The organism is Aromatoleum evansii, assembly GCF_012910805.1.
Lineage (GTDB): Bacteria > Pseudomonadota > Gammaproteobacteria > Burkholderiales > Rhodocyclaceae > Aromatoleum > Aromatoleum evansii.
Genome location: NZ_WTVK01000034.1, coordinates 1 through 56,923, shown reverse-complemented (window position 1 = coordinate 56,923; position 56,923 = coordinate 1). Strand labels below are relative to the sequence as shown.

At 69.8% G+C, this 56,923-nt stretch carries 53 protein-coding genes and 1 pseudogene (1 of these 54 cut by a window edge); 42 read left to right on the top strand and 12 right to left on the bottom strand.

Going from position 1 to position 56,923, the window contains the following annotated elements; genetic code table 11:
* The 5 genes from GO615_RS17445 to argS all read right to left on the bottom strand — a co-directional run.
* Positions 1 to 2,535 carry the 5' portion of an NAD-glutamate dehydrogenase gene (locus GO615_RS17445; protein ID WP_169130370.1) on the bottom strand. The gene continues 2,283 nt to the left of window position 1, outside the view, so 2,535 of the gene's 4,818 nt are visible here — the first part of the coding sequence; its start codon is at positions 2,533 to 2,535; the stop codon falls past the left edge of the window.
* 259 nt (positions 2,536 to 2,794) lie between these two features.
* Positions 2,795 to 3,586, bottom strand: coding sequence for an SDR family oxidoreductase (locus GO615_RS17440; RefSeq protein ID WP_339380066.1), 792 nt, complete (start codon positions 3,584 to 3,586; stop codon positions 2,795 to 2,797).
* A 218-nt stretch (positions 3,587 to 3,804) separates the two neighbouring features.
* Positions 3,805 to 4,446 carry a thiol:disulfide interchange protein DsbA/DsbL gene (locus tag GO615_RS17435; RefSeq protein WP_169130367.1) on the bottom strand — a complete coding sequence of 214 codons (642 nt, stop codon included), beginning with the start codon at positions 4,444 to 4,446 and terminating at the stop codon, positions 3,805 to 3,807.
* 98 nt (positions 4,447 to 4,544) lie between these two features.
* Positions 4,545 to 5,123 (bottom strand): SPOR domain-containing protein, encoded by a 579-nt coding sequence (locus tag GO615_RS17430; RefSeq protein WP_169130365.1) that lies wholly within the window; start codon positions 5,121 to 5,123, stop codon positions 4,545 to 4,547.
* Positions 5,124 to 5,138: 15 nt separating this feature from the next.
* Positions 5,139 to 6,902 (bottom strand): arginine--tRNA ligase, encoded by a 1,764-nt coding sequence (argS, locus tag GO615_RS17425; RefSeq protein ID WP_169130363.1) that lies wholly within the window; start codon positions 6,900 to 6,902, stop codon positions 5,139 to 5,141.
* Positions 6,903 to 7,133: 231 nt separating this feature from the next.
* Here argS and GO615_RS17420 point away from each other — a divergent pair, with 231 nt between their 5' ends.
* The 3 genes from GO615_RS17420 to ubiB all read left to right on the top strand — a co-directional run bounded on the left by GO615_RS17420 (position 7,134) and on the right by ubiB (position 11,451).
* Positions 7,134 to 7,481, top strand: coding sequence for a hypothetical protein (locus GO615_RS17420; RefSeq protein WP_169130361.1), 348 nt, complete (start codon positions 7,134 to 7,136; stop codon positions 7,479 to 7,481).
* A 108-nt stretch (positions 7,482 to 7,589) separates the two neighbouring features.
* Positions 7,590 to 9,644: a TonB-dependent receptor gene (locus GO615_RS17415; protein WP_169130359.1), complete on the top strand. Its 2,055-nt coding sequence runs from the start codon at positions 7,590 to 7,592 to the stop codon at positions 9,642 to 9,644.
* Between the two features lie 277 nt (positions 9,645 to 9,921).
* Complete coding sequence (gene ubiB, locus GO615_RS17410; protein ID WP_169130357.1) at positions 9,922 to 11,451, top strand: ubiquinone biosynthesis regulatory protein kinase UbiB; 1,530 nt, start codon at positions 9,922 to 9,924, stop codon at positions 11,449 to 11,451.
* 36 nt (positions 11,452 to 11,487) lie between these two features.
* Here ubiB and GO615_RS17405 read toward each other — a convergent pair whose 3' ends face one another.
* On the bottom strand, positions 11,488 to 11,757 hold the full coding sequence (locus GO615_RS17405; protein ID WP_169130355.1) for a hypothetical protein: 270 nt from the start codon (positions 11,755 to 11,757) through the stop codon (positions 11,488 to 11,490).
* Between GO615_RS17405 and rocD the strand changes: the two genes are divergently transcribed.
* The 11 genes from rocD to GO615_RS17350 all read left to right on the top strand — a co-directional run bounded on the left by rocD (position 11,756) and on the right by GO615_RS17350 (position 24,570).
* The gene (rocD, locus tag GO615_RS29220; RefSeq protein ID WP_169130353.1) at positions 11,756 to 13,912 is read left to right on the top strand and encodes an ornithine--oxo-acid transaminase; all 2,157 of its coding nucleotides are present in this window, start codon (positions 11,756 to 11,758) and stop codon (positions 13,910 to 13,912) included. The two genes, GO615_RS17405 and rocD, sit on opposite strands and share 2 nt — an antisense overlap.
* 141 nt (positions 13,913 to 14,053) lie before the next feature.
* Positions 14,054 to 15,511, top strand: coding sequence for a high affinity choline transporter 1 (locus tag GO615_RS17395; protein WP_169130351.1), 1,458 nt, complete (start codon positions 14,054 to 14,056; stop codon positions 15,509 to 15,511).
* A gap of 261 nt (positions 15,512 to 15,772) precedes the next feature.
* Complete coding sequence (locus GO615_RS17390; RefSeq protein ID WP_169130349.1) at positions 15,773 to 16,387, top strand: twin-arginine translocation signal domain-containing protein; 615 nt, start codon at positions 15,773 to 15,775, stop codon at positions 16,385 to 16,387.
* Positions 16,388 to 16,424: 37 nt separating this feature from the next.
* Complete coding sequence (locus GO615_RS17385) at positions 16,425 to 17,993, top strand: GMC family oxidoreductase (protein WP_169130347.1); 1,569 nt, start codon at positions 16,425 to 16,427, stop codon at positions 17,991 to 17,993.
* Positions 17,994 to 18,015: 22 nt separating this feature from the next.
* A complete protein-coding gene (locus GO615_RS17380) occupies positions 18,016 to 18,366 on the top strand; it encodes a ribbon-helix-helix domain-containing protein (RefSeq protein WP_169130345.1) in 351 nt (116 codons plus the stop codon).
* A gap of 74 nt (positions 18,367 to 18,440) precedes the next feature.
* Positions 18,441 to 18,836, top strand: a complete 396-nt coding sequence (locus tag GO615_RS17375) for a VOC family protein (RefSeq protein WP_169130343.1) — start codon at positions 18,441 to 18,443, stop codon at positions 18,834 to 18,836.
* Positions 18,837 to 19,211: 375 nt separating this feature from the next.
* A complete protein-coding gene (gene hcrC, locus GO615_RS17370; RefSeq protein ID WP_169130341.1) occupies positions 19,212 to 19,697 on the top strand; it encodes a 4-hydroxybenzoyl-CoA reductase subunit gamma in 486 nt (161 codons plus the stop codon).
* Positions 19,694 to 22,072: a 4-hydroxybenzoyl-CoA reductase subunit alpha gene (hcrA, locus tag GO615_RS17365; RefSeq protein ID WP_211167201.1), complete on the top strand. Its 2,379-nt coding sequence runs from the start codon at positions 19,694 to 19,696 to the stop codon at positions 22,070 to 22,072. Before hcrC ends, hcrA begins: the two co-directional genes overlap by 4 nt.
* Positions 22,069 to 23,061, top strand: a complete 993-nt coding sequence (hcrB, locus tag GO615_RS17360) for a 4-hydroxybenzoyl-CoA reductase subunit beta (protein ID WP_246262340.1) — start codon at positions 22,069 to 22,071, stop codon at positions 23,059 to 23,061. Before hcrA ends, hcrB begins: the two co-directional genes overlap by 4 nt.
* A 1-nt stretch (position 23,062) precedes the next feature.
* The gene (locus tag GO615_RS17355; protein WP_169130339.1) at positions 23,063 to 24,055 is read left to right on the top strand and encodes an XdhC family protein; all 993 of its coding nucleotides are present in this window, start codon (positions 23,063 to 23,065) and stop codon (positions 24,053 to 24,055) included.
* A 170-nt stretch (positions 24,056 to 24,225) separates the two neighbouring features.
* A complete protein-coding gene (locus GO615_RS17350) occupies positions 24,226 to 24,570 on the top strand; it encodes a hypothetical protein (RefSeq protein ID WP_169130337.1) in 345 nt (114 codons plus the stop codon).
* Positions 24,571 to 24,574: 4 nt separating this feature from the next.
* On the opposite strand, the gene GO615_RS17345 is transcribed toward GO615_RS17350, so the two are convergent.
* Positions 24,575 to 25,678, bottom strand: coding sequence for a substrate-binding domain-containing protein (locus GO615_RS17345; RefSeq protein WP_169130335.1), 1,104 nt, complete (start codon positions 25,676 to 25,678; stop codon positions 24,575 to 24,577).
* 282 nt (positions 25,679 to 25,960) lie between these two features.
* Here GO615_RS17345 and GO615_RS17340 point away from each other — a divergent pair, with 282 nt between their 5' ends.
* The 4 genes from GO615_RS17340 (at position 25,961) to ubiT (ending at position 29,366) form a co-directional block, all read left to right on the top strand.
* Positions 25,961 to 26,782: an ABC transporter substrate-binding protein gene (locus tag GO615_RS17340; RefSeq protein ID WP_211167200.1), complete on the top strand. Its 822-nt coding sequence runs from the start codon at positions 25,961 to 25,963 to the stop codon at positions 26,780 to 26,782.
* A gap of 139 nt (positions 26,783 to 26,921) precedes the next feature.
* Positions 26,922 to 27,935, top strand: a complete 1,014-nt coding sequence (gene ubiU, locus GO615_RS17335; protein ID WP_211167199.1) for a ubiquinone anaerobic biosynthesis protein UbiU — start codon at positions 26,922 to 26,924, stop codon at positions 27,933 to 27,935.
* A gap of 5 nt (positions 27,936 to 27,940) precedes the next feature.
* Positions 27,941 to 28,837 carry a U32 family peptidase gene (locus GO615_RS17330; RefSeq protein WP_169130331.1) on the top strand — a complete coding sequence of 299 codons (897 nt, stop codon included), beginning with the start codon at positions 27,941 to 27,943 and terminating at the stop codon, positions 28,835 to 28,837.
* A gap of 25 nt (positions 28,838 to 28,862) precedes the next feature.
* Positions 28,863 to 29,366: a ubiquinone anaerobic biosynthesis accessory factor UbiT gene (ubiT, locus tag GO615_RS17325; RefSeq protein ID WP_169130329.1), complete on the top strand. Its 504-nt coding sequence runs from the start codon at positions 28,863 to 28,865 to the stop codon at positions 29,364 to 29,366.
* Positions 29,367 to 29,453: 87 nt separating this feature from the next.
* On the opposite strand, the gene GO615_RS29215 is transcribed toward ubiT, so the two are convergent.
* Entirely contained in the window at positions 29,454 to 29,987 is a 534-nt protein-coding gene (locus GO615_RS29215) for a LuxR C-terminal-related transcriptional regulator (protein ID WP_169130327.1), read from the bottom strand.
* Between the two features lie 559 nt (positions 29,988 to 30,546).
* On the opposite strand from GO615_RS29215, the gene GO615_RS17315 reads away from it, so the two are divergent.
* From GO615_RS17315 to GO615_RS17250, 14 genes are all read left to right on the top strand, one after another.
* A complete protein-coding gene (locus GO615_RS17315) occupies positions 30,547 to 31,701 on the top strand; it encodes a hypothetical protein (protein ID WP_169130324.1) in 1,155 nt (384 codons plus the stop codon).
* A gap of 25 nt (positions 31,702 to 31,726) precedes the next feature.
* Complete coding sequence (locus GO615_RS17310; protein ID WP_169130322.1) at positions 31,727 to 32,809, top strand: transposase family protein; 1,083 nt, start codon at positions 31,727 to 31,729, stop codon at positions 32,807 to 32,809.
* A 34-nt stretch (positions 32,810 to 32,843) separates the two neighbouring features.
* On the top strand, positions 32,844 to 34,109 hold the full coding sequence (locus GO615_RS17305) for a hypothetical protein (RefSeq protein ID WP_169130319.1): 1,266 nt from the start codon (positions 32,844 to 32,846) through the stop codon (positions 34,107 to 34,109).
* A 36-nt stretch (positions 34,110 to 34,145) separates the two neighbouring features.
* A complete protein-coding gene (locus tag GO615_RS17300) occupies positions 34,146 to 36,128 on the top strand; it encodes a hypothetical protein (protein ID WP_169130317.1) in 1,983 nt (660 codons plus the stop codon).
* A 33-nt stretch (positions 36,129 to 36,161) separates the two neighbouring features.
* Positions 36,162 to 36,782: a hypothetical protein gene (locus GO615_RS17295; RefSeq protein WP_169130314.1), complete on the top strand. Its 621-nt coding sequence runs from the start codon at positions 36,162 to 36,164 to the stop codon at positions 36,780 to 36,782.
* 27 nt (positions 36,783 to 36,809) lie between these two features.
* Positions 36,810 to 37,901, top strand: a complete 1,092-nt coding sequence (locus GO615_RS17290; RefSeq protein WP_169130312.1) for a hypothetical protein — start codon at positions 36,810 to 36,812, stop codon at positions 37,899 to 37,901.
* Between the two features lie 24 nt (positions 37,902 to 37,925).
* The gene (locus tag GO615_RS17285) at positions 37,926 to 38,747 is read left to right on the top strand and encodes a hypothetical protein (RefSeq protein ID WP_169130310.1); all 822 of its coding nucleotides are present in this window, start codon (positions 37,926 to 37,928) and stop codon (positions 38,745 to 38,747) included.
* A 180-nt stretch (positions 38,748 to 38,927) separates the two neighbouring features.
* Positions 38,928 to 39,929, top strand: a complete 1,002-nt coding sequence (locus tag GO615_RS17280; protein WP_169130308.1) for a DUF4438 domain-containing protein — start codon at positions 38,928 to 38,930, stop codon at positions 39,927 to 39,929.
* Positions 39,930 to 40,050: 121 nt separating this feature from the next.
* Positions 40,051 to 41,130, top strand: a complete 1,080-nt coding sequence (locus GO615_RS17275) for a VanZ family protein (RefSeq protein WP_169130306.1) — start codon at positions 40,051 to 40,053, stop codon at positions 41,128 to 41,130.
* A 70-nt stretch (positions 41,131 to 41,200) separates the two neighbouring features.
* On the top strand, positions 41,201 to 41,521 hold the full coding sequence (locus GO615_RS17270; protein ID WP_169130303.1) for a (2Fe-2S) ferredoxin domain-containing protein: 321 nt from the start codon (positions 41,201 to 41,203) through the stop codon (positions 41,519 to 41,521).
* A gap of 73 nt (positions 41,522 to 41,594) precedes the next feature.
* The gene (locus GO615_RS17265; protein WP_169130301.1) at positions 41,595 to 42,242 is read left to right on the top strand and encodes an alpha/beta hydrolase; all 648 of its coding nucleotides are present in this window, start codon (positions 41,595 to 41,597) and stop codon (positions 42,240 to 42,242) included.
* A gap of 28 nt (positions 42,243 to 42,270) precedes the next feature.
* On the top strand, positions 42,271 to 42,882 hold the full coding sequence (locus GO615_RS17260) for a glutathione S-transferase (RefSeq protein WP_169130298.1): 612 nt from the start codon (positions 42,271 to 42,273) through the stop codon (positions 42,880 to 42,882).
* Positions 42,883 to 42,886: 4 nt separating this feature from the next.
* Positions 42,887 to 43,876 (top strand): ATP-binding cassette domain-containing protein, encoded by a 990-nt coding sequence (locus tag GO615_RS17255; RefSeq protein ID WP_339380065.1) that lies wholly within the window; start codon positions 42,887 to 42,889, stop codon positions 43,874 to 43,876.
* Positions 43,877 to 43,889: 13 nt separating this feature from the next.
* Positions 43,890 to 44,687, top strand: a complete 798-nt coding sequence (locus tag GO615_RS17250; protein WP_169130296.1) for an ABC transporter permease — start codon at positions 43,890 to 43,892, stop codon at positions 44,685 to 44,687.
* A 190-nt stretch (positions 44,688 to 44,877) separates the two neighbouring features.
* On the opposite strand, the gene GO615_RS17245 is transcribed toward GO615_RS17250, so the two are convergent.
* Complete coding sequence (locus GO615_RS17245; protein WP_169130294.1) at positions 44,878 to 45,195, bottom strand: DnaJ family domain-containing protein; 318 nt, start codon at positions 45,193 to 45,195, stop codon at positions 44,878 to 44,880.
* Between the two features lie 72 nt (positions 45,196 to 45,267).
* Positions 45,268 to 46,653 carry a cytochrome c oxidase accessory protein CcoG gene (ccoG, locus tag GO615_RS17240; RefSeq protein WP_169130291.1) on the bottom strand — a complete coding sequence of 462 codons (1,386 nt, stop codon included), beginning with the start codon at positions 46,651 to 46,653 and terminating at the stop codon, positions 45,268 to 45,270.
* A gap of 240 nt (positions 46,654 to 46,893) precedes the next feature.
* On the opposite strand from ccoG, the gene GO615_RS17235 reads away from it, so the two are divergent.
* Together GO615_RS17235 and GO615_RS17230 are read left to right on the top strand one after the other, a co-directional pair.
* Positions 46,894 to 47,496: a cytochrome c oxidase subunit 3 family protein gene (locus GO615_RS17235; protein WP_169130289.1), complete on the top strand. Its 603-nt coding sequence runs from the start codon at positions 46,894 to 46,896 to the stop codon at positions 47,494 to 47,496.
* Positions 47,497 to 47,499: 3 nt separating this feature from the next.
* Positions 47,500 to 47,808 (top strand): hypothetical protein, encoded by a 309-nt coding sequence (locus GO615_RS17230; RefSeq protein ID WP_169130287.1) that lies wholly within the window; start codon positions 47,500 to 47,502, stop codon positions 47,806 to 47,808.
* Here GO615_RS17230 and GO615_RS17225 read toward each other — a convergent pair.
* Positions 47,803 to 49,215, bottom strand: a complete 1,413-nt coding sequence (locus tag GO615_RS17225; protein ID WP_169130285.1) for an aminotransferase-like domain-containing protein — start codon at positions 49,213 to 49,215, stop codon at positions 47,803 to 47,805. The genes GO615_RS17230 and GO615_RS17225 overlap by 6 nt on opposite strands.
* Before the next feature lie 232 nt (positions 49,216 to 49,447).
* Here GO615_RS17225 and GO615_RS17220 point away from each other — a divergent pair, with 232 nt between their 5' ends.
* The 6 genes from GO615_RS17220 (at position 49,448) to GO615_RS17195 (ending at position 54,757) form a co-directional block, all read left to right on the top strand.
* A complete protein-coding gene (locus tag GO615_RS17220; RefSeq protein WP_339380064.1) occupies positions 49,448 to 50,194 on the top strand; it encodes a TerC family protein in 747 nt (248 codons plus the stop codon).
* A 22-nt stretch (positions 50,195 to 50,216) separates the two neighbouring features.
* Positions 50,217 to 50,654, top strand: coding sequence for a universal stress protein (locus GO615_RS17215; protein WP_169130283.1), 438 nt, complete (start codon positions 50,217 to 50,219; stop codon positions 50,652 to 50,654).
* A gap of 281 nt (positions 50,655 to 50,935) precedes the next feature.
* Positions 50,936 to 51,220, top strand: a complete 285-nt coding sequence (locus GO615_RS17210) for a hypothetical protein (RefSeq protein WP_169130281.1) — start codon at positions 50,936 to 50,938, stop codon at positions 51,218 to 51,220.
* 156 nt (positions 51,221 to 51,376) lie between these two features.
* The gene (locus GO615_RS17205) at positions 51,377 to 52,498 is read left to right on the top strand and encodes a beta propeller repeat protein (protein WP_169130279.1); all 1,122 of its coding nucleotides are present in this window, start codon (positions 51,377 to 51,379) and stop codon (positions 52,496 to 52,498) included.
* Between the two features lie 79 nt (positions 52,499 to 52,577).
* Positions 52,578 to 52,844 (top strand): MoaD/ThiS family protein, encoded by a 267-nt coding sequence (locus GO615_RS17200; RefSeq protein ID WP_169130277.1) that lies wholly within the window; start codon positions 52,578 to 52,580, stop codon positions 52,842 to 52,844.
* An 83-nt stretch (positions 52,845 to 52,927) separates the two neighbouring features.
* Complete coding sequence (locus GO615_RS17195; protein WP_169130275.1) at positions 52,928 to 54,757, top strand: ankyrin repeat domain-containing protein; 1,830 nt, start codon at positions 52,928 to 52,930, stop codon at positions 54,755 to 54,757.
* Here the strand turns inward: GO615_RS17195 and GO615_RS17190 are convergent.
* Entirely contained in the window at positions 54,751 to 55,389 is a 639-nt protein-coding gene (locus GO615_RS17190) for an NAD(P)-dependent oxidoreductase (RefSeq protein WP_169130272.1), read from the bottom strand. The genes GO615_RS17195 and GO615_RS17190 overlap by 7 nt on opposite strands.
* Before the next feature lie 135 nt (positions 55,390 to 55,524).
* Here GO615_RS17190 and GO615_RS17185 point away from each other — a divergent pair, with 135 nt between their 5' ends.
* Positions 55,525 to 56,496 carry a LysR family transcriptional regulator gene (locus GO615_RS17185; protein ID WP_169130270.1) on the top strand — a complete coding sequence of 324 codons (972 nt, stop codon included), beginning with the start codon at positions 55,525 to 55,527 and terminating at the stop codon, positions 56,494 to 56,496.
* 86 nt (positions 56,497 to 56,582) lie between these two features.
* Positions 56,583 to 56,923 (top strand): annotated as a pseudogene (locus GO615_RS17180) (DUF3108 domain-containing protein); the annotation flags it as partial.

Here is a 56,923-nt window from a genome sequence, read left to right as displayed (position 1 = left end):
GGAGCCGACCGGCACGATCACGGCGTTCTTGACGATCTGCGCCTTCACCAGACCCAGCACCTCGGTGCGGTAGTCCTCCATGCGGTCCGACCAGCGCAGCCCGCCGCGCGCCACCTTGCCGCCGCGCAGATGCACCCCCTCGAAGCGCGGCGCATAGACGAAGATCTCGAACATCGGCATCGGCTGCGGCAGGTTGGGGATGCGCTTCGGATCGAACTTGAACGACAGATAGGGCTTGAACGCGCCGTCCGCAGCCCGCTGGTAGTAATTCGTGCGCAGCGTCGCGCGCACCATCGCGAGGAATTGGCGCAGGATGCGGTCCTCGTCGAGGTTGGCGACGTCGTTGAGCGCGTCGTCGATGCCGGCCAGCACCGTCGCCTCGTGGCGGAGACGCTCCTGGCCGCGGGCCGGGTCCATGCGCAGCGCGAAGAGCTCGATGAGCTGGCGCGCGAGCCGCGGATGGGCGGCGAGCGTCTGCTGCATATAGGTCTGGCTGAACGTGAAAGCGGCCTGCTTCATGTGCTTCGCGTAGGCGCGCAGCACGGTGATCTCGCGCCAGGTGAGCCCCGCGAGCAGGGTCAGGCGGTTGAAGTCGTCGCTCTCCGTCTCCCCGCGCCAGGCGCGCAGGAAGGCGTCGTGGAAGAGCGGGCGCAGGGTGTCGATGTCCAGTTCCTCGGCCCCCGCATACGCGAGGCCGAAGTCGTGGATCCACACGCATTCGCCATCCTGGCGCGCGATCTCCGAAGGCCGCTCGTCGATGACCTTCACGCCCATGCGCTCGAGCATGGGCAGGCTCTGCGACAGCGGCACCGGCGCACCGACGCGGTAGATCTTGAAGTTGAGCCGTCCCGCAGGCGCCTCCAGCGGGATGTAGAGGCTCATCGCCAACCCGTCTGCGGCGACCGACTCCATCTGCTCGATGTCGAACACCGCCACACGCGGCGAAAACTCCTCGCGATAGCCGGCCGGAAAGGCGCTGCCGTAGCGGCGCAGCAGGGCCATGCCGCGCTCCTCGCCGCAGTGCTCGAGCAGCACGCGCTGCAGCTCGTCCTCCCAACGCCGCGTGGCGCGCACGATGCGCTGCTCGAGCTCGTGCACCTCGAAGGGCGGGATCACCGAATCGCGCGTGCGCACGATGATGAGCACGCGCGCGAGCGCCGACTCGAAGAACTGCACGTCGAAGTCCGAGCTCGCACCGTTGAAGGCTTCCATCAACACCGCCTGCATGCGCAGGCGCTGATCGGTGTTGTAGTGCTCGCGCGGCACGTAGATGAGGCAGGAGACGAAGCGCGCGAAGGGGTCGCAGCGCACGAAGAGGCGCGTGCGCTGGCGCTCGCCCAGGTGCAGGATGCCCATCGCCTGGTGGAAGAGCTCTTCGGCGTCGATCTGGAACAGCTCGTCGCGCGGATAGCGCTCGAGGATGGTCAGCAGCGCCTTCGCCGCATGGCTCTTGGGCATCAGGCCGGCACGCGCGATCACCGCATCCACCTTGCGGCGCAGGAAGGGGATGAGCTTGGGGCTGGCGCTATAGGCGGTGGACGCCAGCAGGCCGATCACGCGGCGTTCGCCGCACACGTGGCCGTCCGCGTCAAAGCGCTTGATGCTGAAGCGGTCGATGTAGCCGGCGCGATGCACGGTCGAGCGCGTGTTCGACTTCGTGACCGTGAGCAGCACCGGCAGATTGGGCAGCGTTGTCTTCAGCTCCGCAGGCAGGGCGCCGAACGAGCGCGAGCGCTTCTCGCCTTCCTTCTCGCGCAGCAGCCCGAGCCCCGAACCGGCGACGATGGACAATTCCGGCGTGCCACCGTCGGCGGCAGCCAGCTCGTAGTCGCGGCAGCCCAGCAGCACGAGGTTGTCGTCCATCAGCCACTGCAGGAAGGCGACGCTCTCCTCGATCTCCTCGGCGGCGACCGGCGGCGGATTGTGCTCGACCTCGCTGATGATGTCGGCGACGCGCTGCTGCATCGCGGGCCAGTCGCTCACCGCCACGCGCACGTCGGCGAGCACGCGCTCCAGCCCCGCACGCAGCGCATCGAGGTCGACCGCGTCGGTGCGCCGGTCGACCTCGACGTGGATCATCGATTCGTAGTGCCCCGTCCCCGCCTCGTCGGCCACGCCCTGATAGACGCCGTCCGCGTCGCGCACGACACGCATCACCGGGTGAATGATCAGGTGCAGCGTGAGGCCCTGGCGATTGACCTCCATCGCGATCGAGTCTACGAGGAAGGGCATGTCGTCATTGACGATCTCGATCACCGAGTGGGTCGATTCCCAGCCGTGCTCCTCGAGCTTGGGGTTATACACGCGCAGGCGCGTGCCGCCACGGTGCTTGCGCGCGAAGTGCCAGTGGCTGAGCACCGCGCCGTACAGGTCGTCGACGGTGTAGTCGGCGATGTCCTCGGGCGCGACCTGCCCGAACCAGCAGCGCGCGAAGGCGCCGACGAGGGCCGCCTGGTCCGGCGGGAGCTTGAGTTGGATCTGCTCGAGGATCGCTTCGAAACTTGCGGCACCGCTTTCTGCGTGGCGTGTCTGCATCGCTGTCTCCCGCGTGACGGGGGCCGCGCCGCGACGAGCCGATCAGTCGGGCAACCGCCCACCTTATCCGTATCACCTTACCCGCATCGCGTGCCGTGGGGAAGGGGTGGAGCACCGAACAGCACAATCGCATGAACGATATTCGGCGAGGACCCGTGCGGAGCGGCGGGAAGAGTCTGTGGGAGCGGCTTTAGCCGCGAATCGCCATCCGTTCGCGGCTAAAGCCGCTCCCACATGGAATACCGCCCCGGCAGCTCTGCTACAGCGGCAGCCCGCGCGGCTTGCGGCCGGCGCGGGCGAACAGGGCGTCGAACACCGGGTTCGGCAGCGCCCGCAGCACGCGCGCGACGACGCCCATCTGCCAGGGCACGACTGCATAGCCGCGACCGGCGTCGATAAGCTTCGCCATGCGCCGCGCGGCCTCGTCGGCCTGCAGCATGAAGGGCATCGGATATTTGTTCACGGCGGTCATCGGCGTTGCGATATAGCCGGGCGCGAGCGTCACGACACGCACGCCGCTGCCGCGCAGCTCGACGCGCAGGCTCTCCAGATAGGCGATCGCGGCGGCCTTCGATGCGCTGTACGCGCCCGCCCCGGGCAGGCCGCGGATGCCCGCCACCGAGGCGATGCCGACGAGCCGCCCGGAGCCGCGCCGACGCATCGCCTCGACGAAGGGCTGGAAGCTCGCGACCATGCCGTTCACGTTGGTGCGCATTACGCGCTCGAAGGCCGGTAGATCCTCGGAGCATTCGGTGAGCGTACCGACCGACACGCCCGCATTGGCGATGACGATGTCGGGCACGCCGAAACGCGTCAGGTAGGCTTCGGCCGCCGCCGCGAGGGCGCCCGCGTCACCGACATCGGCCGGCAGGGGGAGATGTTCGCCCGGCAGCTCGGCTGCGAACGCCGCCAGCGCCTCGCCGCGTCGCGCAACGAGGCCGAGGTTGGCGCCGCGGCCGGCGTAATGACGAGCGAAGGCCTGACCGAGGCCGCTGGAGGCGCCGGTCAGGAAAACGCGAAGTCCGGCCGGAGCCGGACTTGCATGGGACACAGGGCGGGGATCGTGCTTCACGAAAACAGGGATCGCATGAATGGCGCGCTGAAGTGTCGGGGGTGGGCGCTTAACCAAAAACCGCCCGTCGAACCTGCGGGAGCGGCTTCAGCCGCGAATGAGCCGAGTCACATGCGGCACCGCCGATTCGCGGCTGAAGCCGCTCCCACAAGGCCGCCCCCGCTGGCGGGGCGCGGCGGCGCCCCGCCAGCGGCCGATCAGCCCTTGCCCTTCTCCGAACGCACGCGCGCGACCAGTTCGTTGACGGTCTTGAGCATGCCCTCGTGGCTGCCGGCGGTCGAGGCCGACACCATGAAGCGGCCATCCACGGCCATCATCGGCACGCCCGCCACGCGATAGGCGGCAGCGATCTGGTTCGAGCGCTGCACGCGCGACTGCACGCCGAAGGACTTCCAGGTGTCGCTGAAACGCTTCGAGTCGGTGACGCTGCCGGCCCACTCGAGCAGCACGTCTTCCTTCTGCAGCTGGCGCTTCTGCTCGTGGATCGCGGCGAACACGGCCGGTCCCAGCTTCGCCGCCTCGCCCATCGCTTCGAGCGTGTAGTAGATGCGCGCGAGGTTGGTCCACTCGGGGCGGTTGAAGGTGATGGGCACCTTCACGAAGTTCACGTCGGCCGGCAGCGTCTTCGTCCAGGTGTTGAGCAGGGGCTCGAAGTCGTGGCAGTGCGGGCAGCCGTAGGAGAAGAACTCGATCACCTCGATCTTGCCGGCGACCTCGGTCGGCACCTTGGTGGCCAGGGTCTGGAAGGGCTGGCCGGCCTTCTGGGCCCAGGCCGCGCCACCGAGGGCGGAGAAGGCGGTCAGGGCGGACAGCTGCTTGAGTGCGGCACGACGATTCATTCAATACTCCCGAGTTGATGACAGGGTCTCAGACGGCAGACCCTGAGAGTTGTTCCCGAAATTTTATAGGCATATCGGCCGGCGGCGTGCAGCGTCGCTCAGGGATTGCCCTTGACGACCGTCGCGGTGAAGCCGGCATCGGACAGGCGTGCGCGCACCGGATTCATGTCTTCGGGCTTGGCGAAGGGGCCGATGCGTACTCGGTGCATCGTGCGGCCGTCGGGTAGCTGCGCGCGCTGCGCGCTCGCCTCGATGCCGCTCAGCGCGAGCTTGGCCTTCAGGTTGTCGGCCTCGGCGGGATTCTCGAACGCGCCGATCTGCAGGTAGAGCTTCTCGGGCGCGGCCGGCGCCGCGGCGGCCGGTGCGGCAGGCTTCGCCTCGGTGGGGGCACCCTCGCCCTGCGGCAGGATCTTGTAGAACTCGAAGTCGGGCTTCACGACCGGCCGGTCGCCCGGCTTGCCCGGCAACGAGGCCGGCTGGTCGGATGCGGGCGGCCGTGCCGCCGCGGGGGCCGGCGCCGTCGGCGTCTGGAACGGCGAATTGCGCGTGAAGTACCACGCGGCCCCGGCCGCGAACAAGGCGCCGAGCACCAGTCCGATGAAGATGCCGACGATCACGCCGCCGCGGCTCTTCGCCGGCCGGCTGGCTTTCCTGCTGGGCTTGCGGTCACGACTCACGAAACTCTCCGACGGTTACATCGACTGCGGCGCCGACACGCCCAGCAGCGCGAGGCCGTTGGCGAGCACCTGGCGCACGGCGGCGGCGAGCGCGAGACGCGCGAGCTTCAGCCCCTCGTCCTCGACCAGCATGCGCTCGGCGTTGTACCAGCTGTGGAATTCGCCGGCGAGGTCCTTGAGGTAGAAGGCGATCTGGTGCGGCGCGTAGTCGGCGGCGGCGCTCTGGATCAGCTCGGCGAAGGCGCCGAGGCGTGCGCACAGCGCCAGTTCGCGCTCGTTCTCAAGGCGCGCGAGGTCGGCCGCGGCGAGCTCGCCGATTTCGCCGCCCCACTGTTGCAGCACCGAGCACACGCGCGCGTGGGCGTACTGCACGTAGTAGACCGGGTTCTCGTTGCTCTGGCTCTTGGCGAGATCGAGGTCGAAGTCGAGGTGCTGGTCGCTCTTGCGCAGCACGTAGAAGAAGCGGCACGCGTCGTTGCCGACTTCGCGGCGCAGCTCGCGCAGCGTCACGAACTCGCCCGAACGGGTCGACATCGCCGCCTTCTGGCCGTTGCGGTACAGCACCGCGAACTGCACCAGCGCCACCTCGAGCTTCTCCGGCGGCAGGCCCAGCGCGGCGATCGCGCCCTTCACGCGCGGGATGTAGCCGTGGTGGTCGGCGCCCCAGATGTCGATGACGCGATCGAAGCCGCGCTCGTACTTGTTCAGGTGATAGGCGATGTCGGAGGCGAAGTACGTATACAGGCCGTTGTCGCGCTGCACGACGCGGTCCTTCTCGTCGCCGAAGGCGGTCGAGCGGAACCACTTGGCGCCGTCCTGCACGTAGATGTGGCCGCGCTTCTCCAGCTCGGTCACCACGCGCTCGACCAGCCCGGTGTCGAACAGGCTCTTCTCCGAGAACCACTTGTCGAAATGCACGCCGAACTCGTGCAGGTCGTCGCGGCCGTCGCCGAGCTGCTCGTTGAGCGCGAAACCATGCACGAAGGGGTAGTCCTCGCCGAGCAGGCGCTTGGCGTTGGCGATCAGCACGTCGAGGTGCTCCTCGCGCTGGTTCTTGGCCTCGTCGTCCTTGCGCTCGGCTGCGGGCAGGCCCGGCGCGCCGTCGAGGATCTGCGCGGCGGTGACCTTGGCGAAGCGGTCCTTGTGACCCTCGCGCATCTCGCGCGCCATCTCGATGACGTAGTCGCCCTGGTAGGCGTTGGGCGGGAAGTCGATCTCGATGCCGTGGAAGGCGAGGTAGCGCAGCCAGGTCGACAACGCGAGGATGTCCATCTGCCGGCCGGCATCGTTGATGTAGTACTCGCGCGTGACGTCGAAGCCCGCGAAGTCGAGCACCGCGGACAGCGACGCCCCGTAGGCTGCGCCGCGGCCGTGGCCGACGTGCAGCGGCCCGGTCGGGTTGGCGGAGACGAACTCGACCTGCACCTTGGTGCCGAGTCGGGCGCCGCGGCCGAATTCCGCGCCACGTGCGAGGACGTCGGCGACCACCGAGGTCTTGGCACCGGAGTTGAGCGTGAAATTGATGAAGCCGGCGCCGGCCACTTCGGCCTTCGTCACCAGCGGCGAGGCGGGCAGCTCGGCCAGCAGCATGTTCGCGAGGTCGCGCGGGCTGCGGCGCAGCGGCTTGGCGAGTTGCAGCGCGAGGTTGGTGGCGAAGTCACCGTGACCGGCCTGCTTGGGGCGTTCCAGCTGGATCGGGGTTTCGCTCAGGTCGGGGGCGACGCTCTTCAGCGCGGCACGCAGCAGGTCGGCAAGTTGGACTTTCGGATCGGCGCTCATGGCACTCGGAAAAGAAACTAAACGCGCGATTATAGCGGATCGCCCGCCAAGACCCGGGACCGACGTTCCCGTGGCGGCCGGGTGACCGGATATGCCTGCAGCGCCGTCCGCCCTGCAGAGGGAAAACGCAACATAGTTGCACCGACCGGCGGCCCCGCCTAGAATCGCCGGCCCATGTCGAGTCGCCCCGCGCCCTCCTCCTCCGTGCCCCCTGGCGCCCGACGGAATCCCGTGCGGGGACCGCTGGCGTTCGTGTTGCGGCTGTCGCTCGCGCTCGCGCTGCTCCTCGTGCAGGGCGCCGCGCTCATGCACGTCATCGGCCACACCGCGGAAGTCTCCGCTGCGCGCAACGGGCGGAGCGCCGGCTTCGAGCCCGACGAGGGCGCACGCCACCTCGCGTACTGCGTCGATTGCCTGTCCTTCAGCGGACTCGACCTGCCGCTGGCCGACCGCGGTCCGGCTTGCGGCGCGGACGGGGAGTCCCTTGCGCCGGCGCGCTTCCGCTCAGCCGACACCCCGGCGCGCGACGGCCTCGCGCCGCGCTGCCGCGCTCCGCCCGCCGCCCTGCTCCGGGCCTGAGCCCCCTCCCGCATTCCCCGATCAACGAACCGGCATGCGTCCGCCACCGGGCGGCGCGTGCCGGCCGCTTTCGCCCGCAGTGGCGAAGGCACGGCCATGGACACAACGATGAATACGAATACGCCTTCTGCACGCCCCCTCCCCTGCCCCCTCGCGCTGTCGCTGCTGCTCGCATGGGGCTCCACCCCGTTTGCCGCGGCCGCGGCTGAAACAGCCGAGCTGCCGGCCGTGACGGTGTCGGCGAGCGCCCTCGCTCTCGGCAGCGACGCGATGAGCACGCCCGTCACGGTGCTCGCAGGCGAGGACCTCGTCCTGCGCCGCGACGCGACGCTGGGCGAGACGCTCGCGCGCGAGCCCGGCATCAACGCCAGCCCCTTCGGCGCGGGCGCGAGCCGCCCGGTGATCCGCGGCATGGACACCGCGCGCGTGAAGCTGCTGTCCGACGGCAGCGAGATCATGGACGCCTCGACGGTGAGCCCGGACCACGCGACCGTGGCCGAGCCGATGCTCGCCGAGCAGATCGAGGTGCTGCGCGGCCCCTCGGCCCTCGCCTACGGCGGCGAGGCGATCGGCGGCGTCGTGAACGTGCTCGACCGCAAGATCCCGATGGCCGTGCCGACGCGCGGCGTCGAGGGCAGCATCGAACTGCGCGGCAACACGGCCGCGCGAGAGGCCGCGGGCGCCTTCGAACTGACTGCCGGCTCGGGCAATTTCGCCGTCCACGCCGAGGGCCTCAAGCGTGACGCGCGCGACTACCGCGTCGGCGACGGCTGGACCGGCGGGCGCCGTGTCGACGGCAGCTTCAACGAGACCGAGACGGGCAGCCTGGGGATGTCCTGGGTCGGCGCGCGCGGCTATCTCGGCCTCGCATACACGCACCAGCGCAACGACTACGGCCTGCCCGGCCACGCGCACGGCATAGAGGAGTGTTCGGTCGCCGGCAATGCGCTCGCGTGCCCCGAACACGAGGAAGGCGAGGAGGAGCACGAGGAGGAAGGCGGCGTGCCGGTCGTGAAGCTCGACAGCGAGCGTTGGGACCTGCGCGGCGAGTACCTGGAGCCTCTCGCCGGCTTCACGCGCCTGCGCGTGCGCGCGAGCCACACCGACTACCGCCATCACGAGGTCGAGGACGGCGCGATCGCGACGACCTTCCGCAACCGCGCCCATGACAGCCGCATCGAGCTCGAGCACGCCCCGCTGGCCGGCTGGCGCGGCGTGCTCGGCCTGCAGGGCTCGCGGCGCGACTTCCGCGCGACCGGCGAGGAGGCCTACGTGCCGCCGACGCTCACGCGGCGGAACGCGGCCTTCCTGGTCGAGGAATACACGACCGGCGACTGGCGCTTCGAGGCCGGAGTGCGGCGCGAGTGGCAGGCGATCGACGTCGATGCGGCGGCGCGCGACCGCAGCCACGACGGCAGCTCCGTGTCGCTCGGCACGGTGTGGAACTTCGTGCCGGGCTATGCGCTGGGGCTGTCGCTGTTGCGCGCGCAGCGCCTGCCGACCGCCGAGGAACTCTACGCCGACGGCCTGCATCTGGCGACCGCAACCTTCGAGCGCGGCAACGCTGACCTGAAGGCGGAAACCTCGCACAACATCGACCTCAGCCTGCGCAAGACGGCGGGCGATACCCGCTTCAGCATCGGCGCATACCGCAACCGCGTGTCGGACTTCATCCACGCGCGCACGCTCGATGCCGTCGAGGGCCTGCAACTCGTCGAGTACGCCCAGCGCGACGCGGTGTTCACCGGTGTCGAGGGGCAGATCCACCAGCGGCTGAACGCCATCTTCGGCGCGACGCTGTTCGGCGATTACGTGCATGCGCGCTTCGACGGCGGCGCCGGCGACCGCGACCTGCCGCGCATCCCCGCGCACCGCGTTGGCCTGCGCGCGGACGCCCGCTGGCAGGGCTGGAGCGGCGAGCTGGAGTGGTACCGCGTCGGCCGCCAGGACCGGGTCGCCGATTTCGAGAGCGACACGCCGGGCTACAGCATCGTGAACCTCTCGGCGAGCTACACCGGGCGCTTCGGCGCGCAGCCGTGGCAGGTCTACATGAAGGCGGGCAACCTCGGCGACGAGCTCGCGTTCAGCCACACCTCCTTCATCAAGAACGCCGCACCGCTGATGGGGCGCAACCTGACGCTGGGGGTGCGCGTGCCGTTCTGACCGGCCCCTGCGCCCCGCACGCGGGGCGTTTTCCCCGTGGGAGCGGCTTCAGCCGCGAATCGACCGGCGGGGCTCGCCAGGCGCCGATTCGCGGCTGAAGCCGCTCCCACACGAAGCCGCTCCCACACGAAGCCGCTCCCACACGAAGCCGCTCCCACACCAAGCCGCTCCCACACCAAGCTACGCCGGGCAGTTCGCGCGATTGCCGGCGCCGTGCCCTTTCCTCGCACGCGCCTTCGGGCTAAAGTCCGCCCTTTCCCCCGCCCGGCGATCCAAAGTGCGTCTCTTCCGTCTTGCCAAGATCATCACCGTCGGCCTGCGCTTCGGCCTCGACCAGATGGTGCTCGAAGCCGATACGAGCGGACGCCTGGGGAAGCTGTGGCACGTGGTGTTCTTCTGGCGCCACCCGAAGGCACCGCGCGGCGAACGCCTGCGCCGGGCGCTGGAATCGCTGGGGCCGATCTTCGTGAAGTTCGGCCAGATGTTGTCGACGCGCCGCGACCTGCTGCCGCCCGACCTCGCCGACGAACTCGCGCTGCTGCAGGACCGCGTCCCGCCCTTCCCCACCGAGCAGGCGCTGAGGGTGCTGGAGGACTTCTACGGCAAGCCGGTCGACGAGGTCTTCGTCGACTTCGAGCGCACGCCGGTCGCCTCCGCGTCGGTCGCGCAGGTGCACTTCGCACGCCTGCCGAACGGCACCGAGGTCGCGGTGAAGATCCTGCGCCCGGGCATCGAGCCGGTGATCGAGCACGACCTCGCGCTGCTCGACACCGCCGCGACGCTGTTGGAGAAGCTGTGGCCCGAAGCACGGCGCCTCAAGCCGCGCGAAGTGGTCGCCGAGTTCAGCAAGTACCTGCACGACGAGCTCGACCTGATGCGCGAGGCATCGAACTGCTCGCAGCTGCGGCGCAACTTCACCAACTCCAAGCTGCTGCAGGTGCCCGAGGTGCACTGGGACTGGTGCGGCAAGAACGTGATGGTGATGGAACGCATGCGCGGCGTGCCGATCTCGCAGCTCGACGCGCTGCGCGCGCAGGGCACGGACCTCAAGGCGCTGTCGCGCGCGGGCGTCGAGATCTTCTTCACGCAGGTGTTCCGCGACGGCTTCTTCCACGCCGACATGCACCCCGGCAACATCTTCGTGCATGCCGACGGACGCTACATCGCGCTCGATTTCGGCATCGTCGGCACGCTCAATGCCGAGGACAAGAGCTACCTCGCGCAGAACTTCCTCGGCTTCTTCAAGCGCGACTACAACCGCGTCGCGCGCGCCCACATCGAGGCCGGCTGGGTGCCGGCACACACCCGCGTCGACGAGTTCGAGAGCGCGATCCGCGCGGTGTGCGAACCGATCTTCGACCGCCCGCTGAAGGACATCTCCTTCGGCAAGACCTTGCTACGCCTCTTCCAGACCGCGCGCCGCTTCGAGATGGAAGTGCAGCCGCAGCTCGTGCTGCTGCAGAAGACGCTGCTCAACATCGAGGGCCTGGGGCGCCAGCTCGACCCCGACCTCGACCTGTGGAAGACCGCCAAGCCCTTCCTCGAGCGCTGGATGGACGAGCAGATGGGCTGGCGCGGCCTGCTGCGCAACCTCAAGGACGAGGCGCCCTCCTGGGCCGGCACGCTGCCGCAGATCCCCCGTCTCGTGCATCGCGTGCTCGACTCGACCGCGCACCGCCACGAGGTGCAGAGCGGCGAGCTGGAACGCGTCGCCCGCGCGCAGCGCACGCAGGGTCGCGTGCTGTGGCTGGTGTCGGCGCTGCTCGCGGCGCTGGTCGGACTGGAGCTGTATCGGCTTTTCGGCTGATCGCTGCCGCCCGCAATCGGGCTATCAAGACGGCAATCAGATGCAGCCGTTCGCCCTGAGCTTGTCGAAGGGCATGGACAGGGCTTCGACAGGCCTGTCCTGAGCGAAGTCGAAGGGCTCAGCCCGAACGGTATTGGGTTGCGGGATTGATAGCCGCACCCGCACGTCCGCGCCGCGGATGCGCAATCCGTCACGCCCCGTATAACGCTCGCCGTCCGTACCTGAACGAATCCCCCCTCCTTGCGTCGAACGCATAAGCGCATCGACTATTCGCCCGCCCCCGCCGCGGGCAGGGAGGATGGCCATGACACACTCCGCGCCGCTTCACGTCCCGCCGCATGCCGACCTGCGCGCCGTCGTGCAGGTCATCGGCGTCGCCTCCGCGCTGGGCGCCCCCGGCCACGGACCGGCCGCCGGGCCGGCCGCACTCGAGCGCCACGGCCTGCTGCAGCGCCTGAAGGGCACCGGCATCGCCGCGAGCTGGCATGAGACCCTCGTGCCGGCGGCGCCCCCTGCGCCGGGCGCGTCGATGCGCGAGCGCCTGGACGCGGTCGGCGCACTCGCGCAGCGCGTCGCGGACCACCTCACGGCCCTCGCACCCGATGTGTTCCCGCTCGTGATCGGCGGCGACCACGCCGTCGGCATCGGCACCTGGCGCGGCGTCGCCAGTCGCCTGGCGCCACGCGGCGCGCTGGGCCTGATCTGGATTGACGCCCACCTCGACAGCCACACCGAGCGCAGCACGCACTCGGGCAACATCCACGGCATGCCGCTCGCCGCGCTGCTCGGCGAAGGCGATGCGGCGCTCACGGGCGTCGGCGGCCCGAAGCTCGACCCCGCGAACGTCGTGATCATCGGCGCGCGCGCCTGGGAGCACGAGGAGCACGAACGCCTGACGCGCCTCGGCGTGCAGGTCTTCGACATGGCGGAAGTGCGCGAACGCGGCATCGCCGCCGTGTTCTGCGACGCGCTCAGCGTGGTGCGCGAGCGCACGGCCGGCTTCGGCGTCAGCATAGACCTCGACGCGCTGGACGCTGCCGCCTTCCCCGCCGTGACCTGCCCCGAGCACGACGGCATCGCGCCCGACGAGCTGTGCGCGGCGCTGCTCGCGCTGCGCGGTTGCGGCGATTTCGTCGCGATGGAGATCGTCGAGTACCTGCCCGAGCGCGATCCCGGCGGGATGTGCGCGGACTGGGTCGCGAACCTCGCCGGCGCGGCGCTGGGGCCCTCGACCTACCTGCTGCGCGCCAAGGAGCGCGAATTCGGCGCGCACAACTATGCGCCGCTGCCGGTCGTGTTCCATCACGGCAAGGGCATCTGGCTGTGGGACGTGGAGGGGCGGCGCTACCTCGACATGATGAGCGCCTACTCGGCGGTGAGCTTCGGCCACGCCAACCCGCGCCTGCTGCACGCGCTCAACGACCAGGCGCAGCGCCTCGCGCTGACCTCGCGCGCGTATTCCAACGACCGCCTGCCACTGCTCATGGAGCGCCTGTGCGGCCTGCTCGGCTACGAGCGCGTGCTGCCGGTGAACACGGGACTGGAGGCGGTCGAGACCGCGCTCAAGACGGCGCGCAAGTGGGGCTACAAGGTCAAGGGCATCGCCCCCGACCGCGCGGAGATCATCGCCTGCGAAGGCAACTTCCACGGCCGCTCGATCACCATCGTCGGCATGTCGTCGGAAGAGCAGTATCGCGACGGCTTCGGCCCCTTCCCCGCCGGATTCCGGCGCATCCCCTACGGCGACGCGGACGCGCTCGAGGCGGCGATCACGCCCGAGACCGCGGCCTTCCTCGTCGAGCCCGTGCAGGGCGAGGGCGGCATCATCGTGCCGCCGACGGGCTACCTCGCGCGCTGCGCGGAGATCTGCCGGCGCCACAACGTGCTGCTGATCGCCGACGAAGTGCAGACCGGCCTCGGCCGCACCGGACGCCTGCTCGGCTGCGACCACGAGGGCGTGCATCCGGATGGGCTGATCCTCGGCAAGGCGCTGGGCGGCGGCCTGCTGCCGGTGTCGGCCTTCCTCGCCGACGCCGCGGTGATGGACGTGTTCCGGCCGGGCGACCACGGCTCGACCTTCGGCGGCAACCCGCTCGGCGCGGCCGTCGCGCTGGAAGTGCTCGCCATCCTCGAGGAGACGCGTCCCTGGGAACACGCCGCGCGCCTGGGCGAGCGCCTCATGGCCCGCTTCCGCGACGCGCGCCTGCCCTGCGTGCGCGAGGTGCGCGGGCGCGGCCTGCTGGTGGGCATCGAGCTCGACCCAGCCCAATTGCGCGCGCCGGTCGCCGCGGAACTGCTGCTCGCGCGCGGCATCGCGACCAAGGACACGCACAACACCGTGATCCGCTTCGCGCCGCCGCTGGTGATCACCGAGGCGGAACTCGACCACGCGGCAAGCGTCGTCATCGATACGCTCGCCAACGCCGCACAGCATCACGACGCGGGGCCCCTGCCCGCGTAGCGCCCCCCCTCGGAGCATCCGGCCGCGCACCGTTCCGGTGCGCGCGATGGCGCTTGCCCATCGCGGGAAAATCGTTGATACACTTCCGCCCCGATTCGTCATCAACGCGCTGTTTCGACCCACTTTTCCGGAAGGCCTGCCATGCTGCTCTGGCTCGTGATCGCTTACCTGCTCGTCTCCATCGGCATCGGCCTTTACGCCGCCACGCGGGTGCACAACGCGCGCGACTACATCGTCGCCGGCCGCACGCTGCCGATGTACATGGTGCTCGCGATGGTGTTCGCGACCTGGTTCGGCGCCGAGACGGTGCTCGGCATCTCGGCGACCTTCCTCGAGGAGGGTTTCCGCGGCCTGATCTCCGACCCGCTGGGCGCCTCGCTGTGCCTGGTGCTGTTCGGCCTGATCTTCGCGCGCCCGCTGTACCGCATGAACCTGCTGACGCTGGGCGACTTCTTCCGCGTGCGCTACAACCGCACGACCGAGCTGGTGCTGTCGCTGTGCATCGTCGTCTCCTACCTCGGCTGGGTGAGCGCCCAGATGACCGCACTGGGCCTGGTGTTCAACGTGCTCTCCGACGGCGCGATCTCGATGACACAGGGCGTGCTGATCGGCTCCGGCACGGTGCTCATCTACACGCTGTTCGGCGGCATGTGGTCGGTCGCGCTGACGACCTTCGTGCAGATGATCGTGATCGTGCTCGGCCTGCTCTACGTCACCTGGATCGCCGGGGACATGGCCGGCGGCTTCACCGCCGTCGTGTCCAAGGCCGCGGCCGAAGGCAAGTTCGAATTCCTGCCGACGCTGGACCCGATGGACATGCTGGCCTGGATCGCGGCGCTCGCGACCATGGCGCTCGGCTCGATCCCGCAGCAGGACGTGTTCCAGCGCGTGAACTCGTCGCGCAACGAGCGCGTCGCGATCTGGGGCACCACGCTCGGCGGCCTGTCCTACTTCTTCTTCGCGTCCGTGCCGCTCTTCCTCGCCTACACCGCGACGATGATCGACCCCGAGATGGTCACGCGCTTCATGGAAGAGGACTCGCAGCTGATCCTGCCCAACCTGATCCTCGGCCACATGCCCTTCGCCGCGCAGGTGGTGTTCTTCGGCGCGCTGCTGTCGGTGATCATGAGCACGGCCTCGGGCACCCTGCTCGCGCCCTCGGTGACCTTCTCGGAAAACGTCGTGAAGGGCTTCGTGCCGCACATGAGCGACCGCCTGCTGCTGCTCACCACGCGCAGCACCGTCGTCGGCTTCACCGCGCTGGTGACCTATTACGCCGTGTATACAGACTCCTCGATCCACCAGATGGTCGAGAACGCCTACCGCATCACCCTCGCCGGCGCCTTCGTGCCGCTGGCCGCCGGCCTCTTCTGGTCGCGCGCGAACAACCTCGGCGCGGGCCTCTCCATCCTGTTCGGCCTCGGCACCTGGCTGATGCTGGAATTCTTCGCGCCCGAAGGCGACGTCGAGCCCCAGCTCGTCGGCCTCGTCGCCAGCGCGCTCGGCATGCTGGTCGGCGGCCTGGTCGGCCCGCGCACGCACCATCGTCCGCACGCCGGCCACCACCACGCGGCCGAAGCGACGCACCACGTACGCTGAATCCCGCGGCCGCCAGGCCGCCCGCGATCGAGCGCACACGCCCGACGCGAGGCGTACGCCGCTGCACGGCGGCATTCGAAAAAATCGGTTCGCACCCCGCAACGCCAATGCCTATGCTTTCAGCAGGGGCATTGGCGTTGCGGCGACATCGCGGCAACGCCTGCGACGTAGGTACCGGCGTATTACCCACGCGCCGCACCGCGATGGAATACTGCTCCGCACTCAGGGCACGCAGACCCCGATGCAACGAGGAGACGAACCATGCAAGCGATCCGGATCGCCACGGCGAGCGGCGGTGCAGCGTCGGCCGCAAGCACCGTGCAGCAAGCGCCGCTGACACGGCGGGAATTCCTGAAAGGCACGGGCATCCTGCTCGGCACCCTGGCGATCGGCACGCCGATCGCCGCGCTGGCGCCCTCGCGGGCCTGGGCCCTCGAGCTCAAGGCGCTCGACACCGCCACCGGCGACACCCTGCTCAAGTTCGGCCGCGTGCTGTATCCGCATGCGCAGCTCCCCGATGCCGTCTACGCCCTGCTCGTCAAGGACCTCGACGCAATGGCGGCCGCCGACCCGAAAGTGGCCACTCTGCTGCGCGACGGCGTCGCCGGCCTCGACCGCGCGACCGGTGGCGCGTTCGCCAAGGCCAAGCCCGCCGCGCAACTCGCCGCCGTGAAGGCGATCGAAGGCAAGCCCTTCTTCGCGACCGTGCGCGGCAAGTGCGTGACCGCCCTGTACGACAACGAGATGACGTGGACGGCCTTCGGCTACCCCGGCGAATCCTTCAGCAAGGGCGGCTACATCCGGCGCGGCTTCCAGGATCTGAAGTGGCTGCCCGACCCGCCCGCGGATGCGAGCCCGCCGCCCTTCCTGGGCTGATCGGCACCCCGCACACCACGACATCCGGAGGCAGGACATGGCGAAGATCGCATTCGACGACGACTCCGCGGTCGTCATCATCGGTTCAGGCGCAGGCGGCGGCACGCTCGCGAACGAGTTGTGCCAGAAGGGCATCAAGGTGATCGTGCTCGAGGCGGGAGCCACGCAGTCCGTCGCGACGTTCATCAACGACGAGTGGAAATCCTTCTCGCAGCTGGCGTGGCTCGACGCGCGCACGACCTCGGGCAGCTGGCGCATCGCGAAGGATTTTCCCGGACTGCCGGCGTGGATCTGCAAGACCGTCGGCGGCACGACGACGCACTGGGCGGGCGCCTCGCTGCGCTTCCAGGAACACGAGTTCAAGGCGCGCAAGCATTACGGCGCGATCAAGGGCGCGAACCTGATGGACTGGCCGCTGACGCTGAAGGACCTCGAGCCCTGGTACGACAAGGCGGAGGACAAGATGGGCGTCACGCGCACCCACGGCATTCCCGGCCTTCCGGGCAACAATAATTTCAAGGTGATGCACGCCGGGGCGACCAAGCTCGGCTACAAGCAGGTACACACCGGGCGCATGGCCATCAACAGCAAGCCGCGCGACGGCCGCGGCAGCTGCCAGCAGATCGGCTTCTGCTTCCAGGGCTGCAAGAGCGGCGCAAAGTGGTCCGTGCTCTACACCGAGCTGCCCAAGGCCGAGGCGACCGGCAACCTCGACCTGCGCCCCGAGTCCCACGTCACGCGCATCGAGCACAACGCCGTCGGCAAGGTGAGCGCCGTCGTGTACTTCGACAAGGCCGGCCAGGAGCAGCGGCAGAAGGCGCGCGTCGTGTGCGTCGCCGGCAACTCGATCGAGACGCCGCGCCTGTTGCTGATGTCGGCGAGCGACAAGTTCCGCGACGGCCTCGCGAATTCCTCGGGCCAGGTCGGGCGCAACTACATGCGCCACATGACCGGTTCGGTGTACGCGGCGTTCAAGGAGCCCGTGAATATGTTCCGCGGCACGACGATGGCCGGCATCGTCGGCGACGAGGCGGGCAACAACCCGAAACGCGGCTTCGTCGGCGGCTACGAGATGGAGACGCTGTCGCTCGGCGTGCCCTTCATGGCGGCCTTCCTCAACCCCGGCGGCTGGGGCGCGGAGTTCGCGTGGTGGATGGAACACTACAGCCAGCTCGCCGGCATGTGGCTGGTCGGCGAGGACATGCCGCGCGAGACCAACCGCGTCACGCTCAACGCGAACGTCAAGGACAAGTACGGCAACCCGGTGCCCAACGTGCACTTCGACGATCACCCGAACGACGTTGCGATGCGCAAGCACGCCTACACGCAGGGCGAGCGCGTCTACCAGGCCGCCGGCGCGATCCGCAGCTTCCGCACGCCGCCCTATCCCTCGACGCACAACCTCGGCACCTGCCGCATGGGCGCCTCGGCCGCCGACAGCGTGTGCAACGCGTACGGGCAGACGCACGACATCCCCAACCTGTTCATCTCGGACGGCAGCCAGTTCACCACCGGCGGCGCGGAGAACCCGACGCTGACGATCGTCGCCCTCGCAATCCGCCAAGCGGATCACATCGCCACCCTGATGAGCCAACGGGCGCTCTGAACCGGGGCAAGGGGAACGACACATGTGTGAATACTTCGTGAAAGCCGACCCGATCCAGTACGAGCAGCGCACGCGCACGATCCGCATCCATGGCGTGCTCACGAGCATCCGGCTGGAGAACATGGTATGGGACATCCTCGCCGAGATGGCCGAGGAAGAGCACTGCACGACCAACCATCTCGTCGTGAGCTTCCACGACGAGATCCTCGCGCACCGGGGCGAGGTGCCGAACTTCGCCTCGTTCCTGCGCATCACCTGCATGCGCCACCTGCGACGCAAGCTCACCGCAGCGGAGCGTGCCCTCCCAAACGAGCCGGCGCCGGCACCTCAGTTGGCGCCACCGCGGATCGTCGCGGTGGCGGGCCGGTCCTGAGCCTGCTCCGTCCCGCGGCAGCCGGCGCCGAAACCGACGCGCAGCAGGTATTTCCCCAACCCACCGGAATCTCCATGGCCAAAATCATCCACAGCATGATCCGCGTGCTGGATCTCGACAAATCGATGCGCTTCTACGAAGACGTCCTCGGCCTGCGCGAATCGCACCGCCTAGACTTTCCCGAGTTCACGCTCGTCTACCTGCGCAATGCGGAAAACGACTACGAACTCGAGCTGACGCTCAACAAGGGCCGCGAGGAGGCCTACACGCACGGCACCGGCTACGGCCACATCGCCGTCGTCGAGCCGGACGTCACCGCGCGCCACGCCGAACTGACGGCCAAGGGCTACGAGCCGGCACCGGTGAAGGAATTCAAGCGCGGCGACGAGTTGCTCGCGCGCTTCTTCTTCATCCAGGACCCGGACGGCTACAAGATCGAGGTGCTCGAGCGCCACGGCCACTACCGGTGACGGCATCGCGCCGCTGAGCCGCCTCAGTCCCTTGCCCGCCCCGTGCCGGATGCCGGCACGGGGCGGGGCGCAGGCGCGCATCGGATCACGCCGGGCTCTACGCGGACCGCAGTCGATCGTTCAATTCGCTCGAGCCGGCGGCAGCCGGGACGCAAAATCCCGGCCCGGACCTTGCCCGAGGCAAGGTCGACTGGTCTTTCCACTCGCAAAATAATCGTTTCAGTTCAATATCTTGCCAGTCACAAAGGGCATGCCGGCTATGCATGCACCTTCATATTTTCCTTCGCACCGGACGGTGCTAGCATCGCCCTACGTTAAATTGTTTGATGTCAAACAATACAGCCCGCCGGACTTGGCCGCGGGACAGGAGGCGATGTGAAGAAACTGCTGACACTGATGGTCAATGGCCGCCCGCGCGAGGATGCGGTCGCCGAGAATGCGCTGCTGATCGACTACCTGCGCGACACGCTGGGCCTCACGGGCACCAAGCAGGGTTGTGACGGCGGCGAGTGCGGCGCCTGCACGGTGCTGGTCGAAGGCGAACCGCGCCTGGCGTGCAGCACGCTCGCGCACAGCGCCGAGGGGCGCCACATCGAGACCATCGAGGGTCTGAGCACCGCCGGCAACCTGTCGCGCCTGCAGCGCGCCTTCCACGAACATCTCGGCGCCCAGTGCGGCTTCTGCACGCCGGGCATGATCATGGCCGCCGAGGCGCTGCTGCGGCGCACTCCGCAGCCTTCGCGCGACGAGATCCGCGCGGCGCTCGCCGGAAACCTGTGCCGCTGCACCGGCTACGTGAAGATCCTCGATTCCGTCGAGGCCGCAGCGCGCTGCGGGGACGTCGCGGAGGTCGCGGCATGAACGCGCCGGAACGCAGCCTCACGCACATCGGGCAGGCCGCCCGCAGGCCGGAGGGGGTCGGCGCCCGCATGCCGCTGATCGACGGCGTCGACAAGGTCACCGGCAACGCCCGCTACACCGCCGACCTGCCCGCCCAGGGCGCCCTCGTCGGCCGCATCCTGCGCAGCCCGTGGGCGCATGCCGAGATCGTCGCCGTCGACATCACTGCGGCGCTCAGGCTGCCGGGCGTGCGCGCGGTGATCACGGGCGAGGAATGCGACACGCCCTACGGCGTGATCCCCATCGCGCAGAACGAATTCCCGCTCGCGCGCGGCCGCATCCGCTACATCGGCGAACCGATCGCCGCCGTCGCGGCGGTCGACGAGGCGACCGCCGACGCCGCGCTCGCGCTGATCCGCTTCGAAGTGCGCGAGCTGCCGGCGTATTTCGAGGCGGCCGACGCGCGCAAGGCCGACGCGGTGCTGCTGCACGACAACAAGAAAGGCAACATCGAGCGCGAGGTGCATAACGAGTTCGGCGACACCGCCGCCGGCTTCGCCGCGGCGGACCTGATCCGCGAGGAGGTGTTCGAGTGCGCCGAGGTCCATCACGCGATGATGGAGCCCAACGCCTCGCTCGCCGCGTGGGACGCCGAACGCGGTCACCTGACCCTGTGGTCCGTGACCCAGGTGCCCTACTACGTGCATGAATCGCTGTCGCGCTGCATGAACCTCGACGCGGCCTACATCCGCGTCATCAAGCCCTTCGTCGGTGGCGGCTTCGGCCACCGCGTCGAGACGCTCAACTTCGAGATCATCTGTGCGCTACTCGCCCGCGCCGCGCGCGGCACCGTGCGCCTGCTGCAGAGCCGCGAGGAGGCCTTCCTGACCCACCGCGGCCGGCCGCAGACCCATATCCGCATGAAGCTCGGCCTCACCCGCGACGGCCGCATGACCGCGTGCGAGGCCGAAGTCGTACAGCGCGGCGGCGCCTACGGCGGCTACGGCCTCGTCACGATCCTGTATTCGGGCGCACTGCTCAACGGCCTGTACGACCTGCCCGCAATGAAGTACGACGGCTACCGCGTGTATACGAACACCCCGCCCTGCGGCGCGATGCGCGGCCACGGCACGGTCAACGTGCGCTTCGCGTTCGAATCGCTGCTCGACACGATGGCCGCGGAGCTGGGCCTCGACGCCTTCGCGGTCCGCCGCCGCAACCTGCTCGTCGCGCCGACCGAGACCATCAACGGCCTGAAGGTGATGAGCTACGGCCTGCCCGAATGCCTCGACTGGGTCGAAGAGGCGTCGTGCTGGAGCGAGCGTGCTGCACGTCCCCGCGACGACGGCCCGATCCGCCGCGGCATCGGCATCGCCTGCTCGCACTTCGTCAGCGGCTCGGCCAAACCGGTGCATTTCACCGGCCAGCCGCACGCGACGATCGCGCTGCGCGTCGATTTCGACGCCGCGATCACGATCTTGACCGGGGCCTCCGACATCGGCCAGGGCTCGTCGACGATCATCACCCAGGTCGTCGCCGAAGTGCTGGGCGTCGCCCAGCGCCGCCTGCGCCTCATCGCCACCGACTCCGCGCTCACGCCCAAGGACAACGGCTCGTATTCCTCGCGTGTCACCTTCATGGTCGGCAACGCGGCGGCCGACGCCGCACGCAATCTCAAGCGCGTGCTCGTCACCGCGGCGGCGAAGCGCCTGCAGGTCGCCGAGGCCGAGGTCGACTGGCTGGGCGAGGCAGCCGCGGTGCTCGGCGATCCGGCGCGCCAGATCGGCTTCCACGAGATCGTCGAGGAGGCGCTGGTCGACACCGGCATGCTCACCGTCAAGGGCACCTTCACCTGCCCGGTCGAGTTCCAGGGCGGCAAGCAGCGCGGCGGCGCGGTCGGCTCGACGATGGGCTTCTCGTATGCGGCGCAGGCGGTGCAGGTCGCGGTCGATACCGAACTCGGCACCGTCACCGTCGAGAAGGTGTGGGCAGCCATCGACTGCGGCTTCGCGATCAACCCGATGTCGGTCGAGGGCCAGGTGCAGGGCGCAGTGTGGATGGGCATGGGCCAAGCGCTCTCCGAGGAGACGGTGTACGAGAACGGCCGCCACAAGGCGGTCAGCCTGCTCGACTACCGCGTGCCGACGATGGCCGAGTCGCCCGACATCGACGTGCATATCGTCGAGAGCATGGACCCCAACGGCCCCTTCGGCGCCAAGGAAGCGAGCGAGGGCCCGCTCGCCGGCGTCATGCCCGCGATCGCCGCGGCGATCGAGGATGCCACCGGCCGCCGCATCCGCGACCTTCCCTTCACCCCGGATCGCGTCTTCGACGCGCTCAACCGCAAACCCCGCGCCGGTGCCATCGCACCGGCTACCGTCCAAGGAGAGGCATGATGGGCGCCCTGTCCGAATTCCGTCTGATGCGTGCGACGAGTGCGGCCGACGCGGTGCGCCTGCGCGGCGAGTTTCCCGCCAGCCGCTTCATCGCCGGCGGCACCGACCTGCTGCCGAACATGCGCCGCGGTCTGACCGGCGCCGAAGTCCTGATCGACCTCGGCGGCGTCGATGAGATCCGCGAACTACGCCGCGACGGCGACGTTCTGCGCATCGGCGCCGGGGTCACGCTCGCGACGCTCTCGGCCGACCCGACCGTCGTCGCCCGCCTGCCCGCGCTCGCCCAGGCCGCGCTGGCCGTCGCCGGGCCCACGCACCGCCGCGCAGCGACGCTGGGCGGCAACCTGTGCCTCGACACCCGCTGCCAGTACTACAACCAGAGCGAGGACTGGCGCCGCGGCAACGACTTCTGCATGAAGCGCTCCGGCGACGTCTGCCGCGTCGCGCCGAAGTCGAGCCGCTGCTACGCGGCCTTCAGCGGCGACGTCGCGCCCGCCCTGCTCGCGCTCGGTGCCGAGGTGGAAGTTCTCGGCCCGCAGGGATTGCGCCGTCTTCCGCTCGCCGACTTCTACATCGACGACGGCATGGCCTGGCTCGCGCTCGGCCCGGACGAGCTGCTGGTCGCGGTGATGGTGCCCCTCGTCGCCGGCCGCACCAGCGCCTACGAGAAAATCCGCGTGCGTGGCGCGATCGACTTCCCGCTCGCGGGCGTCGCCGTGGCGCTGCGCCGCGACGGCGAGCTGATCGGCGAGCTGCGTGTCGCCTGCACCGGCGTGTCCTCGCGCCCCGAGTTCATCGCCGGCCTCGACGAACTGGTCGGCAAGCCGCTGGACGACGCGGCGCTCGCTACAATGGAACGTCACCTCAAGCGCGGCATCCAGCCGATGGAGACGACGCTCGTGAGCGTCCCCTACCGTCGTCGCGCGACGCCGCTGCTGGCGAAGCGGCTCGTGCGCCGGCTGTGGGAAGAAGCCCGACAAGGAGCCTGACATGGACAGTGTCAACCTCGAAGTGCTGCGCCAAGCCGTCGCGTGGAGCGAGGCCCGCGTGCCGGTCACGCTCGCCACCGTCGTGCGCACCTGGGGTTCGTCCCCGCGCCCCGAAGGCGCACTGCTCGCGATCGCCGGCGACGGGCGACTGGTCGGCTCGGTGTCCGGCGGCTGCATCGAGGACGACCTCCTCGACCGCCTGTGCGCGGAACACCCCGTGCGGCCCGAGCACGTCACCTACGGCATCACCGCCGACCAGACGCGCCGCTTCGGCCTGCCCTGCGGCGGCAAGCTGGAACTCGTGCTGGAGCCGGTCGCCCCCGGCAACCGGCTGGCCGAAACCCTCGCCGCGATCGAACGCGGCGAGATGGTCGCGCGCCGCCTCGACCTCGAGACCGGTGCCGTCGATCTCCTCGGCGACGTCCCCGACAGCGCGGTCGTGTTCGACGGCCGCATGCTCGTGTCCGCCTTCGGCCCGCGCTGGCGCATGCTGATCATCGGCGCCGGCCAGCTCTCCCGCTATCTCGCCGAATTCGCGCTGGCGCTCGACTACCAGGTGACGATCTGCGAGCCGCGCGAGGAATATCGGGAAACCTGGGCCGTGCCCGGCGCTGCGTTGACGACCGAGATGCCCGACGATGCGGTGATGGCAATGCGCCCCGACTGCCGCACGGTGATCATCGGCGGCACCCACGACCCCAAGCTCGACGACCTCGCGCTGATCGACGCGCTCAAGACCAACGCCTTCTACGTCGGCGCAATCGGCTCGCGCGCCAACAGCGAACGGCGGCGGGAGCGGCTGAAACTCTTCGACCTCACCGACGCCGACGTCGACCGCCTGCACGGGCCGGTCGGCCTGCCGCTGGGCAGCCGCACCCCGCCGGAGATCGCGCTGGCGATCCTCGCCGACATCACCGCGCGCCGCAACGGCGTGACGCTGGTCGCCGCCGAAACACGTCCCGCTTCGGTCGGCGACGCCTGCCCGACACTCTGAAGAGTGCGTTCGCGGATCCCGGACGCAGCCACGCCTTGCGGGTGCCGCCCTGCACCCGTCGTGCGGCATTGCCCAAAAAACGTAAATTTCATCCGCCGGACGGTGACGTTTTCCGCGGATGGGATCAAAGTAGGCATTCGCCGGCGGCAATGCGACCAAGGGAGGGGCACATGGGCACCGAGATCGACGGGCACAACGCGGCTCCATCCTTCCCCTACCTGCTCTACCGTTACCTCTGGCCCTTCCAGTACTTCCGCGACGTCACCCGCGGCGGCCGCATGGAACGCCAGCAGAACTACCGCCACAACCGTGCGATGCGCCGCTATCTGCCCGGCTTCGTCGCGAAATGGAGCTTCCTGACGGTGTTCGCGATGGCCGTCGGCGGCGCGCTGGATCAGTTCGGCCTTGCCGTGCCCGCGGCCGGCTGCTTCATCTTCGCCACCTGGACGCTGCTGGTCGCACTCGTGCTCACGGTCGACTGGCTGTGGCTCGAACGCTTCCCCGAGTTGTACTAGCCCTCTACTTGTACCAGGGCAAGGTGCGCCGCAGCGACACGATCTCGCCCGCAGCAGCCGCGTCGTAGCCCGGCTGCGCCTCCGCCAGACGACGGAAAGCGTCGCTGCGCAGGGCGTCGAGCACCGCGCGCATGCCCGGCGACTCCAGCCCGTCCTTGAGGCACACGAGGAAGTACTGCTCGTGCGCCAGCGGCACGAAGTCGAGGCCGAAGCGCTGTGCCGCCGCACGCAGGCCGAAGCCGCAGTCGGCGCTGCCCGCCGCCACATGCGCGGCGACCGACAGGTGCGTGTGTTCCTCGCTCGCATAGCCCGCGATCGCCGCCGGCGACATGCGCGCCCGCGCCAGCAGCTCGTCGAACACCAGGCGCGTGCCGGAACCCTTCAGCCGGTTCACGAAGACGATGTCCGTCCGCGCGAGATCCTCGAGCACCGCCAGCCCGCGCGGGTTGCCGGGCGCGACGATCAGGCCCTGCTCGCGCCGCGCGAAGCGGATCAGCTTGTGCACGCCCAGGCGCAGTTCGCGCCCGATCGCGGCATGGATCAGCGATCCGCGCCGGCACAGCTTCTCGTCGTCGAGCGGCAGGTGGATGCCGGCGAGCGTGCAGCCGCCCGCGTTGAGCCGCTGCAGCGCCTGGGTGCTGCCGACGTAATCCACGTCCAGCAGTACCCGTGCATCGCGCAGCAATGCATCGCGCAAGCCGCCGAACAGCAGGTCGTGGCTCGCGGCCGTGCGCATCACGTCCAGCCCCGGATCCACCGCCAGCAGCAGCTCGCGGTCCAGCACCCCGGCCAGGCTTTCGGCCTGCGGCAGCAGGCGCGCCAGCGCGCGCTTCTCGGCCCACAGCAGCCTTTCCCCGAACTCCGACAGCCGCGCCGCGCGCCCCTGCCCGCCGGCGATCAGCGCCTGGCCGAAGGCGGCCTCGTGACGCCGCAACTCGCCCCACAGATGGCGGTAGGACACCCCGAGTTGCTCCGCTGCCCTGGCGATCGAGCCCTGCACGCGGATCGCGTCGAGCATCGCGGTCAGCGGATTGCCCAGCTGCAAGGCGCCGCCCGGCTGCGCATCCTCGCTGCCGGCGACGAAACGGTAATCGAGTGTCACGCCCATGCATCGAGCTTAACCGAAAATCCCCTCGCCCTTGCCCGCGGTCCTGCGCACGCATGCCGCGCATGCACAAAAAGCAACAGGTCTTTCTGCCGCTTCACCAGGCGCAGCGCACCGCGCCACGAGGCGATTCCTGCAGCATGCCGGCGGCCGCAGCGCGGAGAAGCTCCCGCCATCCTATGCAACACCGTGCATAGGCCACCACACCACGCCTGGCGCAGTCCGGGCACGCCTGCGCGGGTTTTGGTACAAGTGCTTGGAACCATAAGACCACGGAGACCCTTGATGGCAAATCTGTTCCGCCCCCTGCTCCTCGCCTGCGCCTGCCTGCTGGGCATCGCCGCCGTGCACGCCGAAGACAAATTCATCACCGTCGCATCCACCACCTCGACCGAACAGTCGGGACTGTTCGGCCACCTGCTGCCGCGCTTCGAGCAGCAGGCGGGCTTCAAGGTCCGCGTCGTCGCGCTCGGCACCGGCCAGGCGCTCGACACCGGGCGCCGTGGCGACGCCGACGTGGTGTTCGTGCATGACCGCGTCGCCGAGGAGAAATTCGTCGCCGACGGCTTCGGCGTCGAGCGCAAGGAAGTGATGTACAACGACTTCATCCTCGTCGGCGCGAAGGCGGATCCGGCCAGGGTCGCCGGCGGGCGCGACATCGTCGAGGCGCTGAAGAAGGTCGAGGCCGCGAAGGCGCCCTTCGTGTCGCGCGGCGACAAGAGCGGCACGCACGCGGCCGAACTGCGCCTGTGGAAGATGGCTGGCATCGACCTCGAGCAGGCGAAGGGCCCGTGGTACCGCGACTCGGGCTCCGGCATGGGCCCCGCGCTCAACATGGCCGCCTCGCTCGGCGCCTACATCCTCGCCGACCGTGGCACCTGGCTGTCGTTCAAGAACCGCCAGGACCTCACGATCGCCGTCGAGGGCGACAAGCGCCTGTTCAACCAGTACGGCGTGATCCTCGTGAACCCCGCGAAGCACCCGCACGTGAAGCGTGAAATGGGTCAGCAGTTCATCGACTGGATCGTCTCGCCGGCCGGCCAGACGGCCATCGCCGAGTACAAGATCGGCGGCGAGCAGCTGTTCTTCCCCAACGCGACGAAGTAAGCAAGGCCGTGCCGGGGGCACGCACGCGGGCCGTGCCCCGGCCTTTGTGCCCCCGAAACGCCACACCCCTTGATTCCCGTCAACGCGGGCCGGACGCCGGCGAACTATGGTTGCGGAGCTTTTTTCCCCAACCCCCGCCATGACCTCCAATACGAAAATCGAACTCGTCTGCCCGGCAGGTAGCCTGCCGGCGCTGAAGACGGCCGTCGACCATGGAGCCGACTGCGTCTACCTCGGCTTCAAGGACGCGACCAACGCGCGCAACTTCACCGGCCTGAACTTCGACGCCAAGGCGATGACCGAAGGCGTGCGCTACGCCCACGACCGCAAGCGCAAGGTCCTCGTCGCCCTCAACACCTATCCGCAGGCCGGCAACTGGTCCGGCTGGACCGCCGCGGTGGACCGCGCCGCCGACCTCGGCATCGACGCGATCATCGTCGCCGACCCCGGCCTGATGGCCTACGCGCAGAAGAAGCACCCGCAGCTGCGCCTGCACCTCTCCGTGCAGGGCTCCGCGACCACCTACGAGGCGATCAACTTCTACGCCGAGCGCTTCGGCGTCCAGCGCGCGGTGCTGCCGCGCGTGCTGTCGCTGCCGCAGGTGCAGCACGTCATCGCCAACACCCAGGTCGAGATCGAGGTGTTCGGCTTCGGCGGCCTGTGCGTGATGGTCGAAGGGCGCTGCGCGTTGTCCGCCTACGCGACCGGCGAATCGCCCAACTGCAACGGCGCCTGCTCGCCGGGCAAGCACGTGCGCTGGGAACAGACGCCCAAGGGCATGGAAACACGGCTCAACGGCATCCTCATCGACCGCTTCGACGACGGCGAGCGCGCCGGCTACCCGACCCTGTGCAAGGGCCGCTTCGACGTGAACGGCGAGACCTACTACGCGATCGAGGAACCGACCAGCCTCAACACGCTGGAACTGCTGCCCGAACTCGCCCGCGCCGGCGTGCGCGCGATCAAGATCGAAGGCCGCCAGCGCAGCCCGGCCTACGTCGCGCAGGTCACCAAGGTCTGGCGCGAGGCGATCGACAAGGTCATGCGCGACGCCGACGGCTTCAAGGTGCAGCCCGCCTGGATCGCCGAACTCGACAAGGTTTCCGAAGGCCGCAGCCACACGCTCGGCGCGTACTACCGGCCGTGGAAGTGAACACGATGAAAATTGCCCTGGGTCCCCTGCTCTACTACTGGTCGCGTCAGCAGACACTCGACTTCTACGCACAGGTCGCGGAAAGTCCCGCCGACATCGTCTATCTCGGCGAAACGGTGTGCTCGCGCCGCCACGAACTGCGCGCCGAAGACTGGCTCGAAGTCGCGGCGATGCTCAAGGCCGCCGGCAAGGAAGCCGTGCTGTCCTCGCAGTCGCTGATCGAATCCGAATCCGACCTCAAGGCCCTGCGCCGCGTCGTCGCGCAGGACGAATTCCGCGTCGAAGCCAACGACATGTCGGCGGTGCAGCTGCTGACCAAGGCCGGCCGCCGCGACTGGATCGCCGGCCCGACGCTCAACATCTTCAACCCGCAGACGCTGTCGATGCTGGCCGAAGCGGGCGCGACGCGCTGGATGGCGCCGCCCGAGATGTCCGGCGCGGTGCTCGCCGAACTCCTCGCCTCCGGCGCCCCCGCGATCGAGACCGAAGTGCTCGCCTGGGGGCGGCTACCGCTCGCCCATTCGGCGCGCTGCTTCACCGCCCGCCACTACAACCTGCAGAAGGACACCTGCGAGTTCCGCTGCCTGGGCATGAAGGACGGCCTGGTGCTGCGCACCCGCGAAGGCGAGGCCTTCCTGACCCTCAACGGCGTGCAGACGCAGTCGGCACGCGTGCATAACCTGCTCGGCGACCTGCCCAAGCTGCGCGAGACCGCCCAGGTGCTGCGCGTGAGCCCACAGGGCGACGACACCGTGCGCGTGCTCGAGCTCTTCCGCGACGCGGTCGCCGGCAAGCTGTCGCCGCAGGACGCCTTCGGCCAGAGCAAGGCGCTGATGGTCGAGGCGCCGTGCAACGGCTTCTGGCACGGCCGCCCCGGCGTCGAACAGTACGTCTCCGCCTGATTTCGTTTTCCTGGAGTCACATCCGATGAGCAGCTTCCGCATCCCGGCCTTCACGCTCCCCGCGCCGCTCGCGCGCCTCGCGTCGCACCTGCCGCAGCGCCCGCCCACGCTGGCGCTGACCACGGCGCTCAACCTCGCGCTCGGTCGCGTGCTGTCGCGCGAGGACCTCGAGTCGCTGACCGGCCGCCACCTGCGCATGCGCGTGCGCGACGCCGGCCTGACGCTGGACTTCACCCTCGGCCCGCGCGGCTTCGTACCGCTGGCGAGCGGCGGCGAGCCCGACCTCACGCTCACTGCCAACGTGCGCGACTACATCGCGCTGGCGCTGCGCGAGGAAGACCCCGACACGCTGTTCTTCGGCCGCCGCCTGCTGATGGAAGGCGCCACCGACCTCGGCCTGCTGGTCAAGAACACGCTGGACGCGATCGACTGGGACGCCCTGCACGCGGAATACGCACCTTCCAGCGTGCTGCGCCGCCTGAACCCGCTGACGCGCAACCGCCCGCAGCAGTCGCTCGGCGCGCACTGACGCGAGCACGGGGCGCCGGCCGCACGGCCGCGCCCCGCCCCCCTTGCGCGACCGCGCCCTGGCGCGCAGCCGGCGCCCGGCGCCGGCTCATTCGAGCCGCTCGTTCCCGCCGTTGAAGGTCTTCATGTAGCGGAACACCAGCGCCGCACGCGAACGCACCCCCAGCTTCGCATACACCGTCTTGAGGTAGGACCGCACGGTGAATTCGCTGATGCGCAGCCGATCGGCCACCTGCTTGGTCAGATAGCCCATGCACAGCAGCTGGACGATCTGCAGTTCCCGGCTGGTCAGCACCCTGGCGATGTCCGGCGCGGCATGGGCAAGCGCTTCGGCGGAAGGGCCGACGCCCGGACGCCCCGCAGGGTCCGCGACCACCGCGTAGCGGTGCCCCTCGAATTCGAAGTGGGCGATTTCGCCGTCCACATAGGTCAGGCGCACGCCCTTGGCACCTCCGGTCGTGAGGTGGCCCGGGATCAGGCCGTCGACGAGCACGACGCGGCAGGTGCGCCCGGCCAGCTCGATCTGCCCGATCTCCCGTCCGGCATCGCAGCGCGCGGCCCCCTCCGACTCCCGGGCATGCGCCCCGAACGGCTCACCCCCATCCTTGCGATGGGCGGTCACGACGACGGCGCTCGCGCGAAATCCGGCCTTGCCCGACGCCCGACCCAGCAGAATCCCAGCTGCATGTCTCTTCCTCTTTGACCTGTGCGGATGAAGACGCCAGCGGCGGTTCGCCGCGACGTCCTCGCTCGACGTGCGCTCTCGCGCGGAATGTCCGGCGCTGCACCACGATTGCACAAGCAAGACTGCGCCTCGACCACGGGATCGGGTCGATCTGTCGCTCTGCCGGGGGTGCGACGCATCCCTTTGGTATGAAGTTTTTGTCTTTTTGGCATACGCCCCGGCAAAGCGCAAGTCCCAGAAGACGGTATAAACGGACTACCCAATTTGAGCTAGTACACCCGCTCGCGGACGTCCACGCGCCCCCGTTTTGCCGCCCCCATCGGCACTCCCGCAACCCCGCCGGCGCGCACCGGCGCCCCTTTCCGGACTAGCGACATCGCGCGATTTCGCCAGCGGCCGCCCCTGCCTAGAGTGCAGCCATGGCGGGATCAGGCATGCGCCCAGGGCGGGCCGCGCCGTTCCCTCCCTGCGGCAGCATCGATTGCGGAGGCATGCGATGGGACCATTCGACACGAACCTGATGGATGACGCGGACGCGGTCGGCGACGGCATGGACGAGGCCGCCACGTTCGACGAGGCGGACGCCGGCGCGGACTTCGGCTCCGATCCCTTTGCCGACGAATACGACGCAGCCGGCGAGGAGCTGTCCGGCGACGAAGCCGCGGACCTCGGCGATTCCGCCGTCGATCTCGGTGAAGGCGCGGACGAGGGCGTCGACGACATGGCGCTGTGGAACGCGTTCGAGGAAGAGGTGGCCGATGCGCTCGACGCGGCCGACGACGACGAGTTCTTCGGCCGCCTGCTGGGCGGGCTGGGACGCGCGGCCGGCGTCATGAGCCGCGGCCTTGGCGGCGTTGCCCGCATCGCCGGCCGCGCCCGCGGTTTCGCGCGCCAGGCAGGGCGGGTTGCCGGACGCGTCGGCCGGGTGGCCGGCGCCGTGTCGCCGGCGGCGATGGCCGCTGCCCGGCTTGCCGGCATGCTCGGCGCTCCGGGCGCGGCGAACGCACTCGGGCAGGTCGGTCGCGCCGCCCAGGGCGTCGGACGCGCAGCGGGCCATGCCCGCGGGCTGGCCGGTTCCTTCGGCCAGGCGGCCGGCGGCGCGCAGGGCCTGTTCGCTCAATTGAGCCAGTTGCTGGGCCAGAGCGAGGGCGCCGATGACGCCTTCGACGCGGTGGCGGACCTCTACCTCGAGGACGGCATCGACGAAGCCCTGCCGGCGGCGGTCGGCCTGGCCGCACGTGCGGCGGCGCGCGGGCTGGGCTTCCGCAACGTCGGACAACTGTCGATGGCTTCCCGGCGGGCGCTGGTGCGCGGCGTGGCTGCGGCGGCACGCGAGCTGGTGCGTTCGCGCGGCCCGCAGGCGGTGCGCGCGCTGCCCGGCCTTGCCCGTTCGGCGACGCGCGTGGCGCAGCGTCAGGCGCCCACCCCGCAACGCGCCGTGCAGGTCGTGCGCCGCGGCCTGCCGCAGGCGGCCCGGCGTGTCGCACAGAGCCCGCGCATGGCCGCCAGCCTGGCCCGGGCCCGGGCGCGCCCGCCGCGGCCGCTCGCCCGCCCCACGGACATCGGCCACGGCATGCCGACGGGCGGCACCGGCCAACGCCGCGTCATCCATATCAACGGGCCGGCCACCCTCACGATCACCCCCCGTTGATCCCAGCCGCAGAAAGGAGACCACCATGGACCGATTCGAAACCGATGTGATGGACGACCTCATGGACGAGGCGGCCGAGGGCCCCAGCCGCAACGCGATGGACGCCTACGACGAGATGGACGAGGACGCGTACGACGCGGAGGACTACGGCGACGAAGGCGACGACGAGTTTCTTGGCCGCCTGCTCGGCGGTGTCGGGCGCGTCGCCGCGGGGCTGCTGGGCGGCGGAGGCGGTGGCGGCGAGGGCTTCGACGAGTACGACGAGGCGGACGAATACGAACTCGGCGACGCGGGCGACGAGATGGACGAGTATGCCGCCGACGACTGGGATGCGGGCGATGCGGTCGACGCGATGGACGACGTCGTCGCCGAAGCGATGGACGCCGCCGACGGCGACGAGTTCTTCCGCCGCCTCGGGCGCATCGCACGCGGTGTCGGCCGCGGCATCGGCCGCGCCGCGCGCGTGGTGGGGCCGCTCGCGAGCATGCTGCCGATTCCGCAGGCGCAGCTGATCGGCCGCATCGCCAATGTCGCCGGACGCCTGCTGGCGGATGGCGCCGACGAATTCGAGGTGTTCGACGAGCTGGTCGACGGCCTGGACGAGGACGGCATCGACGCCGCCGCGCCGGTGCTTGCGGGCATGGTGGTGCGCCGCGCGCTGCCGTCGGTGGCACGCGCAGCGCCGCAGGTGCGCCGCGCCGTCGTGCGTGGTGTCGCACGCGCGGTCCGCACGGCGGCACGCCGTCAGGGCCCCACCGCGGCACGGGCGGTCGCGCGCGCCGTGCGTGCGACACGCCGCATCGTGCAGCGCCGGCGCATCGCGCCACGCGCGGCCGGTCGCGTGGTGCAGCGCGTCGCGCAGCAGGTCGTGCGTCAGCCGCAGGCGGTGAGCCGCCTCGCGCGCCCGCTGGTGGCCCCCGCGCGTCGCGCGACGCCACGCGGACAGGCGGCACGCGTGATCGCCCGCACGGTCGCTCCCGTCGCCCGCCGCGTCGTCACGGCCACCGTGCGCCGCGCCCCGGCCACGATCGTCGGCGGCTGCCCGCACTGCGGCGTGCGCACGATGCGCCTGCGCGGGCCGGTGACGATCACCATCCGCGGACGCTGAGCCGGCATTCCGGGCGCCATCGGAGGCGGACATCATGGACCTGCGGCGATTCCTCCAGGCCAAGATCAACGGGTTGTCGGCCCGCCTGTCGCGGCTCGCGCGGATCGACAATGCCTTCGTCGGCCTGCGGCCGCAGGACATGCCCTACGCCCCCTCGCCGCGCCACTTCCAGGTCGCCAACGAACGCCTGGCGGCCGTCGAACAGCGCATACGCGCACGTTTCGCGACCCTGCACGAGGGCTGGGAGCGGCGCCCGCCGCAACGCGTGCTGATCGACGTCGCGCTGGTCGAGCGCGAACTGGACCGCGCGCGACGCCTGTTCGGGATGTTCTACGAGGTGTTCGCACAGCGCGGCACCAGCTTCGGCCCCGCGCTGGCCGCGCACGACGTCATCGCCGACGACTGCTACCAGGCGATCCGCCAGGCCGCGCCGCGCATCTTCGACGCGCCGCTGCTCAAACCCGTGTGCTACATGGAGCATGGCTATTCACCGGCGACAATGCGCCGCGGCGTGCAGCTGTCGCGCCTGCTGGGCGAAGCCAACCCCTTCCCGCTGATCCGCATCCCGTGGGACCGCGACCAGCCGTGGCAGTCGGTGTTCCTGCACGAGGTCGCGCACAACCTGCAGGCCGACCTGGGGATCTGGCAGGAAAACCGCAAGGCGGTGCTGCGCCGGATCATGGGGCGCACGCGCGATCCCTTCCTGTCCACGGTGTATGGCCGCTGGCACAAGGAGATCTTCGCCGATCTTGCCGCGATCCTGCTCGGCGGACCGGCGGCGGCGTGGGGCATGGCGGACTTCCTCGCCCACCCGCAGCCGCGCACGATGACCTACCGCCCCGGCGGCGCCCATCCCACGGCCTACCTGCGCGTGTACCTGCTGGCCGAGATGATGCGGCGGCTGGGCTTCACCGCCGACGCGACGAAGCTGCTGCGTGTGTGGCAAGGCCTATACCGCCCGCAGCGCGGCCACCGCATCCCGGCGCCGCTGATGAGCAGCGCGCCGCGGATCATTCCCGACGTCGTCGACGAGATCGCCTTCCAGACACGGCGCAACCTCGCCCAGCGCGCGCTGGTGGACATCATCCCCTTCGCCCGCGAGGACGAGGCGGCAATCCGCGCCGGCGCCCGCGAGATCGAAGCGGGCCAGCGGCCCCCGCTGGCGCCCCGCCATCTGGTCAGCGCGGCGCATTACGCACTGGGGCACGGCCGCATCACCGCCCCCGTGCTCGCTCGGCGCGTGATCGAACAGCTCAACGGAACAGGCTCGCAGCGCACGCCCCTGCGGCGGGTCGCATAGCGCCGGCCCGGCCATTTTCACCACGAGGATCCGAACATGCCCAGCTACGCCTCTTCCTCATCGAATCCAACCGCCCTGACGACCAGTCAGGATCGCCTGGTGCTGGACAACTTGATCCGGCGCGAACTGAAGGTCGGCGACCCGAGCGATCCGCAGCAGGTGGCGCAGGCGCTGCTCGAGCGCTACCGCGGCGACCCGCGCGCCCAGGCGATCACGCAGGAATCGCGCGGCCTGCCCTTCCTGCAGGCGGTCGCGCCGGTGGCGACCGTCTCGACGCAGTCCGCGGCCAGCGGCGCGGAGTGGCAGCAGGCCACCGACGACATCGAAAGCGACCTGCGCAGCCTGACCGCCGACGCCATCCTCAAGGACGTGAAGCCCGAGCTGCACGGCTGGGCGCAGGCGATCCGCACGGCACTGGCGGAAGGCTACAACGCGGCACGCTTCGCACTCGACCCGCGCAACCGCGACAAGGGCTTCGCGATGCGCCGCCAGCTCAACGACTACGCCCGCCTCGCCCGCCTGGTCGGCGCACACACGCCGGCGCTGGTGGCGAACTTCCGCAAGTTCGCGCAGAGCCTCGACGAGGCGGCCAACCTGCTGCTCGTGATCATGGGCGAGGCGCTCGCCAACATCGGCTTCGGCGGCGGACGCTACCTGCCGCAGGTGGCCTACAGCGAACTGCAGACGCGGCGCGACGCGGCGATCTACGCGCTGCGCAATCTCGTCGGCAGCACGCAGATGGCCTACGGCCCGGAAGACTGGCCGCGCGGCCTGGACGCCTATCGCCAGCTCACCGAGCTGCTGGAGGCGCAGGGCCAGAACGATCTGCGCTCGCTGCTGGTGGAGACGGAACTGGCACGCACGATGGACGAGCTCGTTCAGCGCAGCGGCGACAACACCTCGGACGGCCTGCGCGCGGTAGGATCCACGGCCCTGCTCGCGCTCGAACGCTTCCGCCGCATGGTGAAGGTGGCGCGCCGCGGCATCAGCCCGGAGTCGCCTGCGCTCTATGCCTACCTCGAAGCCCTGCAGTTCTTCGCCTCGGCCTTCGACTCCGCCGGCGGCTTCCGCCTGATGAAGATCGCCCGTCCGCCCATCCTGTTCTACGGCCTGTACGGCAACACCGGCATGGACGACGCCGATCGCCGCCTCGTGGAGCTGATCACGCGCCGCGGCATGCTCGCCGAGACGCTCGACTGCCACGCCGGCAGCTGCTGCACGAGCAACCGCGCATGCCTCGTGCTGCTCGACAAGGTGCTGTACGACCTCGACCGCGCGATCGACCTGTACGCGCTCGGGTTCTCCGATTTCGGCGCGACCGAGCGGCGCGCGTCGGCCTATGGCTTCGTGATCGATGCGGTGATCGCCGCGGCCGGCCCATGCCGCACCCCCGCAGCAACCGCGCTCGACCAGAAGGTGATCGAGCGTCTTGAGGAGCTGGCGGACGACGTGTTGCGTCCGTCGATCGACATCGCGACGGACGAAGGCATGCGCACCGCCGTGCGTCGCATCCGCGAGTTGGCAGCACGAATCATCGCGGCACTGACGGCCGCCGGCCTGCCCGACACCGACGACGTCGTGAACCGGCGGGCAGCGCTACCCGGAGGGGTGACCGGCAGCACCGACGCCGTCACGCTGACGAGGCTGTACGCGGCCATCGTGCGCAGCGACGCGCGCCTGCGCGCGGCCGACGTCTTCGTCGAAGGCGACGGCGAGGTCGAGGCCTACGTCGGCGTGATCGAGCAGGAGTTGTGCCTGCAGCGCGAAATGGAGACCCGCTGGGACAACCTCGTCCATACGATGATCGCAAACTGCGGCACGATCGACATCTCGCTCGGCCAACTGCGCGAAGTCGTCGACATTGCGACGCAAGCGGTCGCCGGCGAAGTGTGCCGCGAAGAGGCTCCGATCGACCTGCCGCCCGCGCTGGAGACCTCGTTCGACACCTTCATCGACAACGTCGAGCGCACCGGCCTCGGCCGCCCGAACCGCGTCGCGGCCCTGCAGAAGCGCCGCTAGCCGCCCCGCGCCGGGTTCGCAAGGAGTCACGCCATGCTCGCCTACGTTCCGAAATTCCATGACCGCATCGATCGCGCCCTGTCGCGCGCGCTGGGCGGCGCCACGGTGCTGTCCGAGATTCGCACCGCCGTCGTGAGCACCCTGCCCGGCGCAATCGCGCCGCTGGCGCCGGACCTCGCAGCGATCCGTGCGCAAGTCGGTGCACTTCCCGCCCACATCGACCAGTCGAAGATCGACACACTCAGCCAGATCAAGACCGAATTGGCGATCACCGCGACGCAGATCGTCGGAGACCTGAAATCGACCCCGATCCCGCCACCAGCACCGCCACCGGACATCGATGCGCGCGTCGCCCCGGCCTTGCGCATCCTGATCCAGGCCCAAGGCATAGCGCTCGACGCCACACCCGACGAGACCGTGGGCAAGCCGAAGCAGTTCAAGGATGACGTCGCGATCGAGGCGCTGCGCCGCTCGGACACGGCCGACGCCGTGCGCTCGGTGCTGCCGCCCGAGCTGAAGGACCGTTTCGACCGCGCCTTGCGCAAATTCGACGACCCCACGCCCGCCCACCGCAGCCGGCGCTGGGCCGAGATGCAGCAGCTGTGCGTGGAGATCGCCGCGCTGGATCTCCCGGACGACCAAGGAAACGCCTGACGCCCGTCTGCCCCCAGGAGCGAAATCATGAGCTTCCAGACCACCGAAACCATCCAGCGCCTTTGGGAAACCTTCCTGCGCGACCAGCTGGCCAATCTGCCGCCCGAGCAGCGCCAGCCCTTCGAACAGCAGTTCGAACAGCGCTTCGGCGAGCTGCTCAAGGGTGCGGCCAACGGCAGCGGACGCGACGGCTTCCTCGACCTGATCGGTTTCGGCGACGACGGCGCGCCGGAATTCGACCAGATCGCCTATCCGTACATCCAGCCCGACTTCGACGACGCGGTCGTGCCCAGCCAGCTGCATGCGGCGGCCGAGCTGTACTACATCTACCAGCACGAGCGCATGAAGATCTTCCAGGTCATGGACGTGCTGCTGCGTCTCTTCCGCCTCGGCAAGATGCGCATCCAGCGCGGCCCCGGCGCGCGCGGCCTGTACCTGCTGCAGAAATGGACGCCGCTGCGCTACACCCTCAACGACCGCATGATCGCCTACCGCCGCGCCTTCAACTACGGCACCGCGCAGGCGCCGGCGGGCGCGGTCGTGAATCGCAACTTCCATCGCCAGATCGTCGGCTTCATGGTTGCCGTCGGCCAGTATTTCCGCGACCTGCTGATCGGCGAAGTCATCCGCGGCGGCCAGCTCATCGAGCAGCGCCCCTTCGGCAGCGTCGCCACCGTGCAGCGCATCGGCCTCGACCTGCGCTACGCGCTCGACCGCTCCACCTACGGCAACATCTTCGCGCTGGCGATGGAGACCGGCCACTACCTGAAGACCGTGCTGCAGCTCCTCGACGCGCCCGACATCAAGAAGGCCTTCGACGCCAACACCAAGTGGGACGTCGTCGAGATCGTCTCCAACCGCCACCTCGGCGGCGTCGCCGAGCCCTCGCAGCGTGCCAAGATGGCCGAGAGCGGCCGGCGCATCCTGCAGTTCGTCGCCGACAACGACTTCAAGACCGCGATCGACCCGATCCTGTTCCAGAGCGTGATCCGCCCGATGGGCGCCCACGCCGAGGCCTGGATCGCCGCCTACCGCATGACGCCCGAAGGCCGCGGCTTCCCCGGCGTGACGCCGGCCCTGAACAGCGTGCTGGGCGTGCCCCAGCCGGTCAGCGCCTGAGCGGCGCAGCGGGCGTGATGCGCGATGCTGGCCGACGACCTCCTCGTCTCGGTGCGCAGCCGCAAGCTGCCCTGCGTGCTCGACCCCGCGCTGGTGCTGGGCTCGGCCTGGGGACTGGAACTGGCGCTGCGGCTCACCTGGGTGACCGAGCCCTGGCTCACGCGCGCCTTCTGGCAGCTGATCGACGCCAGTGAACTGCTGATGCCGCAGTTGGCGGACGCGCCCGCGCCCGACATGCTGCAGCCGCGCGACGACGTCCTGCGCGCCTGGATCGCCCTGCGCGACCACACGGATGCGGGCTCCTGGCCGTTCCGCTGGGTGGGCGACCGCTTCGCCGAATCGCAGCTCAAGGATCACGCCGATGCCGGCCTGCTCGAGCGCTATGAGAGCCTCGCCGAAAGCCTCGCCGGCCGCGCGGGCGACGGCGAGGCGGAGCTGCGGCACGGCTGGCCGCTGCTGTGGGATCCGCTGCAGGCAAGCCTCGACACCCTCGCGCTGTCCGCCGCCCTCGACGCGGCCGTGGTGCTGACCGCACACGTGCGCGATGACAATCCGTGGCCGGTCCGCGCCCTGCATCGCCTCGACCTGCACACCGCCCGCCTCGACCCCGTGCCGCCCGACTCCCTGTTCGCCGCCGAACGCGCGCTGCTGCGTGACGCGCTCGCCGCGGCCGGACTCGCGAGCATGGTGCAGCGCCTGCCGCCCCTCGCGGTCGTGCACGTGATGACCGGGGACGCCCTCGGGGACGCCCCCCGGGCCATCGGCGGCGACGAGCTCGCCGGCGGGCACGCGCAAGCCGCGACCGATCCGTGGCGCGACGCCCGCGCCTGGTGGTATCTCATCTAGTGGTCTGCTTCGTAAATCAAGGGACTGGACGAAAGCGATGGATTGCGAGCTGAGGCAAGGCGCGAACCGGAGCAATAGCAGTAGCTATTGCGAGGATGAGCAACGCCGCCACGGGTCGCAAGACGCGCTTTCGTGTCCCGGCATTTGCGAAGCAGACCACTAACCCAGCGGGGGAGACGCATGAACACCCGAGCGCAAGCCTCCACGCCGCGCCTCAACGCCGACGAACTCGTCGCCGTCTCCGTGCAGGGCCAGGTCGCCCACCCCGTCGCCCGCGCATCGGCCTACCGCGTCGGTCACGACGGCGTGCCGCGCGTCCTCCCCGGCACCGGCGGCATCGTGCTGAACCAGCGCATCGGCGACCCCTGCGTGGGCCTGGCGGGGGACCACATCGAACCCGGCGCCGCCCTGCACAACAACAACCGCGAGGTGGTCGGACCGCGCGACGGACCGAACAACGCCCTCATCACCTACGCCTGCGTCGGCAATCTCGCCCGCATCGTCAGCGGCCCCTGCAGCGGCAAGGTGGGCCTCGTCACCGGCAAGCACGGCGGCATCAACCACGTGCTGGTGGACTTCCCCACCGAAGTGCTGCTGCGCCTGCAGATCGGCGACCGCGTGCAGATCGTGTCGCACGGCCAGGGCCTGCGCCTTGCCGACCACCCGCGCATCGAAGTGCTCAACTGCGCCCCCCGCCTGCTGCGCCGCTGGGGGCTCGTCGAACGCGACGGCCGCCTGCAGGTGCCGGTCACGCACCTCGTGCCGGCCCGCATCATGGGCTCGGGGCTGGGCAAGAACACGGCGTGGCGCGGCGACTACGACATCCAGCTGGCCGACCGCGCGACTCGCGCACGCTACCGCCTGGGCAGCCTGCGTTTCGGCGACATGGTCGCCATCACCGACGCCGATACCCGCCGCGGCCCGCTGTACGCGTCGGGGCGCGTGACGATCGGCGTGATCGTGCATGGCGACAGCACCGTGAGCGGCCACGGGCCCGGCGTCACCCCGCTGCTCACCGGCCCCGCCGCGCTGCTGCGCCCGGTACACGACGCACGTGCGAACCTCGCCGAGATCTTCGGCGTGCGTCGGGCGGCTGTGCCGCGCGAGCGCTCCATCCTCGCCGAAAGCGATCGCCGGCAACGCTGCGTCGTGCGCGAGGCTCCGCCGCGGCTGGCGTTCTGAGCAGAACGAGCATCGCGGGCGGCCCCCGCGAACGCGCAGCCCGGCTCGAATCCGCAGGCGCGCGCTGAAACCTGTTCGGGCTAGAATCGAGGCTCCACGACTCCAGCGCCCCGACCCGCCGATGCCTCTCGCGCGTGCCGTTTCATCCCTGCCGCGCCATCTCGCCTTCGCCTACGGACTGCTGATCGTCTACGCCTGCCTGCACCCGCTGACCGGCTGGCGGCCGACCGGGCTGCCCCTGCTCGACTTCCTCGCCGCCCCCTGGCCCAAGTACTACCGCAGCGCCGACATCGTGCTGAACGTGCTCGGCTTCCTGCCCTTCGGCTTCGTGCTCGCGCCGGCCCTGCCGCAACGACTCGGGCGCGGCGCGGGCGTCGCGATCGCGACGCTGGCCGCGGCGCTGCTGTCCTTCGGCATGGAGGTGACGCAGAACTTCCTGCCCACGCGCGTACCGTCGAACGTCGACCTCGCCTGCAACGTCACCGGCGCCCTGCTCGGGGCGCTCGCCGGCGCACGCTGGGGCCATCCGCTGTTCGACCAGAGCGGCTGGCTGCACCGCTGGCGCTCGGCGCGCGTCATCCCGGGGCACATTGGCGACTTCGGGCTGATCCTGCTGGGCCTGTGGCTGCTCGCGCAGTTCACGCCCGACCGCGTGCTCTTCGGCAGCGGCGACCTGCGCCAGTTGCTGGGCCTGCCGACGCCGCTGCACTTCGAGCCGGAACGCTACATCCTGCTCGAGACCGTGCAGGTCGCGATCACGATCCTCGGCGTGGGCCTGTTCGCACGCTGCATGATGCGCAGCGCCTCGCCGTGGCCGATCGCGCTGCTCCTGCTGCTGGGGATCGGCGCCAAGTCGATCGCGACCGCATCCTTCTACCTCCCCGGCGAAGCGCTGCTGTGGCTCACGCCGGGCACGCGCCAGGGCCTGCTGCTGGGGCTGCTCGCGCTCGCTGCCGCACTGCTGCTGGCGAGCGTGCTGCAGCACGCGCTGGCCGGCGTCGCACTGCTCGCGGCCACCAGCCTCACCAACCTGCTGCCCGAGAACCCCTACTTCGAGGTCGGCCACCGCATGCTCGGCCAGGGCAACTTCCTCAACTTCCACGGCCTCACCGAACTCAGCGCCAACCTGTGGCCCTTCCTCGCACTCGCCTACCTGTCCGCGGTGGGCCTGTGGCGCGGGGAGCATCTCACGCGGCGTTGAGCGGCCCGCGGCTATAATCGCTCGCATTGCGGAACGGCCCGCCGCCGCGTCCCCCCTTCCGGAGCACCCGATGAGTTATTTCAAGCACCACGTGTTCTTCTGCTGCAACCAGCGCGAACCCGGCAACACCTGCTGCAACGACCACAAGGCGACGGTGATGCAGACCTATGCCAAGGACCGCATCGCCGCGCTCGGCCTCAAGGGCCGCGGCAAGATCCGCATCAACAAGGCCGGCTGCCTCGACCGCTGCGACGAGGGCCCGGTGCTGGTCGTGTATCCGGACAACGTCTGGTACACCTACGTCGACCAGGACGACGTCGACGAGATCATCAACGAGCATCTCGTGCACGGCCGCATCGTCGAACGCCTGCGGCTGGCGGACAATCCATGAGCGCGTCGCCGGGCCGTCCCAAGACGCGCTCAGTCCCGCCTGGCGGGACCGCGCGCAGCGCGAGGGTGCTCAGATGAGCCGGCCGCAGCCCCCCGAGAGCGTCCTGCTGCGCGGACGCGACGGCGCCATCGAGGCGCTGATCGACACCCCCGAGACGGTGCGCGGCATCGCGCTGGTGTGCCACCCGCATCCGCTGTTCGGCGGCACCAACACCAACAAGATCGTGCACACGCTCGCGCGCACGCTGCGCGAACTGGGCTACGCGGTCGTGCGCCCGAACTTCCGCGGCGTCGGCAAGAGCGAGGGCGAGCACGATCACGGCAACGCCGAGACCGAGGACATGCTCTCGGTGATCGCGTGGATGCAGTCGCGCTGGGGCACGCTGCCGCTCGCGCTGGGCGGTTTCTCCTTCGGCGCCCACGTGCAGACGCGGGTGACCGCGCGGCTCGCCGACGGCATGACGCCCGCGCACCGCATCGTGCTGGTCGGCACCGCCGCCGGCGAGGTGAGCGGCGCGCGCAGCTACACGACCGGCCCCGTGCCGAAGGACACGCTGGTGATCCACGGCGAGGAGGACGAGACCGTGTCGCTCGCGAACGTGCTCGACTGGGCGCGGCCGCAGAACCTGCCCGTCGTCGTCGTGCCCGGCGCGGACCACTTCTTCCACGCCCGCCTCACCCTCATCCGCGACATCATCCTGCGCAACTGGGCGCCGCTGTAAGCGGCCGGCGCCTTCACCGGAGAATGCCATGAAGCTCTTCGCCTCGCTGACCAGTCCCTACGCGCGCAAGGTCCGCATCATCCTCGCGGAAAAGTCCCTGCCCTGCGAACTCATCGTCGATTCGCCGTGGGAGGCGAACACGCGCGTCCCGAGCGTGAACCCGCTCGGCAAGGTGCCGGCGCTGGAAACCGACGCGGGCGAGATCTTCTTCGATTCGCCGGTGATCGCCGGCTACCTCGAGACGCTCGACGCCGGTCCGAAACTGCTGCCTGCCGACCCGCTCGAGCGCGTGCGCGTGCGCCAGATCGAGTCGCTCGCCGACGGCGTGACCGACGCCGCGGTGCTCGCCCTGCTCGAATCGCGCCGCCCCGAAGGCCTGCGCAGCGAGCCCGAGATCGACCGCCAGATCGACAAGGTCGACCGCGCGCTCGATGCCCTCGAGGCACGCGCCAGCGGCCGCGACTGGATGTACGGTAACGGCATGAGCCTGGGCGACATCGCCGTCGCCGTCGCGCTGGGCTACCTCGACCTGCGCTTCCCGCAGCACGAATGGCGGCGCGAGCATCCGGCGCTCGCGGGGCTGGCACGGCGCATGTTCGCGCGCCCGAGCTTCACCGCGACGAAGCCGCCCGTCGGCTGAGGCCGTGACGGACGTCCCCGCCGCGATCCGCGATCTTGCACGCGCGAGCCCGCTGGAGATCCGCGGGCTGCGCAAGCGTTATGGCGACAACGAGGTCGTCGCAGGCATCGACATCCGCCTGCGCGCGGGCGAGTGCTACACGCTGCTGGGCCCCAACGGCGCGGGCAAGACCACCACGCTGCGCTGCGCGCTGGGCCTCACCCGCCCCTCTGGCGGCGAGATCCTCCTCGCCGGCCTGCCGGTGTCCGAGCGCGCGCGCGAGGCGCGCATGCGCGTCGGCGTCGTGCCGCAGCAGGACAACCTAGACCCGGACTTCACCTGCGCCGAGAACCTGCTCGTCTACGGCCGCTATTTCGGCCTCGACGACGCGACCATCACCGCGCGCATCCCCGAGTTGCTCGCCTTCGCCGGCCTGGAAAGCAAGCGCGACGCGCGCATCCAGTCGCTGTCGGGCGGCATGAAGCGGCGCCTGACGCTCGCGCGCGCGCTGGTGAACCGCCCCGAGCTGCTGATCCTCGACGAACCGACCACCGGCCTCGACCCGCAGGCGCGCCACCTCATCTGGGAACGCCTCAAGCAGCTCATCCGCAACGGCACGACGGTGCTGCTGACGACGCATTTCATGGACGAGGCCGAGCGCCTCGCCGACCGCCTCGCGATCCTCGACGGTGGACGCATCCTCACCGAAGGCAGCCCGCGCGAGGTGATCGCGGCGCAGATCGAGGCACAGGTGGTCGAGGTGTATGGCGACTGGAACGGCGCCGGGCGCGAGAGCCGCAGCGGCATCAGCGGCGCGCAGGCCTGGGCCGAGGCGCACGCGGGGGCCTTCGCGCGCCGCTACGAGGTGAGCGGCGAGACCGCCTTCTGCTACCTCGACGACGCGGCGCCGCTGATGGCCCACCTCGCGGAGCAGCCGGGCCTGCGCTACCTGCGCCGGCCGGCGAACCTCGAGGACGTGTTCCTCAAGCTCACCGGCCGCGACCTGCGCGACTGAGAAGACTGCACCGATGGCAACCACCAGCCTCCGCTCGACCTTCCGCACCCCGCGCCTGTCGCGCCGCTTCGTGCCGGTGTGGCAGCGCAACTTCCTCGTGTGGCGCAAGCTCGCGCTGCCCTCGGTGCTGGGCAACCTCGCCGACCCGATGATCTACCTCTTCGGCCTGGGCTTCGGCATCGGCATGCTGGTGCCCGAGATCGGCGGCGTGTCCTACATCAGCTTCCTCGCCGCGGGCATGGTGTGCTCGTCGACGATGAACAGCGCGTCCTTCGAGGTGTTGTACTCGTCCTTCTCGCGCATGCACGTGCAGCGAACCTGGGACGCGATCATGAACGCGCCCGTGGAGCTCGACGACATCGTGTTCGCGGAGCTGGTGTGGGCGGCCTCCAAGGCGCTGCTGTCGGGCATCGCGATCCTCGTCGTGATCGCCGTGTTCGGCCTCGTCGACAGCCGCTACGTGCTGTGGCTGCTGCCGCTGATCTTCCTCATCGGGCTCAGCTTCGGCGCGGTCGGATTGGTGATCACGGCGATCGCGCCGAGCTACGACTTCTTCATGTACTACTTCACCCTCTTCATCACGCCGATGACGCTGCTCTCGGGCGTGTTCTTCCCCGCCGACCAGCTCCCCGCGGCAGTGCAGTTCGCCGCCTCGCTGCTGCCGCTCGCGCACGCGGTCGAGCTCGCGCGCCCGCTGCTGCTGGGGAAGCTGCCCGACGACATCCTGCTGCATCTGGCCGTGCTCGCGGCCTACGGCATCGCCGGCTTCTGGGTCGCGCTGGGGCTGACACGGCGGCGCCTGCTGGGCTGACGCCCGGATCGTAGGGCGGGAGGAGCCGAAGGCGTATCCCGCCACACGACGATCGGGCGGATTCGAACGCCTGGATTGGCGGGATACGCTACGCTCGTCCCGCCCTACACGGGTTTGTGCGATTGCCCGGCCTCGTGATGGCCGAGCGGGTCCGCGACCTGCATCGCCCCTCCGCCGGAACGGACGTTCCTCATGCCTCGCCGCGCCGCATTACGGCCAGCGTCGCCGCGAGGCGCGCCATGCGCCGCCGCAGACTCTCCCGGTCCTGATCGCTGTCGGCGTCCGCGAGTTGCCCGCGCAAGGATGCGATCTCGCGTCGCAGCAGCACCTCCTGCGGCACGAAGCCGGCGTTCTTGAGGATGCGGTTGGCCATCCTCTGCTCGGGTGACTGGAAGGGCTCGTCGTCGAACACGAGGGGCTTGCCCGCCCCCGGCAAGTGGTCGAGCTCGCCGCGCTTGATCGCGTCTGCGATGCGCTGCTCGGCAAGGATGTCGAAGATCGAGGACACGGTGACCGCCCGGCTGTCGTGCCCGCCGCACGGTGGGCGCTTCCTGCGATCATAGCCGATCGGGGCGCACGCTCAGGGCAGGATGAAGCTGCTCGGTTCCACCACGCTTGCCGCTGCGTCTTGCGCGGCCGCGACGCGGAAGGTGATCGGCCGCACGCCCGACAGCGCCGTGTCGCCGGGCGCGGACAGGGTCAGCGACACCGGGCGCACGCTGCCCGCCGCGACCGCGAACGCGCGCTCCCCGACCAGTTCGATGCCCGGCACGCCGCTGACCTCGACGACGAACTCGCGCGGTGCGTCATCGAGATTCTTCAGCTTCAGCGTGTAGGCGTTCTCGATCCGTCCGGCCGGCGTCTCGCGCAGCAAGGCGCCGCGGTCGCGCAGCACGTCGACCTGCAACAGCGAGCGCTGGCCCAGCGACCACGCGCCGAGCGCGACGACCGCCAGCAGCAGGCCGCCATACACGGCGAGGCGCGGGCGCCCGCCGCGGGCCGCGGACGCCGGCCCCGCCAGTTCGCGCTCGGAGGCGAAGCGGATCAGGCCGATCGGCTTGCCGACGCGCGTCATCACCGTGTCGCAGGCGTCGATGCACAGGCCGCAGTTGATGCAGCCGAGTTGCAGGCCGTCGCGGATGTCGATGCCGGTCGGGCACACTTCAACGCAGATGCCGCAGTCGATGCAGTCCCCCCCGCCGGCCCCGCCGCGCGCCTGCCGCGGCTCGCCGCGCCGGATGTCGTAGCTGACGGTCGCGGTGTTGCGGTCGAACATCACGCCCTGGAAGCGCGAGTACGGGCACATGTGCTGGCACACGGCCTCGCGCGCGAAGCCCGCCTGCACGTAGGTGAACAGGCCGTAGAAGACGAGCCAGAAGCCCTCCCACGGACCGGTGTCGCCCACGGCAAGCGCCGGCAGCAGTTCGCGGATGGGCGTGAAGTAGCCGACGAAGGTGATCGCCGTCCATGCCGCGATCAGCAGCCACAGACTGTGCTTCGCGCCCTTGAGCATCAGCTTGCGCGCGCTCGTCGGCCCCTGGTCGAGCCTCAGGCGGTCGAGGTGGTCGCCCTCGACCTTCGCCTCGATCCACGTGAAGATCGTCGTATACACCGTCTGCGGACAGGCGAAGCCGCAGAACAGGCGCCCGGCGAGCGCAGTGACGAGGAACAGCGCGGTCGCCGCAAGGATCAGCGCCAGCGCGAGCAGCAGCGCGTCCTGCGGCCACAGCACGAGGCCGAAGAGGTAGAACTTCTCGTGCGCGATGTCGAAAAGCACGGCCTGCCGCGCAATGCCGTTACTCTCCCACGTCAGCCAGCAGCCGCCGTAGAAGACGAACTGCGTGAGCCACACGATGGCCCAGCGCAGCGCGTTGAAGCGCCCCGCGACGGCGCGCGCGTGGATCTTTCCCTTCCTGCGGTACAGCTCCAGCTTCGCCTCGCGAACCTTGCTGACGGACTTGCCCATTCCTGCCTTCCTCCGCATGCGTACCCGGGGGACAATTCCCCTGGTCGACGCCGGAGGCGAGTACATCATCGGGCATCCGACAGGAACAGTTGCAGAGAATCACATTTCAAACAGGAACAGATTTCGCGCGACAGCGTGACCCCGAGCGCAACTGTGCCGATCGGAAACCCGTTCGGCTGTGTCTGTGATCGGGAGGGAGAGCGGACCAGAATGGGCGAATTGCACAATGGGCGCACGGCCATGACGACGATCGCACTCCCCGCTCCCCCGCCGCAGCAGGTCGCGGCGGCGGGGCGGGTTCCCGGCAACTCCGGCATCTGGGTGGGCATCACCTGCGAGTTCGTCGAGTTCGCGGTGCTCTTCATCGTCTATTTCGTCGCCCGCGCGCATTTCCCCGAGGCCTTCGAGCACGGCTCGGAGCGCCTGTCGCGCATCTCCGGCACCGTCATCACGCTGCTGATGGTGACCAGCAGCTTCTTCATCGCCGCCTCGGTCGTGACGATGCGCGCCGGCCAGCGCCGGCGCTCGCTGTGGTGGCTGGTCGCGGGGCTGGTCGTCGCGCTGGGCTATCCGGTGGCGAAGTTCCTCGAGATCCGCTGGAACCTCGCGCACGGCATCGACGGCGAGGCGGGCATCTTCTTCACCGTCTACTACTACCTGACGATCAACCATCTGGTGCATGCGAGCTGGGGCATCCTCGGCATGCTGTGGGTGCTCGCGCGCCACATCGCCGGCGCGTACTCGGCCGAGGAGCACGGCGGGCTGGAGGCGCTGGCGAGCTACTGGCACGCCACCGACATCATCTGGCTGGTCCTCTTCCCCTTCTTCTACGTGCTGGCCTGACCCATGCGCCCGACCGAACGGAAACCCGCCACCGCGCTCGCCCCGCTGACCGCCGCCTGGCTGATCCTCGTCGCACTGACGCTCGTGAGCCTCGGCCTCGGCCAGTGGTTCCACGGCGCGGCATGGCTGCCGGTGGTGGTCGCGGCCATCGTATGGGCCAAGGGCATGCTGGTCGCGCAGCGCTTCATCGAAGCCGAGCTCGCCCACCCCTTCATCCGCCGCGTGCTGAAGGTCTTCGTCGCCTTCGCGCCGCTCGCGCTGGTGCTGATCGCGTTCTTCGGCCGCGAGTTCGCGCGCTGGGCGACGCTATAGCTGGCGCGCAATCAGGCGACCGAGGGTGACCATCGCCGCCTGCTGGCGCTCCGAGTCGGGATGGCCGAAGTTGAGCCGCAGCCAGTGGCCGAACTCGCGCTTGGCGGAAAAGATCGGCCCCGGCGCGATGCTGATGCCGTGCGCGAGCGCCTGCTGGTGCAGTAGCAGGGTGTCGACCTGGCGCGGCAGCTCCAGCCACACGAAGTAGCCGCCCTGCGGCCGAGCGAGCCGCGTGCCGGGCGGGAAATGCCGCTCGATCGCGGCGATCAGCGCGACCTCCTGTTCCGCCAGCTTGCGCCGCAACTGGCGCAGGTGGTTCTCGTAGCCGCCCTGTTTCAGGTAGTCCGCCAGCGCGATCTGCACCGGCACCGTCGTCGCGAGGCTGGTCGCGAGCTTCAGGCGCTGGATGCGGTCGGCGTAGCGCCCCGCCGCGACCCAGCCGACGCGGTAGCCGGGCGCGAGGCACTTCGAGAACGAGGACACGTGCATCACCAGGCCGTCGGCATCCACCGCTTTGGTGCACAGCGGCGCCTGCCGGCCGAAGTACAGCTCGGCATAGACGTCGTCCTCGATCAGCGGCACCTCGAAGCGGCGCAGGAGTTCGATCAGATCCTTGCGGCGCTCATCCGGCACGAGGCTGCCGGTCGGGTTGGCGAAGTTCAGCATGAAGAGACAGGCCTTCACCGGATGGTGGCGCAGCGCGTCCTCCAGTGCCGGCAGGCTCACGCCCTCACGCGGGTGGGTCGGGATCTCGATGACCTTGAGCCCCAGCCGCTCGCTCGCCTGCAGCCCGGCGTAGAAGGTCGGCGACTCGATCGCGATCAGGTCGCCGGGGCGCGTGACCGCCTGCAGGCACAGGTTGAGCGCCTCCATCGCGCCCGAGGTGATCACGATCTCCTGCGGCGACACCGGCGCGCCGTGCGCGAGATAGCGTAGCGCGAGCTGCCGGCGCAGCTCCTCGTTGCCCGGCGGCAGGTCGGTCACGGTCGCGAGCGGATCGAGCCGGCGCGCCGCATGCGCGAGGAAGCGTCCGAGCTTGTCTAGCGGATACAGGTAGGGGCTGGGGAAGCTCGAACCCAGCGGCACGATGCCGGGATCGCGCACGCTGTCGAGGATCTGGAAGATGAAGTCGCTCACCTCGAGCTGCGTCGAGCCGCCGACCGGGCGCGTCATGTCCGGTTCGGGCAGGTTGCGGCCGAGCCGGGCGCGCACGAAGTAGCCCGACTTCGGCCTTGCCTCGATCAGGCCGCGTCCTTCCAGCAGGTAGTAGGCCTGCGTGACGGTGATCGGGCTGAGCTTGTGCGTGCGGCAGGCCTGGCGCACCGACGGCAGCCGGTCGCCGGCGCGCAGCACGCCGTCGATGATGAGTTTTTCCGTCTGCTCGGCGAGGTCCTGGTAGCGGCTCATGAGGCGATGTTAGCAGGGGCAAACATCGTGGGAGCGGCTTCGTGTGGGAGCGGCTTCAGCCGCGAATGGGCCGCGACGAGTGCGGCACCGCCCATTCGCGGCTGAAGCCGCTCCCACAAGGCTGCCACATTACCCGCCCACCCGCCTCGGTACCGCCCCCTGTCGCGCGATGCCGTTCTTGGCGACAATGTGCGCCCTGCGCCACCATTCATGGTTAGAAAGGAGACGAGCCGTGCTCGAAACAATGATGACTGGCACCTTCTGGATCTCGGTGCTGCAGATCATCGCGATCGACATCCTGCTCGGCGGCGACAACGCGGTCGTGATCGCGCTGGCGTGCCGCAAGCTGCCCGAACACCAGCGCAACAAGGGCATCGCGTGGGGCGTGGTCGGCGCGATCGCGCTGCGCATCGTGCTGATCTTCTTCGCGCTGCAACTCCTCGCGCTGCCCTTCCTGAAGGTCGTCGGCGCGCTGCTGCTGCTGTGGATCGGCGTGAAGCTGATGCAGCCGGAGGACGAAGACGAACACGGCAGCATCGAAGGCTCCACGCATCTCCTCGGCGCGATCAAGACCATCGTCATCGCCGACGCGGTGATGAGCCTGGACAACGTGATCGCGGTCGCCGGCGCGGCCAAGGGCGACCTCGGCCTCGTGGTCTTCGGCATCGTCGTGAGCATCCCCATCATCGTGTGGGGCAGCAAGTTCGTGCTCAAGCTGATGGACCGCTTCCCGATGGTCATCACGCTGGGCGCCGCGTTGCTCGGCTGGATCGCCGGTGGCATGCTGGTCGGCGACGTGGTGGTGAAGCCGTATGTCGAGCACCTGCCCGGCTGGCTGCACTATGTGACCTCGGTCGCGGGCGCGCTGCTCGTCGTCGCCGTGGGCGCCTGGCTCGCGAAGCGCCAGGCGGGCCCAGCGGCCCCGCTCGTCGAACTCGCGGTCGAGGAGACCGGCGACAACGGCGCCCGACGCCACTGACCGTGCAGACAAGGAGATCGTGATGCTCAAGGTGCTCGTCCCCCTCGACGGCTCGGAGAACGCCAACCGCGTGCTCGACCACCTGATGAAGCTGCGCGCGCTGAGCGGCGAACTGGACCTCCACCTGCTCAACGTGCAGATTCCCATCGACGGCCACGCCCGCAGCTTCGTCAGCCACGACGATCTCGAGACCTGGCACCGCGAGGAAGGCCTCGCCGCGCTGGCCACCGCACGGGCGGCGCTCGACGCGGCCGGGCTGCCCTACACCCACCACATCGCGGTCGGCCACGTCGCCGACACCATCGTCCGTTACGCGACCGAGCACCGCTTCGACAAGATCGTCATGGGCACGCACGGGCGCGGCGCACTGCTGCAGGCGCTGCTCGGCTCCGTCGCCCACGCCGTGCTGGAGCGTTCACCGGTACCCGTGACGCTGGTGAAGCCGCTCCCGCCTGCCTGATCCGCAGCCTGTTCACCGCAGGCGGCGGGCACACGCCATGCCGCACGATTTTCCGCGGCAGGCCTTCCACCGCACGGCGGCCCGGTCCGTTTCCCGGCACGGCAGGGCACCCCACGCGGCGATCGCCCGCAACCGATGTCACCCACATCGGGTACTTGCGCGTTATATTGACGCACGCAGGTGCATGACCGCAGCTCTCGACACAACCGCCACGGAACGCCGCCGACGGGAGGACGCATACGCGCCGTGCGACGTACCCCGTACAACAAGGAGATACCCGCATGTCCCGCTTGATCACCGCAGTCCTCGCCAGCCTGTTCGTCGCCGGCACCGCCTTCGCGCAGGCCCCCGCCGGCGATTCGATGTGCGAATCCAAGGCCGTCGACAAGAACGGCAAGCCGCTCGTCGGCGCCGCCAAATCGTCCTTCATGAAGAAGTGCCACGCCGACGCCGTGAATACCGAGTGCTCGGCGAAGGCCCTCGACAAGAATGGCAAGCCGCTCGCCGGCGCGGCGAAGAACTCCTTCATGAAGAAGTGCCAGGCCGACATGAAGGCCGCCAAGTAAGGGCGCGCGCCGCCCGCCCCCACAGGAGCCGGCCACCGAGCCGGCTTTTCGTTTGCGCCGCACGCACGAGGCCGGCAGGCGCGATGCCCCTGACGCCATCGTGCTTGTTTCGCCTTCCCCAGCGACTATCCTGAAAAATCCGAGGAGGGCGAGCGCATGGACCAGATCGTATTGCTGATCGGAACGCGCAAGGGTGCGTTCCTCCTGCACAGCGACGCCGGGCGGCGCGAGTGGCGCCTCACCGGCCCGCATTTTCTCGGCTCGGCGGTGCACCACATGGTGCTCGACCCGCGCGACCACAGGACGCTGCTGCTGGGCACCCGCCCGGGGCATCTCGGCCCGACGGTGTTCCGCTCGACCGACCTGGGCGAACACTGGCAGGAGGCCAGCAAGCCTCCCGCCTTCGCACCCTCTGCCGACCCCAAGGCGACGAGCGTGGATATCGTCTTCTGGCTCGCCCCGGGCCACGCCTCCGAGCCGGGCGTGTGGTATGCCGGCACGGTGCCGCCGGGCCTCTTCCGCTCGGAGGATGGCGGCGACACCTGGCAGGAAGTGCCGGGCTTCAACCACGAGCTCCTGCCCAACCTGCGCGAGGTCATCGGCCCGATTCCGGGCGGCCCGCCGCTCCATTCGATCTGCATCGACCCGCGCGATGCGCGCCACCTGTACGTGTCGCTGTCCTCGGGCGGCACCTTCGAGAGCACCGACGCCGGGGCGAACTGGCGTGCACTCAACCGCGGCATCGCCGCCGACTTCCTGCCCGACCCCGATGCCGACGTGGGCCACGATCCGCACCGCGTCGCGCTGCATCCGCTCAAGCCGGACCGCCTGTACCAGCAGAACCACTGCGGCATCTACCGCCTCGACCGTCCCGGCGACCGCTGGCAGCGCATCGGCCGCGCGATGCCGACGGAGGTCGGCGACATCGGCTTCCCCATCGTGCTCCATCCGCGCGACCCCGACACGCTGTGGGTGTTCCCGATGGACGGCACCGAGAATTGGCCGCGCACCTCGCCCGGCGGCAAGCCGGCGGTGTATCGCAGCCGCGACGGCGGCGAGAGCTGGGAGCGTCAGGACAACGGCCTGCCGCGCGGCCACGCATGGTGGACGGTGAAGCGCCAGGCCTTCTGCGCCGACGCCGGCCACCCGCTCGGCCTGTATTTCGGCACCACCAGCGGCGAACTGTGGGGCAGCCACGACGAGGGCGACACCTGGCTCCCCCTCGCCGAGCACCTGCCGGAGATCTTCTCCGTCGAGTTCGCCGCGCCCGCGCCATGAGCGCCCCCGCCCGTCCGTCCGAAGGGGGCGCCCTTCCTCCCTTGGGGAGGGTGGAGCGCAGCGACAGGAGGGTCGTACAGTGAGCGTCCGCGTCGTCGTCCCCGGCCAGCTCTACAGCTACACCGGCGGCCAGTCGCAGCTCACTGCCGAGGGGACGACGCTGGGCGAGGTGCTCGACGAGCTCGACTGCCGCCATCCCGGCCTGCGCTTTCGCGTCGTCGACGAACACGGCGCGATCCGTCCGCACGTGCGCTTTTTCATCAACCGCGAACCCGCGCTCGCGCTGTCGTGCGCACTCGCCGACGGTGACGAACTCCTCATTGTCGGCGCGTTGAGCGGCGGATAGGTTGCCTGCTGTCGGGCAGATCCCGGTCGCATCGGGCCGCCGCCCCGACCGGTGCAGGCGCGTGCACAGACGGGGGCGAAGCGATGGCGAGTCCGGTGATCTTCATCAGCTACCGACGGGACGACGCCAGCGGCGACGCCGGCCGCATCTTCGACCGTCTCGTCGAACAGTTCGGCCGGGAGCGCGTGTTCCGCGACGTCGACGCCATTCCCGCCGGCGAGGATTTCGTCGAGGCGATCCGCCGCAAGATCGAACAAGCCGACGTGCTGCTGGTGCTGATCGGCAAGCAGTGGCTCACCGCGACCGACGACGCGGGGCACTGGCGCCTCGCCGACGACAAGGATTTCGTCCGCACCGAGATCGTCAGCGCACTCAGGCGCGGCATGCGCGTGATTCCGGTACTGCTGGAAGACGCCGAGATGCCGCGTGCGCAGGATCTGCCCGGGGGGCTCGCACCGCTCGCGCAGCGCAACGCCTTCGAGATCCGCAACGCGAGCTTCGACCGCGACCTCGCCGAGCTCATCCGCATCCTCGCGCCGGGCTGGCGCCACAAGCTGTTCCGCATCCTGCGCCAACGCCCGCTGCAGGCGGCCGTCGCGCTCGCCGCTGCACTCCTCGCCGGCCTGTGGGCCTACCCGCTGGTCGTCGACACGCCCGACAAGGTGCGCGTTCGCATCAACCAGATGGGCCTCGCCTGGGATCCCGCGACCTTCGTCGAGCTCGCCGAAAAGAATGACGCCGACGCCGTCGCGCTCTACCTGCGCGCCGGCATGCCGGTCGACAGCGTCGACGCGAACGCGGTCAATGTGACGGCGCTGATGCGTGCGGCACGGGCCGGTCATGTCGCGCTCGTGAAGCTGCTGGTGAAGCACGGCGCGGACGTCAATCGTGCCCTTCCCTGGGCCGCCGGCGCCGGCCGCGCCGAGGTGCTGGAGCTGCTGCTCGCGCAACAGCCCTCGCGCGAGGCGATCAACCGCGCGATGGTTGCTGCGGCCGACACCGATCTCGCGGTGCTGAAGCGCCTGCTCGACCTGGGTGCCGCGGTCGATTACCGGGAAGACGGCGGCGACACGGCCCTGGGCTACGCCGCCGGCGCGCTCAAACTCGACGCCGCACGCGAGCTGCTCGCGCGCGGCGCGAACCCCAACCCCGACAAGCCGGATGGATGGCTGCCGTTGCACCGCGCGGTCTATGCGAGCCGCCAGGAGGGCAAGGACCTCGAGCACCAGCTCGAACTCGTGCAGCTCCTGCTCGACGAGGGGGCACAACTCGAAGCACGCACGCGCTCGATGTCGGACTGGCAGCCCACGCCGCTGCTGCTCGCGCTGCACAAGCCGGCGCCCGAGCTGGCCCTGTTCCTGATCGAGAGAGGCGCCGACGTGAACGCCGCAAGCGCCGACCGGAGCGGCATCGACGGGCAATCGGCCCTGATGGTTGCCGCAACGGGTGGCCAGGCCGCAGTCGTCGACGCCCTGCTCGCCAGGGACGCCGCGATCGGCGCACGCAACGGCCGCGGCGAAACCGCGCTGATGGCGGCCGCCGGCGGCTATGGCGACGCACAAATGGCGATCGCACGCCGCCTGCTCGACGCCGGCGCCGAACTCGACGCAAGGAGCGATTCCGGCTCGACGCCATTGATCCGCGCCGCCGGCAGCAGGAACGACGTGCTGCCCCTTCTGCTGGAGCGCGGCGCCGCCGTCAATGCCACGACGAAGAACGGCTGGACCGCGCTGATGGTCGCCGCGCAGGTCGGCAACGACGACTACGTACGCGCGCTGCTCGCGCGGGGCGCCAATGCACGCGTCCTCAACGAGGACGGCGAAAGCGCTGCCAGCCTGGCCGCAAAGGGCGGCTACAACCGCGTGTTGCGCACCCTGGGCGCCCCGCCCGTGCGTGCCGCAGGCGATCAGTAAGCGACCGAGAAGCGCTGCCGCGCGTGCGCGGGGCGTTCCAGCTCGTCGATCATCGCCACCGCGTAGTCCGCGAGCGAGATGCGGCTTACCCCCTGCGCGTCGACGAGCAGCTGGTCGGAGCCCAGGCGGAAGCGCCCGGTGCGCTCGCCCGGCTCCAGATGGGCCGCGGGGCTCAGCATCGTCCACGCGAGCTCCGGCTCGGCGCGCAACAGCTGCAGCGCATCGCGCGCGCCTTCGGCCGTGCCCTTCCACTGCGCCGGGAACCCGGGCGTGTCGACGAGCTGCACGCCCGGCGCCACCTCGAGGCTGCCCGCACCGCCGACGACCAGCAGCCGCGGCACGCGCGCCTGCCTGGCCGCGGCGATGATCGAGCGCATGCCTTGCACGTAGTAGCCACGCACGTCCGCCTGCGCGTGGCCGCTGAAGGCGCTCACGACGGCGTCGTGGCCCTGCAGGCGGGATGCGAGTGCCGCGCCGTCGAGCACGTCGGTCTTGACGGCTTCGAGTCCGGGTTGCGCCGCCAGCTTCGCGGGATTGGAGACGAGGGCCGTGACGCGGTGGCCGCGCGCGAGGGCTTCCTTCAGCAGGGCCGAACCGACATAGCCGGATGCGCCGATGAGAGCGATGTTCATGAATGTCACCTGATTCAAGCGATGGGGGGTGGATGGGTCGCTGTCTGCAACGGCGCCATCTTCACATTGCGCATTGTTTTCAAAAACAGTTCAGTTCAGAATTCACTGTTTTCAATTCAAAGACAACGGCCAGATATGGGCATCGCCGACCGCATCGACCTCAACGGATTGCAGATCTTCGCCGCCGTTGCCGAAGCCGGCGGCTTCACCGCCGCGGCCGATCGCCTGGGCATCGCCAAGGCCAAGGTCAGCATCGAGATCGGCCGCCTCGAGACGCAGCTCGGCATCAGCCTGCTCAGCCGCACCACGCGTCGCGTCGCCCTCACCGAGGCCGGCCACACCCTGTACGCCGAATGCGTGCCGCGGCTGCGCGGCATCGAGGAAGCCCTCGTTCAGCTTGGCAGCCCGTCCGCGGAGTTGAGCGGGACGCTGCGCATCGGCTGCACCGTCGATCACGCGGTACAGTCCCTCGGCCGCGCCGTCTCCGAGTTCGCCGCGCAGCACCCGCAGCTGCACATCGAACTGCGCACCAGCGACCAGGTCGTCGATCTCGTCGAGGAGGGGCTGGACGTGAGCTTCCGCATGGGTTGGCTGCGCGACTCGTCGATGCGCGCCCTCAAGCTCGCCGACTTCGCGCAGTACATCGTCGCCTCCCCGGACTATCTCGCGCGCGCCGGCCAACCGCAGCACCCCGAGGAGCTCGCGCGCCACGAATGGGTCGCGCTGACGCTGTTGCCGACGCCGCTGACCTGGAGCTTCACGCATGCCGACGGACAAATCTGCAGCGTGCGCACCCGCGGCCACCTGCGCGCCGACTCCGCAGCCGCGCTGCGCGCCCTGCTCGAAGGCGGCGCCGGGATCTCGGCGCTCGACCAGTTCAGCGCCAGGCCGGCCGTCGAGAGCGGCCGGCTCGTGCGCCTGCTGCCCGCCTGGACGCCCCCCGGCGGCGGCCTCTACGCGGTCTACGCACCGGGCCGGCACCAGCCCGCGCACGCCCGCAAGTTCGTCGACTTCTACCGCCGCAGCCTGCAGCAGCGCATCGAGCAATGCTTCGGCACGCGTCCGGCTGCAGAGTCCGCGAAGGACGGCGCTGCCCGCCCATCCTGACCGGCACGCCGGGCGAACTCACGCTAGAATGGCGCCCGCCCGCCGTATCAATGCTCACGGCATCAATCCGCGGCGGGCAGACATCCATGACCGAACCGAAGCCCGCCTCCTCTCCCATGCTGTCACGCCCGCTGATGCTGGGCATCGCGCTGTCGCTCGCGCTGCATCTCGCGGTGCTGATCGGCCCGCAGGTCGACCTGCAGCCCCTGCCCGAACTGCAACGCCTCGACGTGACGCTGGTGCGCACTGCACCGCAGATCGCGGTCAGCGAAGCGCCGCCCCCCCCGCCTCCGCCGGTGAAGAAGAAACCGCGCCCCCCGGCGGAGCCGAAGACGGCGCAGGCGAACATCACCGACCAACCCGTCGCGCAGCCCGAACCGGCACCGGACCCCGTCGCCGCCGCCGAACCGCCGCCCGTCCCCGAGCC

Bases quoted from the DNA above. Each gene is read 5' to 3' on its own strand.
- GO615_RS17435 (WP_169130367.1), bottom strand. From the start codon at position 4,446: ATGAATCGTCGTGCCGCACTCAAGCAGCTGTCCGCCCTGACCGCCTTC.
- argS (WP_169130363.1), bottom strand. From the start codon at position 6,902: ATGAGCGCCGATCCGAAAGTCCAACTTGCCGACCTGCTGCGTGCCGCG.
- GO615_RS17415 (WP_169130359.1), top strand. From the start codon at position 7,590: ATGAATACGAATACGCCTTCTGCACGCCCCCTCCCCTGCCCCCTCGCG.
- rocD (WP_169130353.1), top strand. From the start codon at position 11,756: ATGACACACTCCGCGCCGCTTCACGTCCCGCCGCATGCCGACCTGCGC.
- GO615_RS17405 (WP_169130355.1), bottom strand. From the start codon at position 11,757: ATGGCCATCCTCCCTGCCCGCGGCGGGGGCGGGCGAATAGTCGATGCG.
- GO615_RS17395 (WP_169130351.1), top strand. From the start codon at position 14,054: ATGCTGCTCTGGCTCGTGATCGCTTACCTGCTCGTCTCCATCGGCATC.
- GO615_RS17390 (WP_169130349.1), top strand. From the start codon at position 15,773: ATGCAAGCGATCCGGATCGCCACGGCGAGCGGCGGTGCAGCGTCGGCC.
- GO615_RS17385 (WP_169130347.1), top strand. From the start codon at position 16,425: ATGGCGAAGATCGCATTCGACGACGACTCCGCGGTCGTCATCATCGGT.
- GO615_RS17380 (WP_169130345.1), top strand. From the start codon at position 18,016: ATGTGTGAATACTTCGTGAAAGCCGACCCGATCCAGTACGAGCAGCGC.
- GO615_RS17375 (WP_169130343.1), top strand. From the start codon at position 18,441: ATGGCCAAAATCATCCACAGCATGATCCGCGTGCTGGATCTCGACAAA.
- hcrA (WP_211167201.1), top strand. From the start codon at position 19,694: ATGAACGCGCCGGAACGCAGCCTCACGCACATCGGGCAGGCCGCCCGC.
- hcrB (WP_246262340.1), top strand. From the start codon at position 22,069: ATGATGGGCGCCCTGTCCGAATTCCGTCTGATGCGTGCGACGAGTGCG.
- GO615_RS17355 (WP_169130339.1), top strand. From the start codon at position 23,063: ATGGACAGTGTCAACCTCGAAGTGCTGCGCCAAGCCGTCGCGTGGAGC.
- GO615_RS17350 (WP_169130337.1), top strand. From the start codon at position 24,226: ATGGGCACCGAGATCGACGGGCACAACGCGGCTCCATCCTTCCCCTAC.
- GO615_RS17345 (WP_169130335.1), bottom strand. From the start codon at position 25,678: ATGGGCGTGACACTCGATTACCGTTTCGTCGCCGGCAGCGAGGATGCG.
- GO615_RS17340 (WP_211167200.1), top strand. From the start codon at position 25,961: ATGGCAAATCTGTTCCGCCCCCTGCTCCTCGCCTGCGCCTGCCTGCTG.
- ubiU (WP_211167199.1), top strand. From the start codon at position 26,922: ATGACCTCCAATACGAAAATCGAACTCGTCTGCCCGGCAGGTAGCCTG.
- GO615_RS17330 (WP_169130331.1), top strand. From the start codon at position 27,941: ATGAAAATTGCCCTGGGTCCCCTGCTCTACTACTGGTCGCGTCAGCAG.
- ubiT (WP_169130329.1), top strand. From the start codon at position 28,863: ATGAGCAGCTTCCGCATCCCGGCCTTCACGCTCCCCGCGCCGCTCGCG.
- GO615_RS17315 (WP_169130324.1), top strand. From the start codon at position 30,547: ATGGGACCATTCGACACGAACCTGATGGATGACGCGGACGCGGTCGGC.
- GO615_RS17310 (WP_169130322.1), top strand. From the start codon at position 31,727: ATGGACCGATTCGAAACCGATGTGATGGACGACCTCATGGACGAGGCG.
- GO615_RS17305 (WP_169130319.1), top strand. From the start codon at position 32,844: ATGGACCTGCGGCGATTCCTCCAGGCCAAGATCAACGGGTTGTCGGCC.
- GO615_RS17300 (WP_169130317.1), top strand. From the start codon at position 34,146: ATGCCCAGCTACGCCTCTTCCTCATCGAATCCAACCGCCCTGACGACC.
- GO615_RS17295 (WP_169130314.1), top strand. From the start codon at position 36,162: ATGCTCGCCTACGTTCCGAAATTCCATGACCGCATCGATCGCGCCCTG.
- GO615_RS17290 (WP_169130312.1), top strand. From the start codon at position 36,810: ATGAGCTTCCAGACCACCGAAACCATCCAGCGCCTTTGGGAAACCTTC.
- GO615_RS17285 (WP_169130310.1), top strand. From the start codon at position 37,926: ATGCTGGCCGACGACCTCCTCGTCTCGGTGCGCAGCCGCAAGCTGCCC.
- GO615_RS17280 (WP_169130308.1), top strand. From the start codon at position 38,928: ATGAACACCCGAGCGCAAGCCTCCACGCCGCGCCTCAACGCCGACGAA.
- GO615_RS17275 (WP_169130306.1), top strand. From the start codon at position 40,051: ATGCCTCTCGCGCGTGCCGTTTCATCCCTGCCGCGCCATCTCGCCTTC.
- GO615_RS17270 (WP_169130303.1), top strand. From the start codon at position 41,201: ATGAGTTATTTCAAGCACCACGTGTTCTTCTGCTGCAACCAGCGCGAA.
- GO615_RS17265 (WP_169130301.1), top strand. From the start codon at position 41,595: ATGAGCCGGCCGCAGCCCCCCGAGAGCGTCCTGCTGCGCGGACGCGAC.
- GO615_RS17260 (WP_169130298.1), top strand. From the start codon at position 42,271: ATGAAGCTCTTCGCCTCGCTGACCAGTCCCTACGCGCGCAAGGTCCGC.
- GO615_RS17250 (WP_169130296.1), top strand. From the start codon at position 43,890: ATGGCAACCACCAGCCTCCGCTCGACCTTCCGCACCCCGCGCCTGTCG.
- ccoG (WP_169130291.1), bottom strand. From the start codon at position 46,653: ATGGGCAAGTCCGTCAGCAAGGTTCGCGAGGCGAAGCTGGAGCTGTAC.
- GO615_RS17235 (WP_169130289.1), top strand. From the start codon at position 46,894: ATGACGACGATCGCACTCCCCGCTCCCCCGCCGCAGCAGGTCGCGGCG.
- GO615_RS17230 (WP_169130287.1), top strand. From the start codon at position 47,500: ATGCGCCCGACCGAACGGAAACCCGCCACCGCGCTCGCCCCGCTGACC.
- GO615_RS17225 (WP_169130285.1), bottom strand. From the start codon at position 49,215: ATGAGCCGCTACCAGGACCTCGCCGAGCAGACGGAAAAACTCATCATC.
- GO615_RS17215 (WP_169130283.1), top strand. From the start codon at position 50,217: ATGCTCAAGGTGCTCGTCCCCCTCGACGGCTCGGAGAACGCCAACCGC.
- GO615_RS17210 (WP_169130281.1), top strand. From the start codon at position 50,936: ATGTCCCGCTTGATCACCGCAGTCCTCGCCAGCCTGTTCGTCGCCGGC.
- GO615_RS17205 (WP_169130279.1), top strand. From the start codon at position 51,377: ATGGACCAGATCGTATTGCTGATCGGAACGCGCAAGGGTGCGTTCCTC.
- GO615_RS17195 (WP_169130275.1), top strand. From the start codon at position 52,928: ATGGCGAGTCCGGTGATCTTCATCAGCTACCGACGGGACGACGCCAGC.
- GO615_RS17190 (WP_169130272.1), bottom strand. From the start codon at position 55,389: ATGAACATCGCTCTCATCGGCGCATCCGGCTATGTCGGTTCGGCCCTG.
- GO615_RS17185 (WP_169130270.1), top strand. From the start codon at position 55,525: ATGGGCATCGCCGACCGCATCGACCTCAACGGATTGCAGATCTTCGCC.